Origin of the sequence: Haloarchaeobius litoreus (assembly GCF_024495425.1) — an archaeon.
In the GTDB taxonomy this organism is placed as follows: Archaea; Halobacteriota; Halobacteria; order Halobacteriales; family Natrialbaceae; genus Haloarchaeobius; species Haloarchaeobius litoreus.
On sequence record NZ_JANHJR010000002.1, the window covers coordinates 439021 to 495798 of the forward strand.

45 protein-coding genes (1 of these 45 only partly in view) are annotated in these 56778 nt (G+C 69.3%); 11 read left to right on the top strand and 34 right to left on the bottom strand.

What is annotated here, in order from left to right; translation table 11 throughout:
* The 7 genes from NOW55_RS09055 to NOW55_RS09085 form a co-directional block, all read right to left on the bottom strand.
* On the bottom strand, positions 1-359 hold the 5' portion of the coding sequence (locus tag NOW55_RS09055; RefSeq protein ID WP_256399774.1) for a HalOD1 output domain-containing protein. The gene continues 10 nt to the left of window position 1, outside the view; only the first 359 of its 369 coding nucleotides appear in the window; its start codon is at positions 357-359; its stop codon lies off the left edge, out of view.
* Positions 349-837: a DUF7344 domain-containing protein gene (locus NOW55_RS09060; protein WP_256399775.1), complete on the bottom strand. Its 489-nt coding sequence runs from the start codon at positions 835-837 to the stop codon at positions 349-351. The genes NOW55_RS09055 and NOW55_RS09060 overlap by 11 nt, the downstream gene beginning before the upstream one ends.
* Positions 838-977: 140 nt before the next feature.
* Positions 978-1889: an ABC transporter substrate-binding protein gene (locus tag NOW55_RS09065; RefSeq protein ID WP_256399776.1), complete on the bottom strand. Its 912-nt coding sequence runs from the start codon at positions 1887-1889 to the stop codon at positions 978-980.
* Positions 1890-1940: 51 nt separating this feature from the next.
* Positions 1941-2288: a hypothetical protein gene (locus tag NOW55_RS09070; RefSeq protein WP_256399777.1), complete on the bottom strand. Its 348-nt coding sequence runs from the start codon at positions 2286-2288 to the stop codon at positions 1941-1943.
* Positions 2289-2403: 115 nt separating this feature from the next.
* Positions 2404-3780 (bottom strand): NAD-dependent succinate-semialdehyde dehydrogenase, encoded by a 1377-nt coding sequence (locus tag NOW55_RS09075; RefSeq protein WP_256399778.1) that lies wholly within the window; start codon positions 3778-3780, stop codon positions 2404-2406.
* A gap of 560 nt (positions 3781-4340) precedes the next feature.
* On the bottom strand, positions 4341-5294 hold the full coding sequence (locus tag NOW55_RS09080; RefSeq protein WP_256399779.1) for an aminopeptidase: 954 nt from the start codon (positions 5292-5294) through the stop codon (positions 4341-4343).
* A gap of 45 nt (positions 5295-5339) precedes the next feature.
* On the bottom strand, positions 5340-5558 hold the full coding sequence (locus NOW55_RS09085; RefSeq protein WP_256399780.1) for a hypothetical protein: 219 nt from the start codon (positions 5556-5558) through the stop codon (positions 5340-5342).
* Positions 5559-5777: 219 nt separating this feature from the next.
* On the opposite strand from NOW55_RS09085, the gene NOW55_RS09090 reads away from it, so the two are divergent.
* From NOW55_RS09090 to NOW55_RS09100, 3 genes are all read left to right on the top strand, one after another.
* Positions 5778-6791, top strand: coding sequence for a type II glyceraldehyde-3-phosphate dehydrogenase (locus NOW55_RS09090; protein ID WP_256399781.1), 1014 nt, complete (start codon positions 5778-5780; stop codon positions 6789-6791).
* Between the two features lie 48 nt (positions 6792-6839).
* Positions 6840-7103 (top strand): hypothetical protein, encoded by a 264-nt coding sequence (locus tag NOW55_RS09095; protein WP_256399782.1) that lies wholly within the window; start codon positions 6840-6842, stop codon positions 7101-7103.
* Between the two features lie 68 nt (positions 7104-7171).
* Positions 7172-7561, top strand: coding sequence for an Hsp20/alpha crystallin family protein (locus NOW55_RS09100; RefSeq protein WP_256399783.1), 390 nt, complete (start codon positions 7172-7174; stop codon positions 7559-7561).
* 39 nt (positions 7562-7600) lie between these two features.
* Here NOW55_RS09100 and NOW55_RS09105 read toward each other — a convergent pair whose 3' ends face one another.
* The 7 genes from NOW55_RS09105 to NOW55_RS09135 all read right to left on the bottom strand — a co-directional run bounded on the left by NOW55_RS09105 (position 7601) and on the right by NOW55_RS09135 (position 11726).
* The gene (locus tag NOW55_RS09105) at positions 7601-8476 is read right to left on the bottom strand and encodes an ATP-grasp domain-containing protein (RefSeq protein ID WP_256399784.1); all 876 of its coding nucleotides are present in this window, start codon (positions 8474-8476) and stop codon (positions 7601-7603) included.
* 30 nt (positions 8477-8506) lie between these two features.
* Entirely contained in the window at positions 8507-9037 is a 531-nt protein-coding gene (locus NOW55_RS09110; RefSeq protein WP_256399236.1) for a 50S ribosomal protein L16, read from the bottom strand.
* 78 nt (positions 9038-9115) lie between these two features.
* Positions 9116-9346 carry a helix-turn-helix domain-containing protein gene (locus tag NOW55_RS09115; protein WP_256399785.1) on the bottom strand — a complete coding sequence of 77 codons (231 nt, stop codon included), beginning with the start codon at positions 9344-9346 and terminating at the stop codon, positions 9116-9118.
* Between the two features lie 612 nt (positions 9347-9958).
* Positions 9959-10153 carry a cold-shock protein gene (locus NOW55_RS09120; RefSeq protein WP_089732034.1) on the bottom strand — a complete coding sequence of 65 codons (195 nt, stop codon included), beginning with the start codon at positions 10151-10153 and terminating at the stop codon, positions 9959-9961.
* 225 nt (positions 10154-10378) lie between these two features.
* The gene (locus tag NOW55_RS09125) at positions 10379-10996 is read right to left on the bottom strand and encodes a COG4315 family predicted lipoprotein (RefSeq protein ID WP_256399786.1); all 618 of its coding nucleotides are present in this window, start codon (positions 10994-10996) and stop codon (positions 10379-10381) included.
* A gap of 91 nt (positions 10997-11087) precedes the next feature.
* Entirely contained in the window at positions 11088-11390 is a 303-nt protein-coding gene (locus NOW55_RS09130; protein ID WP_256399787.1) for a DUF8036 family membrane protein, read from the bottom strand.
* A 54-nt stretch (positions 11391-11444) separates the two neighbouring features.
* Positions 11445-11726 carry a winged helix-turn-helix domain-containing protein gene (locus NOW55_RS09135; RefSeq protein WP_256399788.1) on the bottom strand — a complete coding sequence of 94 codons (282 nt, stop codon included), beginning with the start codon at positions 11724-11726 and terminating at the stop codon, positions 11445-11447.
* A 115-nt stretch (positions 11727-11841) separates the two neighbouring features.
* Here NOW55_RS09135 and NOW55_RS09140 point away from each other — a divergent pair, with 115 nt between their 5' ends.
* The 3 genes from NOW55_RS09140 (at position 11842) to NOW55_RS09150 (ending at position 13109) form a co-directional block, all read left to right on the top strand.
* On the top strand, positions 11842-12174 hold the full coding sequence (locus tag NOW55_RS09140) for a DUF4234 domain-containing protein (RefSeq protein WP_256399789.1): 333 nt from the start codon (positions 11842-11844) through the stop codon (positions 12172-12174).
* Between the two features lie 94 nt (positions 12175-12268).
* Positions 12269-12520, top strand: coding sequence for a hypothetical protein (locus NOW55_RS09145; RefSeq protein WP_256399790.1), 252 nt, complete (start codon positions 12269-12271; stop codon positions 12518-12520).
* 64 nt (positions 12521-12584) lie between these two features.
* Complete coding sequence (locus NOW55_RS09150) at positions 12585-13109, top strand: hypothetical protein (protein WP_256399791.1); 525 nt, start codon at positions 12585-12587, stop codon at positions 13107-13109.
* A 1-nt stretch (position 13110) separates the two neighbouring features.
* Here NOW55_RS09150 and NOW55_RS09155 read toward each other — a convergent pair whose 3' ends face one another.
* Entirely contained in the window at positions 13111-13593 is a 483-nt protein-coding gene (locus tag NOW55_RS09155) for a cupin domain-containing protein (protein WP_256399792.1), read from the bottom strand.
* Between the two features lie 62 nt (positions 13594-13655).
* Positions 13656-14111 (bottom strand): YbhB/YbcL family Raf kinase inhibitor-like protein, encoded by a 456-nt coding sequence (locus NOW55_RS09160; RefSeq protein ID WP_256399793.1) that lies wholly within the window; start codon positions 14109-14111, stop codon positions 13656-13658.
* Between the two features lie 263 nt (positions 14112-14374).
* Between NOW55_RS09160 and NOW55_RS09165 the strand changes: the two genes are divergently transcribed.
* Together NOW55_RS09165 and NOW55_RS09170 are read left to right on the top strand one after the other, a co-directional pair.
* Positions 14375-15103 (top strand): helix-turn-helix domain-containing protein, encoded by a 729-nt coding sequence (locus tag NOW55_RS09165; protein WP_256399794.1) that lies wholly within the window; start codon positions 14375-14377, stop codon positions 15101-15103.
* A 39-nt stretch (positions 15104-15142) separates the two neighbouring features.
* Entirely contained in the window at positions 15143-15463 is a 321-nt protein-coding gene (locus tag NOW55_RS09170) for a DUF7344 domain-containing protein (RefSeq protein WP_256399795.1), read from the top strand.
* A 93-nt stretch (positions 15464-15556) separates the two neighbouring features.
* On the opposite strand, the gene NOW55_RS09175 is transcribed toward NOW55_RS09170, so the two are convergent.
* From NOW55_RS09175 to NOW55_RS09215, 9 genes are all read right to left on the bottom strand, one after another.
* Positions 15557-15682 carry a hypothetical protein gene (locus NOW55_RS09175; protein ID WP_256399796.1) on the bottom strand — a complete coding sequence of 42 codons (126 nt, stop codon included), beginning with the start codon at positions 15680-15682 and terminating at the stop codon, positions 15557-15559.
* 60 nt (positions 15683-15742) lie between these two features.
* Entirely contained in the window at positions 15743-15979 is a 237-nt protein-coding gene (locus NOW55_RS09180) for a hypothetical protein (protein ID WP_256399797.1), read from the bottom strand.
* Positions 15980-16169: 190 nt separating this feature from the next.
* A complete protein-coding gene (locus NOW55_RS09185) occupies positions 16170-16562 on the bottom strand; it encodes a methylglyoxal synthase (protein WP_256399798.1) in 393 nt (130 codons plus the stop codon).
* A 129-nt stretch (positions 16563-16691) separates the two neighbouring features.
* The gene (locus NOW55_RS09190) at positions 16692-17831 is read right to left on the bottom strand and encodes an acyl-CoA dehydrogenase family protein (protein ID WP_256399799.1); all 1140 of its coding nucleotides are present in this window, start codon (positions 17829-17831) and stop codon (positions 16692-16694) included.
* Positions 17832-17915: 84 nt separating this feature from the next.
* The gene (locus NOW55_RS09195) at positions 17916-18614 is read right to left on the bottom strand and encodes an ABC transporter ATP-binding protein (protein WP_256399800.1); all 699 of its coding nucleotides are present in this window, start codon (positions 18612-18614) and stop codon (positions 17916-17918) included.
* Complete coding sequence (locus NOW55_RS09200; RefSeq protein WP_256399801.1) at positions 18611-19423, bottom strand: ABC transporter ATP-binding protein; 813 nt, start codon at positions 19421-19423, stop codon at positions 18611-18613. Before NOW55_RS09200 ends, NOW55_RS09195 begins: the two co-directional genes overlap by 4 nt.
* Positions 19420-20613 (bottom strand): branched-chain amino acid ABC transporter permease, encoded by a 1194-nt coding sequence (locus NOW55_RS09205; RefSeq protein WP_256399802.1) that lies wholly within the window; start codon positions 20611-20613, stop codon positions 19420-19422. The genes NOW55_RS09200 and NOW55_RS09205 overlap by 4 nt, the downstream gene beginning before the upstream one ends.
* A complete protein-coding gene (locus NOW55_RS09210) occupies positions 20610-21473 on the bottom strand; it encodes a branched-chain amino acid ABC transporter permease (RefSeq protein ID WP_256399803.1) in 864 nt (287 codons plus the stop codon). Before NOW55_RS09210 ends, NOW55_RS09205 begins: the two co-directional genes overlap by 4 nt.
* A 2-nt stretch (positions 21474-21475) precedes the next feature.
* On the bottom strand, positions 21476-22816 hold the full coding sequence (locus tag NOW55_RS09215) for an ABC transporter substrate-binding protein (protein WP_256399804.1): 1341 nt from the start codon (positions 22814-22816) through the stop codon (positions 21476-21478).
* A 174-nt stretch (positions 22817-22990) separates the two neighbouring features.
* Between NOW55_RS09215 and NOW55_RS09220 the strand changes: the two genes are divergently transcribed.
* Positions 22991-24217 carry an MFS transporter gene (locus NOW55_RS09220; RefSeq protein WP_256399805.1) on the top strand — a complete coding sequence of 409 codons (1227 nt, stop codon included), beginning with the start codon at positions 22991-22993 and terminating at the stop codon, positions 24215-24217.
* A gap of 2 nt (positions 24218-24219) precedes the next feature.
* Here the strand turns inward: NOW55_RS09220 and NOW55_RS09225 are convergent, their stop codons facing one another.
* Positions 24220-24813, bottom strand: a complete 594-nt coding sequence (locus NOW55_RS09225; protein WP_256399806.1) for a hypothetical protein — start codon at positions 24811-24813, stop codon at positions 24220-24222.
* Positions 24814-24923: 110 nt separating this feature from the next.
* Between NOW55_RS09225 and NOW55_RS09230 the strand changes: the two genes are divergently transcribed.
* On the top strand, positions 24924-25904 hold the full coding sequence (locus NOW55_RS09230; RefSeq protein ID WP_256399807.1) for a VOC family protein: 981 nt from the start codon (positions 24924-24926) through the stop codon (positions 25902-25904).
* A gap of 3 nt (positions 25905-25907) precedes the next feature.
* Positions 25908-26594, top strand: coding sequence for an alpha/beta hydrolase (locus tag NOW55_RS09235; RefSeq protein ID WP_256399808.1), 687 nt, complete (start codon positions 25908-25910; stop codon positions 26592-26594).
* Between the two features lie 26 nt (positions 26595-26620).
* Here NOW55_RS09235 and NOW55_RS09240 read toward each other — a convergent pair whose 3' ends face one another.
* From NOW55_RS09240 to NOW55_RS09275, 8 genes are all read right to left on the bottom strand, one after another.
* A complete protein-coding gene (locus NOW55_RS09240) occupies positions 26621-27286 on the bottom strand; it encodes a hypothetical protein (RefSeq protein ID WP_256399809.1) in 666 nt (221 codons plus the stop codon).
* Positions 27283-30198: a lamin tail domain-containing protein gene (locus NOW55_RS09245; RefSeq protein ID WP_256399810.1), complete on the bottom strand. Its 2916-nt coding sequence runs from the start codon at positions 30196-30198 to the stop codon at positions 27283-27285. Before NOW55_RS09245 ends, NOW55_RS09240 begins: the two co-directional genes overlap by 4 nt.
* Positions 30195-38510 carry a hypothetical protein gene (locus tag NOW55_RS09250; protein ID WP_256399811.1) on the bottom strand — a complete coding sequence of 2772 codons (8316 nt, stop codon included), beginning with the start codon at positions 38508-38510 and terminating at the stop codon, positions 30195-30197. The genes NOW55_RS09245 and NOW55_RS09250 overlap by 4 nt, the downstream gene beginning before the upstream one ends.
* Complete coding sequence (locus tag NOW55_RS09255; RefSeq protein ID WP_256399812.1) at positions 38507-41119, bottom strand: hypothetical protein; 2613 nt, start codon at positions 41117-41119, stop codon at positions 38507-38509. The genes NOW55_RS09250 and NOW55_RS09255 overlap by 4 nt, the downstream gene beginning before the upstream one ends.
* Positions 41120-41258: 139 nt before the next feature.
* Positions 41259-45377, bottom strand: a complete 4119-nt coding sequence (locus NOW55_RS09260; protein WP_256399813.1) for a hypothetical protein — start codon at positions 45375-45377, stop codon at positions 41259-41261.
* A gap of 72 nt (positions 45378-45449) precedes the next feature.
* A complete protein-coding gene (locus NOW55_RS09265) occupies positions 45450-49280 on the bottom strand; it encodes a DUF6603 domain-containing protein (RefSeq protein WP_256399814.1) in 3831 nt (1276 codons plus the stop codon).
* Between the two features lie 5 nt (positions 49281-49285).
* Positions 49286-52606, bottom strand: coding sequence for a hypothetical protein (locus tag NOW55_RS09270; protein WP_256399815.1), 3321 nt, complete (start codon positions 52604-52606; stop codon positions 49286-49288).
* A gap of 108 nt (positions 52607-52714) precedes the next feature.
* The gene (locus NOW55_RS09275; protein ID WP_256399816.1) at positions 52715-56410 is read right to left on the bottom strand and encodes a PKD domain-containing protein; all 3696 of its coding nucleotides are present in this window, start codon (positions 56408-56410) and stop codon (positions 52715-52717) included.
* Between the last annotated feature and the right edge of the window lie 368 nt (positions 56411-56778).

A 56778-nucleotide genomic window follows, 5' to 3' on the forward strand; every position in this document is an offset into this window, starting at 1 on the left:
GTCCTGTCGACGGGTTCGGTCACGTGTATCCAGCCGTCGCTGCGGACCGTGACGCGGTAGTCCCGGTACTCGAACTCGACGCTCCCGACGCTCCGGCGGGCGGTGTCGGCCACGCCCGGGCCGAAGAACGTCTCGTCGAGCGCGGCGGCGTCGACGCACTCGTACAGCGGCGGCGAGCGCACCGCAGTCGGTTCGACGCCCATCGCGTCCGCGATGGTGTACACGATAGCGGTCGTCAGTTCCCCGTCCGTGTCGCAGTCGTAGTACCGCTGGGCGACCTGCGTCCACTCTGTCTCGACGTCGACGGATCGGCCGTCGCCAACCGTCGGCTCGTCCGGACTGTCGGTGTTATTCCCCATCCATCTCGCCCCGTGCGTGTTCCTCCTGATCGACGTCGAAGCTGCTGCCGATCCCCGCCAGCACCTGCAACACCTGCTCGGCGTTCTCCGCCAGCGTGATGGACTCCGAAACCTCGTCGAACGTGACGATTCCGTCGTCGACCAGTTTCGGGACGTGTGCGTGGTACAGCGAGACGTACACCCGCTGGCGCTGCTCCGGGTCGACCTCGGACTCGGGGACGTCGTCCTCCCAGGCGGCGACCTTGGTCGCGAGCTCGGTCAGCGTCCACTCGTTCTTCGTGGGCAGCGTGTAGCAGATGTACCGCCGCCGTGGGTGTGCGAGTGCGTCGAAGACGTGGTCGAGCGTCAGGACCGCCTTGGGCGGAAGCTCCCGTTTGGTGACAGCCGATACGTCACTCGATGCCGATACGTCACTCGATGTCGGTCTGTCGTCGCGGCCCGTCCCGTCCCGTCGGTCATGTCCCGTGTCGTCGTCCATAGACATCGGAACGCGCCACAGGCTGTTAAGGGTTCACCCCCGCGACGGCGACGGTAGAGTCCCGATAGCGACCGTTGGTGGCCGATTCACGAGTCGTCGTGACCCCACCACTGCCCGGCTGTCGTCGCGCAGCCGACGGGTCACCGGACGGCCGAACGGTTCGACAGCGGCGCGGCCACGTCCCGCGACGGCGTCTCGAACCCGTCGTGGAGTACGCCGGCGAGGTGCTCCAGCGAGTCGACGACCCGCGGCCCGGGCCGGTTCAGGTAGTGGTTGCCGTCGATGGCCCACACGTCGCCCTCCTGCACCGCGGTCAGCTCCTCCCAGCCGGGCCGGTCGGTCAGGTCCGACAGGTTCGCGCGGGTCTGTGCGAGGTCGTAGCCACATGGCGCGACGACCAGTGCCTCGGGGTCGTACGCGCGCACGTCGGTCCACTCCCGCGGCGTCGAGGGGTCGCGGACGGCGGCCATGTCGTACTCGCAGTTCGCCGCCTCGACGAGTTCGGGGACCCAGTGCCCCGCGACCATCACGGGGTCGGTCCAGTCCAGCACGGCGACCCGTTTCGGCTCGCAGTTCGCCGCGCGCTCGCGGACCGCCTCGACGCGCCCCTGGAGCGACGCGACGAGTTCGCGGGCTTCGGCCTCGCGGCCGAGCGCCGCGCCCACCGACCGCACGTCGTCGAACACGTCGCCGACGCTGTGGGGGTCCGTCGTCAGCACCTCGGGGTTCGCGTCGATCTCCCGAACCGCGTCCTCGACGAGCACCTCGTCGACGGCGCAGACGTCACAGACGCCCTGCGTGACGACGAGGTCCGGGTCGAGCTCGTCCAGCAGGTCGACGTCGACGCCGTAGACGCCGCCCGATTCCTCGGCTTCCTGCACCTGCCGGTCGATCTCGGCGGTCGAGGCGTCGGCGTCGACCCGGCTGTACTCTACGGCGGGCAGGTCGGCGGCCGCGGGCGGGTAGTCGCACTCGTGGGACACACCGACGGGCTCGACACCGAGCGCGAAGACGACCTCCGTGGCGGAGGGCAGCAGCGTCACGACGTTCATACCCGGGGTTGGGGGCGGTGGCAGTATAAACCGACGGGCGAGAACGGGTCGCTACAGGAACCCGACGAGGAGGACGACCAGCCCGCCGACGAACATCAACAGCGCGCCGTTGCGGCGCTGTGACACGTCCTCGTCGGTCACCTCGACGGCTTCGAGGTCGTCGATACCCTGCGTCCGGGCGGTCAGCCAGATGGTCACGATCTTCGCGTGGACCGTGTACACGCCGCCGACGGCGGCGAGAAACGCGCCGATGGCCGCGAACCGCGTCGAGGGGACGTCCAGCCCCAGCGCGGGCACCGACGCGCCGGTCGCGACGACCACGACCACCAGCACGACGAAGCCGACGATGACGCCGGCGAGGTGCCACTTCGCCCGGTCGAACTGCGCTTCCCTGCTCATGTCCGGGGCGTGACGCCGCGGCGGTTTAGCCCTGCCGAAGCGTGGTCGCGTCTCCCTACTCGCATCACGGCTCACCCCGTTCCGCTATCGGAGACGCTCCTCCCGTCGCGTCTCCCTACTCCTCGTCCGCCGCCTGCACCCACACCGTCTTCCGGTTGACGAACTCGCGGATGCCCTCGGCGGCCAGCTCGCGGCCGTAGCCCGAGATGCCGACGCCGCCGAAGGGCAGGCGCGGGTCGGACTTCACCATCTCGTTGACGAACGTCGCGCCCGCGTCGATCTGGTGGGCGACGCGCTCGCCGCGGTCGAGGTCGTCGGTCCACACCGATGCCCCGAGCCCGTACGGCGAGTCGTTCGCGAGCTCGACGGCCTCGGCCTCGCTCTCGACGCGGAACACCGCCGCGACGGGGCCGAACGTCTCCTCGCAGGCGACGGCCATGTCGCGGTCGAGGTCGGCCAGGACCGTCGGCGGGTAGTAGTAGCCGTCGCGGTCCATCGGCTCGCCGCCGAGCAGGCAGTCCGCGCCGGCGTCGACGCTGCGCTCGACCTGGTCGTGCAGGTCCTGCATCAGGTCCTCACGCGCCTGCGGGCCGACCTCGGTCTCGTCGTCCATCGGGTCGCCGACGGTCCAGGCGTCCATCTCCTCGACGAACGCGTCGAGGAACTCGTCGTACACGTCGTCGTGGACGATGAACCGCTTCGCCGCGATGCAGGACTGCCCGCTGTTCTGCAGGCGGGCCAGCGCCGCCGTCTCGACGGCCTCGTCGACGTTCGCGTCGTCGAGAACGACGAACGGGTCCGAGCCGCCGAGTTCGAGGACGGTCTTCTTCAGCTCCTCGCCCGCCGTCTTGGCGACCTGCTTCCCCGCGAACTCGCTGCCCGTCAGCGTCACCGCACGCACGCGGTCGTCCCGGATGACCTCGTTCGCGTCCGAGCCGCCCACGAGCAGCGTCTGGAACGCCCCCTCGGGGAAGCCCGCCTCGCGGAACACCTCCTCGATGGCCAGCGCGCACTTCGGGACGTTCGACGCGTGCTTCAGCAGCCCGACGTTGCCCGCCGCCAGGCTCGGCGCGGCGAACCGGAACACCTGCCAGAACGGGAAGTTCCACGGCATCACCGCCAGCACCGTCCCGATGGGCTCGTGCCGGACGTACGTCTTCGCGTGGCTCGCCCCGCCGACCACCTCGTCCTGCAGATATTCGGGGGCCTTCTCCGCGTAGTGCTCGCAGACCCACGCGCACTTGCGGACCTCGCCTCTCGCCTGCGAGATGGGCTTGCCCATCTCCACCGTCATCAGCTCCGCGTAGTGCTCCTCGTTCTCGCGCAGGACGTCCGCCGCCTCCTCCAGCAGCTGTCGCCGCTCGTTCATCGGCACCTCGCGCCAGGACTCGTAGGTGTCCGCCGCCGTCGCGAGTCGCTCCTCCACCGCTTCGTCGTCGTGCTCCTCGACCGTCTCGACGTGCTCACCGGTCGCTGGGTTGATTCGCTCCATGTCCCGTGGTTCGCGGACTTGGTACTACTAGTTTTGGCCGCCGGAAGCGATATTTGTGACTGAGTGACGTGGTGGAGTGTGTCGATTCGGGTCCGGTGGAATGCGCTGATTGTTATGGGAATACACTCGAACACGAACAGCCAGAAAGCCCCGAGCGTCTCGACTCCCGCGGCTCGTTGTGCTTCTCGTTCCTGCGGTGCTTGGCTGGCGAGACTCCTCCGTCGTCTCGCTGCTTCCCGCTCGGTCGCAGGCTTCCTCGCGGGAACGTCGCCAGGGTTCGTCGAGACGCTCGCCCCTTTCAGTCCCACCCCACCGCAACCGCATCGCACCTCACGCCTCCCCAACCGATTGCGATGCTCGCTGGCGCTGCGCTTCTCATCCACTGCGAGAGCAAGCTCTCGCAAGCCTTCGGTCGCAAGCTCCCGAAGACCTCGCGCGGAATGGCTCGCGACCTTCGGCACGCTCGCCAGCGCGCGCCGGTGGTGGAAAGTCGGCAGAAGTGGTACTTCCTCGGGTTCACTCCACCGTCGGCAGTTCGACCTCCTCGCCGTCTCGCGGTTTCACCGCTCGACCGTCGGGAGGTCTACGACCTCCCCGTCCGCGTAGACGGTGGGGTCGCGGATGATGCCGTCCTGGTGGAGGGGCGCGCTGGTGTCGCCACCGATGCCGGCGTCGTCGCCGAAGGCGATGTGGACGGTGCCGCCGGCCTTCTCGTCGAGCAGGACGCTCCCGACGAGTTCGGTGACGGCGACGTTGGTGCCGATGCCGAGTTCGGCGAGGTTGTAGGCATCTCGCCCGACCTCTGCGGCGGCGGTCTCCAGCATCGCGTCGATCTCCTCGGAGTCGGTGGCGGTGACGTAGCCGTCCTCGACCTCGATGGTCACCGTCTCGCCCTCGTCGAGCAGGCCGTGGGGGTCGATGGTGCCGTCGACGACGTAGGTGCCGTTCGCGGTCTCGGGGGAGACGAACACCTCGCCGGCGGGGAGGTTGGAGAACTGGCCGGACTCGTGGACCATGCCGGTGTCCGAACGCCAGTCGCGGTCGCCCGGCTCGAACGTGATGTCGGTGCCCAGTTCGGTGGTGACGCGGATCTCGTCGGCTCCCTCGACCTGGTCGAGCATCGCTTCGCACTCGGCGGCGATGTGCTCGTAGTCGGCGTCCAGCCCGGTCAGGAACACCTCTTCGGTGATACCCGGGAGGGTCGCGCCGCGCGCGCCGGCATCGCAGGCGTCGCCGCGGGCGCGGGTGTGGCTGATGCTCTTCGTCGTCGGCGCGAGGAACACGTCGCTGGCGGCCATCGCGGCCGCGACGGGTTCGGGTGGCTCCTCGCCGTGCTGGTTCCCCGGTGGGTAGCGGAGCAGGGTCGCGTCGTCCGTTATCTCGCTGGCGACCTCGTACAGCGCCTCGCCGATGGCGCGGCGCTTGTCGTCGGTGACGACGGCGCAGGACTCGTCGCTGGCGAGGTTCAGACACTGTCGGATGGCGGTCTCGGCGGGTTCGCGGAGGTCGCTCATATCCGACCGGTCGCCCGGAGCCCTGTTAGGGTTTGCCGTCTGCGCTCACAGCAACGTCGTCCCGAGCATGACGAGCAGGCCGAGGATGCCGAGCACCGCGCCGTCGACCTGCACGTAGTCCATCGGACCGTCGCGGTGGTGGCGGCGTGCCCGGCCGGTGAGGAAGGTGTCCGCGGGCTCGGTCTGGCCCGGCGTGGTCCGGATGGCGCTCACGCCGCCGACGAACAGCACCAGCCCGGCGACGAACAGCCCCGCGGAGAGCATGGTCGATTCCGGGTACGACGACTCCCGACAAAAGATTTTTCATCGTCCATGCGGTGGAATGAACGGTTAAACGTATCAAGGAAATCAGCACTCGACGCCTAACGACCGATTAGTGTCGGTCAATCCAGGGGGAGCCGCCAGGCATGCGAGGACTTACTCGCCGCCGAAGTAGGGAGGAGCCTCGAAACGATTATCTCGCGGGGCTATCGACGTTCGGGTATGATCCAGGTGGCCATCAACGGCTACGGTACCATCGGCAAGCGCGTCGCGGACGCCGTGCGCGCCCAGCCAGACATGGAGGTCGTCGGCGTCGCGAAGACACGCCCGAACTTCGAGGCCGAGACCGCCGTCGAGAAGGGCTACCCGCTCTACGCCGCCATCGAGGACCGCATCGAGCTGTTCGACGACGCCGGCATCGAGCTCGCGGGAACGGTCGACGAGCTCGTTGCGGCCGCCGACGTGGTCGTCGACGCCTGCCCCTCCGGCATCGGTGCGGACAACGTCGAGATGTACCGCGAGCACGACACGCCCGCGCTGCTCCAGGGCGGCGAGGACGCCGACGCCGCCGACGTGAGCTTCAACGCCCGCGCGAACTTCGACGAGACGACCGGTACGGACGTCGCCCGCGTCGTCTCCTGCAACACAACCGGGCTCTCCCGGCTCGTCGCGCCCCTCGAAGAGGAGTACGGCATCGAGAAGGTGCGCGCGACGCTGGTCCGCCGCGGCGGCGACCCCGCCCAGACCGGCCGTGGCCCCATCAACGACATCCTGCCGAACCCGGTCAGCCTCCCGAGCCACCACGGCCCCGACGTGAACACCATCTTCCCCGACCTCGCCATCGACACGCTCGGGCTGAAGGTTCCCGCGACGCTGATGCACACCCACAGCATCAACGTCGAGCTCGAATCCACCCCCGACGCCGCCGAGGTGCGCGACCTGCTCGAATCCCAGTCCCGGACGTTCGTCATCGACGAGCACATGGCCATCGACGGCGCGGGCAAGCTCAAGGAGTACGCACAGGACGTGGGCCGCCCGCGCGCCGACATCTGGGAGAACTGCATCTGGGGCGAGTCCATCACGATGGAGGGCAACGACCTGTACCTGTTCCAGGCCATCCACCAGGAGTCCGACGTGGTGCCGGAGAACGTCGACGCGGTCCGCGCGATACTGGGCGAGAGCGATGCTGCCGAAAGCATCGAGACGACGAACGAGGCCCTGGGGATGGGGATCTAATCCGGCGGCACCGCTTTTTATGCGGCTCGGTCGAACCGGACGGTCACGATGGCACGGAACCGCCGGCTCGGCTTCGGGCTCGTCGTCGCTGGTGTCCTGCTCGGCCTCTCCTCGGTCTTCTTCATCGGCTGTACGGCCGCCGGCTGCATCGGCCCGGACCAGGGAGTCAGGGAGTTCGTCGTCCACCTCGACACGCTGGCAATCGGCTGGAAGGACAACTGCAACGACTGCGGGGTCAGCTTGCTTCCCGCGATGGCCGGTCTGGTCAACGTCGTCGTCGGTCTCGGCGCACTCGCCGATTTCGAACGGTAGCACGGTCGAGTTCCGGCGACGTTGGCCGGGACAGAAGGCTTTTGAGGGGACGGCTGCAAGGCTCTGCCATGCGTCGTGACGACCGTGACGAGCCGTTCGACGACTTCTTCAAGGAGATCGAGCGGATGATGAACGAGATGATGGGCGATCGGTCGGTCGACATGCAGTTCGAGGGCGACGCAGGCTTCGGCTCGGACACGCACGTCGACATCCACGAGACCGACGACGAGATCCGTGTGATGGCGGACCTCCCGGGTGTCGAGAAAGAGAACATCAAGCTGGAGTGCGACGGCGAGGCACTCACGATCGGTGCCGAGAGCGAGCACCGACAGTACCACGAGCGCGTCGAGCTTCCGAGCCGCGTCGACGAGCACAACGCGACAGCGACCTACAACAACGGCGTCCTCGAGGTCGTCTTCGAGCGACTGGACACCTCCGCGGGCATCGACCTGAAGTAGCGACCTGCCGTCCTCCGTTTTCCCGCCGCGAGCCGCCGGCTACGCGCTCGCGGTCTCCCGTATCGCCCCCGCGAGCCGGTCCCAGAACCCGTCCTCGTACTTCACCGCGTCGTCGATGGTCGGGCGCGCGTTCGTCTCGTTGACCAAGACTCCGTCCGGCCCGACCAGCAGGTCGACGCCGAGGAAGCGGATCCCGAGCTCGTCGGCGACCCGCTCGGCGAGCCGACGGTACTCGCGGTCGAGGTCGACGGGTGTCGCCTCGCCCCCGCGGTGGACGTTGTGCTTCCAGCGGCCGCCCTCGCGGTCTGCGTCGGAGAGCCGGCGTTCGACCGCGCCGACGTACTCGCCGTCGAGCACCATCACACGGTAGTCACGGGCGTCGGGGACGAACTCCTGGACGAGGTAGGAGCGGTCGCCCGTCGCCCGGAAGTCGTGGACGAGGTCGAGGTAGTCGGTGACCCCGAGCGCCGAGTCGAGGTCAGGTACCTTCGCGACGCCGATGCCTCTGGTCGTCGAGTTCGGCTTGAGGACGACGGGTGGGTCGAGGTCCTCGACCGCCTCGGCGACGGCGGACTCGTCGGCGGGGTTCGAGACGTACACCGACCGCGGGACGGGCAGGCCGGCGCGTTCGAGCCGCGCGAGGACGCCCGCCTTGTTGCGCGAGGTGAGCACCGCGTCGCGCCCGTTGAGCCAGGGCACGTCGAGCAGCGCGTCGGCGACGCCCCCCTCCATCATCCGACCGGGATAGACGAAGCCGGCGTCGAACTGGACGGGGGAGAACGGTGCCGTCCCGGGCGAGAGCGGGATGGTTCGCTCTTTCACCTGGACGTGGTGGACGGAGATGCCGCGCTCGGCGAGCGGGTCGTGCATCCGCTCGAACGTCTCGGCGCGGTTGACGACTGCGAGGTCGATCATGCGAGTGGGTTCGACCCCGGAAAGAAAAGCCTACGCGATGAGCTTCTCCTCGCCACGCTCGACGACGACACGGCAGGGCGGGGAGATCTTGTTGTAGGCGCGGCGGAAGGCGTCCTTGACCTCGGGGGCCTGGTCGACGGTGCACCAGCAGGTGAACAGGCGCTCGCCTTTCGGGACGCGCGCGGCGGTGCCGACGATCTTGCCGAAGGACTGGCGCATGCCGTCGGAGACACGGTCGGCACCGGCACCGGTGGCCTGCTTGTTCTCGCGGATGACGTGGTGGGGGAACTTGCGCAGGATCATGTAGTAGTTGCCCTCGCCGAGCGTCTTGATGAGGTGGCGGTTAGCCGACAGCCGGGAGGCCTCGAGCGAGCCGTGGCGCAGCTGGCACTCCTCCTCCAGAACGAGCGAGATCTGGACGGGCCAGTCGTCGGGGTCGCTGGCGGTGTCGCCCATCTTGTGCTGTGCGATCTTCGAACCAGGGATGCCGGTGATGTACTCACGTCGGGTGTACGCGGGCTTGGAGATCTCCCGGTACATCGACGCCGGTTTGTCGGACATGGTTATTACGGGCAACTGAGGCCGAGCGCGCGAATAAAGGCTTCGAAGCGAAGTGGACAGGAGAGAGAGGTGGCGGGCTCAGCTGGTGGCGTAGCAGTCGCCGTCGCACTCGACGAGCCCGGAGTCGGTCAGCGAGCCGAGGACCGAGAACAGCGCGAGTTTCGGGATGTGGAGCGAGTGCTGCATCTCGTCGACGGTGGACTGTCCGGTGGTATCGAGGTAGAGGTAGAGCAGCTTCGCGGTCGGCGACGTGAGTTCGGCGGGGATCGGTTCGGCGGTCTGTCTGAGGGCAGCACGTTGGGTGCTCATTGTATCTCCAACGACGTCTACATCGGATATAAAGCTATGCCCCATGCGGTGAAAATACCTAATACTCCCTTCGATGCATAATGATATTGCCACCCACGGCTGGGTGTGTATCACACAGTCCCGGTCCGCATCCGGCGACGGACGACGCGGTCGCTCGTCGGTGTGTCGGACACGGGGACGGCGGCCGTGCAGCCACTCACGGCCGCCGTCAGAGCATGAGTGACGGCAGCACACGGAGGTCCTGCGGACTCGCGTCGACAGGGGCACTCCAGCGCACAGCGGGTCACCGCTGCACTCGTTGCTACGCGCCACTGTATTAAAATCTTGCCCAATAGCGCAAGTTTGGACACTTATATTCCTATAATAGTGCTACCTCGGCCATCATTACGGAGAAAATTTGGACAACTGTCCTTCTCGGTGTGGGCAGAACTCGAGGAACTGTCCGTTCGTGAACGCGCCGCCGGTCGTCACGGACGGTGTCGTCACTGCCGGGTGAGTGGTCGGCCGCAGGATGGATGCGAGGAGCGGTGCTCCTCGTGGTCGAAGTTGTGGCCCGCGCCGAAAGAGGCGCGAGCGTGAATCGGATCGTGGTCGTCCGTCAGGAAGCGACGCTCAGAGACGGGTTACGTTCTTTGCGCGCGGGCCCTTCGGGGCGTCCTCGATCTCGAATTCGATCTCCTGTCCCTCTTCGAGGTCCGGTCCGCCAACGTCCTCCATGTGGAAGAAAACGTCCTCGTCCGCGTCCTCAGTCTCGATGAAACCGTAGCCGCCAGTGTCGTTGAAGAAGTCAACCTTGCCTTTCGCCATTGCAACTGGACTCACGAGCGGGAGACCGATAAGGCTTCCGCGTTCGGTTCGGTCGCGAACTCGACGAAACGAGCGGTTCTCGTGCCTCGAAACGACCGTTTCGACGTTTTCGATGGTTTATTTCGGTTGGACGGGAGACGGGAGTGAGGTTTCGGGAGTGAGGAGGACGGGTGTGGGGAGCAGTCACGGCGGGACCAGTCCGGCGCGGGAGGACCGAGGCGTTCCTCAGTAGGGACCACCGCCGCCACCGCTCCCCCCACCGTCGGTCGTCGTTCCGGACGGCCGAACCGGAGAGCCATCCGGTGCGAGCACCCACCACACGTCGTTCGCGGCCTGTCCCGTCGCGTCACCCGGCGCGGTGTCGCTGGCGTAGTAGTACAGCGGCCAGCCGTTCGCGGCGACCTGTGTCGAGCCGTCCTCGCGCTCGAACGTCGTCAGTTCGGCGCTGACGCCGTCGCCGGCGGTCGGGTCGCCGTCGACCGTCAGCGGTGGCCAGGCGTCGGCGCAGCCGCCGGAGCAGGTGCTCGCGCCCGAACCCTGTTCGTCGGAGTCGAACATGTACAGGGTCAGTCCCTCGGAGTCGACGAGGATGTCGCCGAGGTCGGGGTGGCTCCGCACCTGCACAGTGGCATCCCCACCGCCGTCCATGGCGGTCGTCTCGGCGGCGGTTGTCTCCGGTGCGGTCGTCGTCTGGGCAGTCGTCGCTGGCTGGGTCGTCGCTGGCTGGGTCGTCGCTGGCTGGGTCGTCGCGCCGCCGCCGCCGTCACCGCCGTCGCCGAGGCAGCCGGCGACCGCGAAGGTTCCCGCGACCGCACCGAGCAACGTCCGTCGTGTGCGTGCCATGTGTGAGAGGTTGGCACAGCTGGTGAAGAGGGTTTTCCGAACTCAGTCCAAAATTCGTCCGACATCGGGGGTCGACGGTGATTCGGCCGGTTCACCGCCACGTGATGCGGACGAGGAACAGCAGCGCGACGAGTTCGAGCCCGCAGAGCATCGTCATCCCGACCTGGACCTCGGTCGTGGTCGCCTCGAACCACTCGATGAAGGCGGGATGGAGCAGGTAGAAGTACAGCCAGAGCAGGTTCTCGACGAGGAGGAAGCCGGCGAACACCAGCAGTCCGAGGGTGTGTTTGGCCCCGTGCTGTCGGTAGCCCCTGAGCCAGACGGAGCCGAGCGCGAGCAGCAACAGCACGTTGACTCCGGCGGCGGCGAGCGCCACCTCAAGCCAGACTGTCATCGTTCACCCCTCGTGTGCGAGCCGTAATCCGTGTTGTCCAAATTTCGTCCATAGTCAGTCGTCCTCCACCGTCGCCAGTATCTCCTCGACGGTGTCCCAGTTCGTCCGCGTGGCGTCGGTGAACGTGTACACCGCCGCGTACTCGTCGCCGCTCCGGCCGACGACGTTGTTCTCGAGCAGGACGTCGAGGTGGTGGCGCACCGTGGTGTAGTCGAGGTCGAGTTCGGTCGCGAGCTGGTTCGCGTTGCGCGGGCGCTCGTCGAGCGCGCGCACGATGCGGACCCGTGACGGCCCCCCGCGAGAACTCGCCAGCACGTACCAGAGCACGCCCTCCATCCATCCCTCGCTACTCGGGAGGTGCTTGTAAACGTGTACGGTCGGCCCGGGTGCCGGTCCGCCGTGTCGGCGCTGCCCAAACGCTTATGTATTCTTACGAAAGGTTTTGGCCTGTATGTCAGGAACTGCTCAGCTGACGAACCCTTCGGCGCTCGAACAGAAATCGCTCGGAATGCAGGTCGGCCTGTCGGTCGTCACACTCGGACTCTACCCGCTCTACTGGTTCTACAGCACGGCCAGTCAGTTGGACGCGGCGACCGACAAGAGCCTGACTCCCATCTTCGGCATCATCCCGGTGCTGAACTTCGTCTGCGCCTGGCAGGTCGCCGACGCAGCGGAGGCCGTCACGGACCAGGACAAGGAGATCCTGTTCATCCTGTTCCTCGTCTTCGGCGTGCTGTCCTGGTACTGGATCCAGTCCGGCATCAACCAGGCCGCATCGAACTGACTCCCGGCCGTCGGTACGAGTCGCGTTCCGCGCTGCCGTGGAAAGGTCGCTCCGACCACAAGTTTAAGTGACCGGTCTTTGATTTGAACCGTGTATGGAGACGACATCCGAATTCGACGGAAGCATGGCCGGGCTGATCGTGGGACTGTTCCTCTGCCTGCCGGTTGGCATATACTACTACATCAGCAACAAGCAGGAGATGTGGGTCTGTCCCGAGTGCCGAGAGGCCGTTCGGATGGGAGCGAGCACCTGTCCGAACTGCGGCGAGAACCTCGACGACGCCGGCGACGTGGGACACGAGCACGACCACGACACCGAGACCGAGGACGAGACCGACGAGTTCTGAGGCCCTCGGCCCGGCGTAGTTTTTTTGTCGGTCGCCACCCCCATCAGGAACGGATACGGAGTCAATGTACAACCCACTCGAACGGCTCGTGCGGTACGTCTGGCGGCGCAAGCCCATCGTGCTCGCACACCACCCGTCCTGTTCGTACTACTCGCACCACACGTTCGAACTCTACGGCGCACAGCTCTGTCTGGGCTGTTTCGTCGTCTACCCGGTCGGGCTGGTCTCGCTCTCGCTCCTGTCGCTGCTGTACCTGATGTTTCCGGCTGTGGTCGCCGTCCCGACGGTGGCGCTGTACGCCGTCGCGGGAGCACTGGCCGCGCCGCTGCTCGTCTCGAAGGCGCTGTTCGAGGTGCGGGACATCCGCTGGCGGATGCTCACGAAGGCCCTGCTCGCGGTCGGCCTCGCCGTCGCCGCCCTGCCCGTCATCTTCCGGCCGGCCGACCGGCTGGTCGGGGCGGTCCTCTTCGTCGGTTTCCTCGTCCCGTACGTCGGCTACAAGGGGCTGACCGCGCTCGACGATTGCGAGGGCTGTCCGGAGCTCGCGGACCGTCCGAACTGCTCCGGGCTCGAGTTCGAGTGGGAGTGAGCTACTCCTCGCCCTCCCAGTAGTCCACGTCGTCGTCGATGCGGTAGTAGCCGTGGACGCTCCGCTCACCGGACCCGCCCGGTGGCGAGCCGGCGAACACGCCGATCTTCTCGGAGTCCGGGTACACGGTCACGTCCGGTTCCGCCATGGTCGACATCGCGAGGTACCTGACCGGGCCGTCGCTGTCGTTGACCACCCTGTGCGCGCCGCGCTCGTCCGCCGGCAGCGCCACGTAGTCACCCGCTTCGAGCGAGACCAGCTCGCCGTCCAGCCGGAGCGAACACGCCCCGTCGAGGACGTACATCGCCTCCTCGTTGCCCGTGTGGTAGTGGTACGGCCACGACTTCCCGCCCGCTGGCAGCTCGTAGAGGCTACAGCCGAGCGCCTCGCCGCCGGCCGGCTCGGCCAGCTTCGTCCGCCGGAGGGCGTCCTCGCCGTCGCCGACCGTCGTCCACTCCAGGTCGTCGCCGTTGACGATTGGCATAGGTCGATGTTCAGACAGTACCGAGGTAAGCGTTCGGACGACCCACCGGGGTCGCCGGCACCTCAGGCCGGGTAGGTCCCCTCGAGCTGGGTCTGCCCGACGATGTGCCCCGCCATCGCCTCGCCGAGTGCGTCCGCGTCGGTGTCGGCCGGCAGCGACAGCGTTGAATCGAGCGCGAACAGCGTGAACCGGTAGCGATGCTCGCGGTCCGGCGGGTTCGGGCCACCGTAGCCGACCTCACCGTAGTCGTTGGTCCCCTCCATCGCGTCGCTGGGCGTCCAGTTCTCGGATATCTCCCGGCGGTCCGGCGGGACGTTCCAGACCACCCAGTGGTCCCACACCTTCCCGGCGGGCTCGACCGCGTCGGGGTCGTCCATCACCAGCGCGAGCGAGACCGCCTCGTCGGGTACGTTGGCGATGGCGAGCGGCGGGTTGACGTTCTCGGCCCGGTAGCCGTACTTCGCTGGAATCCGTTCACCGTCGTCGAACGCTGGGCTCGTGAGTTCGAGTGCTGTCATCTGGGTTCACCTCCCCGCGTGCGGGGGTGTCCTGTCCGGGCGACGAACCGTCGAGACCGACGCAGCCGGCCGCGAACACGCACGCTCCGACGGCGAGTGCTCGCCACTGGACCGGTCGGTCGCGCCGCTCCTGCACGGTGGCTAGTTCGCCGCACTGGTACAAAAACCCGGGAGCGGCACGACCCGCTCTCGCCGTCGACGGAGCGCACCGTCGACACTCACCGAGGGAAATTGGCTTGTCACTGCATCACATACGCTGGTCCATGGGCATACCAGGTTCGCGCGACGACCGGGGGCTGGACCCGGAGCAGGTGTCGACGAGCGAACCGCGCGCCCGGCTGGAGTTCCACTCGAGGTCGTTCGCCGAGCCGTTCCGTGCCGAGTTAGCGTCCGAGGTGACGGTCGACATCGGCCCCATCGTCACGCTGCCGACCGGGAACCATCTCCAGTTCTGGACCGTCTCCGGTGGGACGGCGAGAGGGGTAGTCGAGGCCGCGTCGATGTTCCCGACGATACTGGACGCCCGGCTCCTGGCGACGAACGACGACCACCATCGCGTCGAGGTCCTCGGGGCCGAGGAGTCGCTGTTCTCGGCGATCCACACCTTCGGCGGTGTCCCCCAGGAGCTGGTCTTCGACGGGGAGAGCGTCCGGTTCGTCGCCGACTTCCCGCTCCCCCTCGATACGGACGCCGTCGAGAGCAGGGTCCAGGAGGTGTACTCCGGGCTGGAACTCGTCTCGACGACCGAGGTGCAGCCCATCGGCGTCGTCCAGACCACCCTTGGTGAGGCGTTCACCGACCGGCAGCTGACGGCGCTCCAGCTCGCGTACCACGGGGGGTACTTCGAGCAGCCACGACAGAGCACCGGTGCGGAGCTGGCGGACCGGATGGGCATCTCGAAACAGGCGTTCCACGAGCACCTCCGGAAGGCCTACCGGGTGGTCTTCGAGCAGTTCTTCGAGGCGGACGGCGGGTGGAGGGTTGACTCGTAAAGTCCACGACCTATTGTCCTCCGTGTCGTCGTTCGATGCATGGACGGGCTCTGCCATCCGACCTCCCTCGACCGCGCCCTCGAGAGCCTCGCAGCGGAGGACCGTCGCCGATTGCTCGACGAGCTCGTGGAACGGGACGGGCGAAGCGCCGTGCAGCTCCCGGACGACCTCGCCACCGCGGGCGAGGACGAGGCGGCGATGCACCTCAGGATGCGGCACATCCACCTCCCGAAGCTGGCGGAAGCGGGGTTCGTCGACTGGGACCGGGAGCGGCACACGGTTCGGCCAGGTCCCTGTTTCGACGATGTCGAACCGCTCCTGCGGCTGTTGCGTGACCACGCGGACGAACTGCCCGAGTAGCTCCGGGTCGGGACGTCGCACGCAGACCCGACCGACCGTCGAACGGGCGGCGACACCGGGCGAGTTCGGGACGGACGACCGCGTCGGGCCGGTCTACGACCCGAGCCAGCGCGCGAGACCGCCGGCCAGCACGACGAGTGCATCGGTGATGAACGTACCGGGAATCGGGAGTACGAACAGACCGAGACCAGCTGCGATGGCGACTGTGGATGCGTTCATGCTCGTGGATGGGGTCGACGACCGCGGACAGCGTGGTTCCAGCGCGATACGACCCGGCCGCTACGACTGGAACGGCTCCTCGTCGCGGTGGTTGTCGGGGTTCTCCTGCTCGCTCGCCTCCGTCTCACGGACCTCGGACTCCTGCTCGATGTCGTGTTCCGTCTGTCGGTTCTCCGCTCGACGCTCCTCCTCTTGAGCCCTGGCCTCGGCCGCCTCGCGTTCCGCCTCGTCGGCGTCGTCGGCCGTCTCGAGGTCGGTGTCGTCCTCGATGTCGATGCCGTGGTTTTCCTCACTCATGGTTCGAAGAGACGGGAGCGAGCCAGTTCAAGCACCGGCCTACACAGAAAGCCGACCGTCGAGGGAACCGACCCTCCACAGCGAGCCCGGTGATCGAGGCGGCGGGCCCGTCGGGCGGAATCCGCCGTCGCAGCCCCGCTCGACGGGGACGGTCGCGTCGACGCCGGGGTGTCCCGTGGTCGCTGGCGGTTCAGCGCTCCAGGCTCACGCCGTCTTCCGCCGCGACGCCGGCGAGCAGGTACTCAGCGCCGGAGCGGGTCGTCGCCAGCGGCGTGTCGTGCACGTCGCAGATGCGCAACAGCGCGGAGATGTCGGGCTCGTGAGGTTGGGCGGTGAGCGGGTCGCGCAGGAAGACGATGCCGTCGAGGCGCTCGTCGACGACCTCGGCACCGATCTGGAGGTCCCCTCCCATCGGGCCGGAGGCCTTGCGTTCGACCTCGATGCCGATCTCCTCCTGGATGCGGGTGCCGGTCGTCCCGGTGGTCACGATGTCGATACCGTCGAGGTACGAGCGGTGGGTCGCGGCGAAGTCGAGCATCTCCGGCTTCTCGTCGTCGTGGGCGATGAGTGCGAGGCGTGTCATGTTCCACGTGTCGGCCGCCGTCGGCAAGAGCGTTCCTCCGGCGGCGGAAACAACTATGTTCAAGACGTGACACGACAGTCAATGGGCAGAGACGTAACGCGACGCCGGGTGCTCGGCGCGGGCGCCGGCTCAGAGCAGCCGGTCGGCGATGATGTTCTTCTGTATCTCGCTGGTCCCCTCGTAGATCTTCGTGATGCGGGCGTCGCGGTAGAAGCGTTCGACGGGGTGGTCGGTGACGAATCCCGCGCCGCCGTGGACCTGGATCGCCTCGTCGGCGACGTCGACGGCGTGCTCGCTGGCGAACAGCTTCGCCATGCTGGCGAACTTCGCGGCGACGTCGTCGTCGCCCGACTCGACGTGGGTCGCGGCGCGGTAGGCGAGTGACCGGGCGGCCTCGACGTTCGTCGCCATCTCGCTTATCTTGTGTCGGATGGCCTGGTACTCGGCGATGGGCTGGCCGCCCTGCTCGCGCTCGCCGGCGTAGTCGACGGCCGCGTCGAGGGCGGCCTGCGCGGTGCCGATGGCCTGTGCGGCGACGTTCGTCCGGCCGTCGGCGAAGAACGCCATGAGCTGGTAGAACCCCTTGCCGACCTCGCCGATGACGTTCTCCTCGGGGATGCGCACGTCGGAGAGGACGATCTCGGCGAGGTCGGAGGCGCGGATGCCGAGCTTGTTGTCTATCTTCGTCGTCTCGAACCCCTCGGCATCGGTCGGGACGAGGAACGCGGTGATGCCCCGGTGACCGGCTTCCGGGTCGGTCTTGGCCATGACGACGGCCACGTCGGCGACGGTCCCGTTGGTTATCCACATCTTGTTCCCGTTCAGGACCCACTCGTCGCCGTCTTCGTCGGCGCGCGTCTCGATGCCGGCGACGTTCGAGCCGTGGGCCGGCTCGGAGATGCAGGAGCAGGTCGCGGACTCGCCCGACGTGACCCGGGGGAGCCACTCCTCTTTCATCCAGTCGTCGCCGAACTCCTGTATCATCGTGGAGCCGAACCCGCGGGAGCCGATGGCGCTCCCGATGCCGGGGTCGGCACGCCACAGCTCCTCGGTGACGAGTACGCTCTCGAGCAGGTCCATCCCCGCGCCGCCGTACTCGGGGTCGATGGTCGGGGCGACCAGGTCGTACTCGGCGGCCTGCTGGACGAGGTCGTGGGGGTACTGCTTCTCCTCGTCGTGCTCCCGGGCGACGGGTCGGATCTCGTTTTCGCCGAACTCGCGGACCGCGTCGCGGATGGCCCGCTGTTCGCCGGATAGCTGGAACGACATACCCGAACCAGGGATTCCATCGTAAAGAAACTGTGCCAGAAAGTTACGATTGTTAATCGGCGCGCGTCGGCTGGGCCCGATGGCTCAGCTCCCGAGGTACACCTCGCGGACGTACTGGTCGTCGCGGAGCAGGTCGGGGTCGCCGTCGCGCTGCACCTGCCCGTTCTCCAGCAGGTAGACGCGGTCGGCGTGTCTGAGCGCGAACGTGACGTCCTGCTCGCAGAGCAGCACGGCGACGCCGTCGTCGCGGATGCGTTCGAGCCCGTCGCTGATGTCGTCGAGGACGACCGGCGCGAGCCCGAGCGTCGGCTCGTCGAGCACGAGCAGGTCGGGGTCGCCCATCAGCGCCCGACCGATGGCGAGCATCTGCTGCTCGCCGCCGCTCATCGTGCGGGCCGGTTGGTCGCGGCGCTCCTCCAGGCGGGGGAACAGCTCGTAGACGGCGTCGAGTCCCGTCCGTGCGTCGGACTTCGCGTAGGCTCCCAGCGTGAGGTTGTCCTCGACGGAGAGGTAGCCGAACAGGTCGCGCGACTCGGTGCAGTGGATGAGCCCGCGACGGACGAGCGCCTGCGTCGACAGCCCGGCGATGTCCTCCCCCCGGTAGCTGATGCGGCCGTCGTAGGGGAGAAAGCCCGAGACGGTGTTGGCGAGCGTCGACTTGCCCGCGCCGTTCGGGCCGACGACGGCGACCATCTCGTCGTCGCCGACGGTGAGGTCCACGTCGCGGAGCGCGGTGATCTGCCCGTACCGGACTTCGAGGTCCTCGACGGCGAGCGTCGTCACAGCCCGTCACCCCCGAGGTAGGCCTCCTGCACGGTCGGGTCGTCCCGGATCTCCTCGGGCGTGCCCTCGGCGATCTTCGCGCCGAACTGGATGACGACCGCGCGGTCGATGAGCGACAGCAGGCCGCGCATGTTGTGGTCGACGACGACGAGCGTGATACCCTCGGCGCGGAGCGACTCGAACAGGTCCGACAGCTCCGCGACCTCGCTCCCCGCCAGGCCCGCGAACGGCTCGTCGACGAGCAGCAGGTCGGGGTCGGTCGCGAGCGCGCGGGCCAGCTCCAGCCGGAGCATCCCGGCGTGGGGCAGTTCGGACGGTGTCTGGTGCATGCGGTCGCCGAGGCCGACGCGCTCGCACATCTCGACGGCGCGCTGGCGGGTCGTCCCGCGCAGCCCCGACAGCGAGAACAGCCGGTCGGGCGTCAGCGCGAGCCGCACGTTGTCTACGACCGAGCGGTCACGGAGCGGCCGGAACGACTGGAACGTCCGGGCGAGCCCCCGACCGACCAGCTGGTGCGTGGCGACGCCGGTCACGTCCTCGCCGCGGTACCAGACGGTCCCCGACGTCGGCCGGTAGGTGCCGGTCACGCAGTCGAACGTCGTCGACTTGCCGGCACCGTTCGGCCCGATGAACCCGAGTATCTCGCCCTCCTCGACCGCGAACGAGAGGTCGTCGACGGCGGTCAGCCCGCCGAACCGCTTCGTCAGGTTCTCGATGACGAGCAGGCCGTCGTCGGGGCCGAGTGCGTCGGCGCCGTCGTCGCTGGCGTCGTCCCAGTCGGTGGACCGCTCGCCAGGACCCGCGCTCATCGGTGGTCACCTCCGGCTGGCCCGTCGCCACCGGGCTCCGTCCGGGGAACGTGGGCCTGCATCGCGGCGACGTCCTCGCGCCACGACTCACGGACGGCGGCGAGGGCGTCGCGGTCGGGCGGGTCACGCCCGCCGTCGGTCGCCGCATCGCGCCCCCTGATGTTGTCCAGCGCCGCGCCGCCGCCGTGGACGGCCCAGCGGACGATGCCGCCGGGCAGCGCGAACAGCAGGACGAGCGTCACCAGCGAGAACAGCAGCAGGTCGACGTCGGCGACGGCGGTGTCGAGGACGGGGACGACGTACTCGACGGTGCCGAGGTAGAGCTGGAACAGCCGCAGGAAGATGCCCGCGACGGCCGCGCCGACGATGGTGCCCATCCCGCCGAGGATGGCGGCGATGATGACCTCGATGCTCACCGTCAGCGCGAGCAGCTGCGAGGGGTTCGGGTTCCCGATGGGCGTGTGGACGAACACCGCGCCGGCGAGCCCGCCGACGGCGGCGCTCAGCGCGAACGCGAACACCTTGAACTTCGCCGGATTGAGCCCGGAGGCGGCGACGGCGTCCTCGTCCTCGCGGATGGCGGTGAACACCGCGCCGGCGTCCGACCGGGTCACCGCGAGCAACACGGCGAGGATGCCGACGAACAGCGCGAACGCGAGGTAGTAGTTCGCCACCAGCGTGACCGCGAGGTCGTCGAAGCTCAGGATGGGAGCCGGCGAGTCCAGCCCGAGTTCGCCACCGAACGTGTCGCTGAACAGGATGAACACGTTCAGCAGGATGGTCGGCGCGACGAGCGTCACCAGCGAGAAGTACGGCCCGCGCAGCCGCAGCGCGGGGACGCCGACGAGCAGGCCGGCGACGACGGTGACGACGACGGCGACCGGGACCGTCACGACCGGCGGCAGGCCCAGCTCGAGGTTGAGCAGGGCCGACGAATAGCCGCCGATGGCGAAGAAGAAGGCGTGCCCGAAGCTGATCTGGCCGGTGTAGCCCGACACCACGTCCCAGCTCATCGCGAACATCGCGAAGAACAGGGCGATTGTGAGGTTGCGGACCCAGACCGTCGGCACGAGGTACGGTGCGAGCGCGAGCAGCACGAGGCCGACCGCGCCGACCTGATGGCGGAGCCCGTAGCGCCGCGGGTCGAGCAGCCCGACGAGGCCGCGGGTGGCGGTCGCGTCGGCGCTCATTCGGCGAGCTCCCTCCCGAACAGGCCCTCCGGTTTGACGAGCAGGACGAGGATGAGCAACAGGAGCGGGACGAGCCCGGTCAGCCGTGTGCTCACCGCCCCGGTCAGTACCTCCGCCGTGCCGATGACGTACGCCCCGACGAGGCTGCCCTTCACGCTCCCGATGCCGCCGATGACGACGATGGCGAACGAGAGCATCAGCGGCCCGCGGCCCATCGCGAAGTTCGCGGTCTGGAACGAGCCGAGGAACAGCCCGGCGACGCCGGCGAGCGCGCCCGCGACGACCCACGTGTAGAGGTTGACGCGGTCGCTCTCGATGCCGACCAGCGCGGCCCCCTTCGTCGTCATGCTCGTCGCGAGGATGGCCTTGCCCGTCTCGGTGTTGTTGATGGTGTAGAACAGCGCGGCGATGATGACCCACGAGAGCGCGAACACGACGAGCAGGTTCGTCTGGAACTTGCTCCCACCGAGTGCGACCGTCCCGTCGAGCAGCGACGGGATGGACTTCGGCTGTGTGCCCTCGGCGACGAGGAACACCTGTTCGACGGCGATGGCGACGACCAGCGTCAGTATCATCACCATGATGGGCTGGTCCTGGATGCGCTCGATGAGCCCCTTGTAGACGACCGCGCTGAACAGCGCCGGGACGACGATGGCGGCGAGGACGGCCCCGCCGACGCCCGCCTCGACGATGCCGCCGCTCGCGTAGTACGCGGCGAAGGCTCCGAGCGTGATGGTCGCGCCGTGTGAGAGGTTGAGGACGCCACCGACGCCGAAGATGAGCGTGAACCCGATGGCGACCAGCGCGTACAGCGCGCTGATGATGACCGAGTTCACGGCCAGTGTAGCCACGTCGACCATGCTCAGATCCAGGGCGGGCTGGCGTAGTCGGCGGTGGCGAGGCGCTCGGGGTAGATGACCTCCTGGCTGCCGTCTTGCCACTGCTGGAACAGCGGCCAGACCGTGTCCTGCCCGTACTTCACGTCGTGGGCGTACTCGTGGTCGGGGCCGTAGTACTCGATCGTGCCCGCTGTGCCCCGGTAGGAGCTGTCCTCCAGCGCCGTGACGACCTCGTCGGAGCTGACGTAGCCCGCACTGGAGACGGCCTCTGCGTACTGCTTGACGGCGTCGAACGTGATGTAGCCGGTGTAGACGGGGTAGCTCCCGAACTCGGACTGGTAGGCGTTCGCGAACGGCACCGTCTTCTCGGTCACCTCCGACGTCGGCGTCGCCGAGTTCTGGGTGATGCCGAACTGGCAGGCTCCCTCCGTCGCCGCCGAGTACGAGGGCAGCTGCATCGGGACGTGGATGCCGCCGAACTCGAAGCCGCGCTGCTGTCGCGCCCACTGGACGATGGCCGGCGTCCCGGTGTGGGCCATCGCCGTCAGCACCGCGTCCGCCCCGGACGACTCGACCTCGTCGTAGATGGGCGTGAAGTTCTCCGTCCCGCTGGCGTAGCGCTCGCGCATCACGACCTCGACGCCGGTGTCGCCCAGCTGGTCGTCGAGCGCCTGCGAGACCGGTCGGGTCCACTCGTAGTCCTCGACGAGGACCGCGATCTGCTCCCAGCCCATCTCGCCGAACATCTCCTCGCCGAAGTCGACGAGGTTCGTCCCGAGGTGGTAGGCGTTGATGGGGCCGGTGCGGAAGTGGTACTTATAGGCCTCGTAGTCCTCGTTGACCCGGGCACTCGCCTCGGGCGTCGCGGCGCCGGTCGTCAGGTGGACCTTCTCCTGGTCGGCGATGTCGTCGAGGATGTTCAGGAGCACCTCGCTGGTGAAGATGCCCGTGGTCGCGTGGACCTCGTCGTCGAGGATGAACTCCTGGTACTTCTGCTTGCCAGTGCCGGGGTCCTCCTTCGTGTCCTTGACGACGACCTCCACGTCGTTGCCGTCGACCCCGCCGTTCTCGGTGAGCTGCTGTGCCGCGAGGCGTGCCCCGTTCGCGATGGATGCACCGATGGGGTTGTTCGTCGGCTCCGGTGCGAGCACGCCGATCTTGAGCGGCCCGTCGAGCTCCTCGCGCCCCCCACCGCCGCTCCCGGCGAAGCTGTCCAGACAGCCGGCGGACATCGCCAGCCCGGTCCCTGCGCCGGCGGCCTTCAGCAGTGGCCGTCTGCGGACGATGGTCTCCCCGCGCCGTCCGCTCCCCGAGTCTTTTCTCTGTGTGGCTTCTCCCGCACTTTGTTTACCATCGTTAACCATACTCGGATACCTGCTTTACCCTAATGACACTTAATACACGGGGTCTGTTGCCATACCACATAGGAACAATAGAATGAATGGGAGGACATACTAGGGCCGGCGGGTCGGACCAGGGTGGGTGAGGCCCTCGCCGCGACCGACGGACAGTTGTGCCACCCCGTACACGTCCGAACCATGCGGGCCACCCGACCGCGCGCCGTCGTCGCCGCCGTCATCGCCTGCACGTTCTTCGTCGGCTTCGGCGGCGGCGTCGTCTTCCCCATCCTGCCGAACCTCGGCGCGGTGCTGGGCATCTCGTCGTTCATGGTCGGACTCATCCTGAGCGCGAACCGGTTCGTCCGGCTGTTCGCCAACGCGCCGGCGGGCGCACTCGTCGACCGCATCGGCACCCGGAAACCGTTCATCGCGGGACTGGCAATCGAGGGGGTGGCGACGCTCGGCTACAACGTCGCCATCGAGTCGGCGGCACCAGAGGCGTGGTTCCTGCTCGCCAGAATCGCCTGGGGGCTCGGCAGCGCGCTCGTGTTCGCGACGGCGTACACCATCACCGCCGACGTCAGCGAGGCCAAGTCGCGCGGCACCAGCATGGGGTTCGTCCGGGCTGGCATCACGTTCGGCTTCCCCGCCGGGCTCGTCCTCGGGGGCGTCGTCAGCGACCTCTACAGCGTCCCGGTCGCCTTCTCCGTCGCGGCCGCGTTCGCGCTCGTCGCCAGCGTGCTCGCCTACGCCATCGTGCCCGAGACCCACGCGACCGACGTCCAGTCGTCGGTGAAGCCCTGGGAGATCGACCGGAGCGTCCCCGCGCTGACCGCGGGACTGGTCAACTTCGGGCTGTACTTCTCCTACGTCGGCGTGCTGTTCTCGACGCTCGTCGTCTTCCTCGGCGACCGTGGCATCGCCGTCTTCGGCTACACCGCACAGGGGACCTCGGGCTTTCTCATGGCGGGGACGGTGCTCGCGGGCTCGGTGTTCATGCTCGTCGGCGGGAGCCTCAGCGACCGCCTCGGCGCGCGGGTCCCCATCGTGCTGGCGTTCCTCGTGGCCGCCTGCGCCGGCTTCCTCGTGCTCGCAGTCGGGGATACCGCAGTCGGACTGCTCGTGGGCTGTCTGCTCATCGGCGCGGGGCAGGGTGGTGTCGGCGGGCCGCTGCTCGCGCTACTGGCGGACCTCACGCCCAGCGACCGGATGGGGCGGGCGACGGGGACGAACAACGTCCTCGGCGACGTCGGCGGTGGGCTCGGACCGCTCGTCGGCCTCCCGGCCGTCGATACGTTCGGGTTCGTCCCGGTGTACGCCGCCTGTGCCGTCCTCCCGCTCGCCGGGGGGCTCGTCCTGCTCGTCGGCGTCTACAGCCACACCGGGAGCCTGAACCCGCAGGTCGAGGACGCACCCACGAACTGAGCTCACTCGCCGAGGTGGGCGACGAACACCAGCCCGTCCGTCTTCAGCTCGAACTCCACGTCGACGTCGAGCGCGTTGTAGTCGAACGGCTCGGTGACGAGGTGGAAGCCGTTCGGTGTCTCCCGGCGGAGGTGGAGCGTCGTCCACTCGCGGAGCTCGGCCGCGAGCGCGTCGGCGTCGGCCGCCGTCGCGTCGTCCAGGTCGAAGACGAAGTTCGTCTCGTCGCGGCAGCCGTCGGACTGCAGCGTCGACGTGAACTCGCCGTCGACCCGCCCGAACTTCCGCAGGACGTCCTCGGAGCCGTTGAGCCGGGCCTCCAGCCAGTCGTCCATCGACCGACGGAGCGCGAACAGCGCCTTCCGGGTGTTGCGCGCGTTGGCGGTCAGGTAGAGCCGGTACGTCGCGTCGAACCGCGAGACTGCGTGGTCGAGCTCCGCGACGGCGGGTTCGAGGTCCGCCTCCTCGCACACCACCTTCCGGATGGCCGACGGCCCCTCGCCGTCGTCGTTCTCCTTCGACCGCGCCAGCGCGAGCAACAGGTAGACGCGCTCGGGGCCGAACTCGCAGTACTCGCGGAGGGTCGGGAGGTACTCCATGGTGGCCGTCGATTCCGCGGGGGGACCCAAAGGTGTCCCGGGGCCGTGCCGGGAGCTGGCACACCCGGCGCTACCTACATCCGGCCGGCCCGCGAACCACGACCATCGCGATGCTCACAGACTCGCCCGGCATCCACCACGTGACCGCAATCGTCGGCGAGCCCCAGGCGAACGTCGAGTTCCACGTCGGGGTGCTCGGACTGCGGTTCGTCAAGCGGACGGTGAACTACGAGAACATGCTCGCCTACCACCTCTACTACGGTAACGAGACGGCGGAGCCGGGCACCGTCCTCACCTGCTTCCCGTACCCGAACGACGTGCCTGCACGCCTCGGCAAGCCACAGTGGGAGTCGGTCGCCTTCGCCGTCCCGCCGGGCTCGCTGGAGTACTGGGTCGACCGCCTCGACGTCCACGACGTGACGTTCTCGGGCCCCGTCGAGCGCTTCGACGAGCGCCTGCTCCGGTTCACCGACCCGGCGGACACCCGCGTCGAACTCGTCGAGCACGACAGCCCGGTCGCGCCGTGGACCGACGGCTCCGTCCCCGCCGAGCACGCCATCCGGGGCATCCACGGCGTCACCGCGCTGTCGGCGAACCCGTACGCGACCGCCGGGATGCTCGACACGCTCGGCTTCGAGCTGGTCGGGGAGGAGCCGGTGGCGGCGTTCGACGGGGCAGACGGCGACGACGAACCGGCGGGAACCCGCGTCCGCTACCGCGCCGGCGGCGACCACGCGACCGTCGTCGACGTGCTCGACCGCTCCGCGGCGTACGGCCGGGAGGGCATCGGCACCATCCAGCACGTCGCGGTCCGCGTCGACAGCGTCGACGAACTGTACGAGTGGCACGCGCTGTTCCGCGAGCGCGACTTCGACGTCTCGCGGGTGCGGGACCGGAACTACTTCCACTCGCTGTACGTCCGCGAGCCCGGCGGCATCCTGTTCGAGCTGGCGACCGAAGAGCCTGGACTCACCGTCGACGAGGACGTCGCGACGCTCGGCGAGTCGCTCGTCCTCCCCGACTGGTTCGAGGAGGACCGCGAGCTCATCGAGTCGCAGCTCCCGCCGCTCGACGTGCCGGGGCTTGACTGAGCGATGGTGGGCGACGACCCCGACGCGGCTGCAGCCGACGACGAGGGCCCCGACCCACATGCCGACCAGCCCGTCGTCACTGCGGGCGCACCGAGCGTGGCGGCCGAGGTCGCCGTCATCCTCGTCCACGGGCGCGGCGCGACCGCCGACGGCGTCGTCAACCTCGCGGAATCGTTCTACCGCCACGGCGTCGCGTTCTTCGCGCCGCAGGCGTCGCGGAGCCGGTGGTTCCCGTACGACGCCCGTGGCGAGGTCGAGCGCAACGAACCGCACCTCTCCTCGGCGGTCGATGCGGTCGAGCGCGCGCTGGCGCAGGCCGGAGCCACCGGCATCCCGGCCGAGCGGACGGTGCTGTTCGGCTTCTCGCAGGGCGCGGCGGTCGTCACGGAGCTCCTGCGTCGCCGGCCGCGACGGCTCGGCGGCGTGGTCGTCCTCTCCGGGAGTTTCGTCGGACCCGAGGACAGGGAGTTCCCCGAAGCGGCGGGCTCGCTCGCCGGCACGCCGGTGTTCGTCGCCTCCGGCGACGCCGACGAGTACGTCCCGGTCGACCGTGTCGGGGCGACCGCCGACCTGTTCCGGGCGCTCGACGGCGACGTGACGGAGCGGATCTACGAGGGGCTGGAACACGGTATCTCGGAGGCCGAGTTCGACGTGATACGTGGACTGCTGGACGAGCTGCTGGAGAACTGACGCTCGCGGCGCGGGGTTCGCGTGACTCAGACCGAGACGCCGAGCTGCGAGAGCAGACCGGGCTCCATGACGAACAGCGAGAAGCCGAGCGCGGCCCCGCCGGCGAGCGCCACGAGGGCGTACCACGGCTCGTACCGGATGGTCTTGAACGCCTTGCTGCTGTACCGCTTGTAGCCGAGACTGCCGGCGACGAACGCGACGACGACGCCGGTGACGATCTCGGTCCGCCCCTCGACGTAGAGCCAGGTCATCGCGAGCCCGACGACCAGCCCGAGCTCGACCGCGTGGATCTCGTGGTGGGTGACCTGCCGGACGCCCTTCGAGATGGGGACGAACGACGGCAGGGTGAACGCGACGTTGTGCTTCGACGCGCTGGCGCGTGTCGTGGTCGTCGTCGACACCGCGCCCTTGCTCGCGGCGCTGCTGCCGGTGTTCACGGTCGTCCCGGCCGCGGCGTTCTTCAGCGTCCCGCCGGCCCGACGCTTGACGAGCCAGCGCACGCCGCCGATGCTCAACAGCCCGCCCGCGCCGTAGACGGCCGCGTTCTGCGGCGTCATCGTCGCGAGCACGTCCTCGACCGCCTGCGCCGCCTCCGGCGGGAGTCCCTGTAGCACCAGTCCCTGGATGAGCCCCACGAGTAGCATCGTGTCGAGAGAGGGCGTCAGACCGGCAAGTACCCCGACGCTAGTCATCTCGTGTCACCCCCGGTGCCCGCCGAGAGGTCCCGTTCGTCGGGCTCGACGATGTCGTCGTAGCGCAGGCGACTGGCTATCTCGCCGGCACCGCTGGAGACGCGCCGGCTCGACCAGAGGTGGGTGCGCCCGTCGGTCCAGCGCGCCAGCTGGTAGTGCCGTTCGACGTCGCGGCCCGCCCGGGTGACCTCCTCCTCGTGGAGCCGCAGCGGGTCGTCCGTGTCGAGGATGCGGCCCTTCGGTGTCGGCAGCCGCTGGAGCGGGTCGCCCATCGAGTCGGCGTCGAGCAGCAGCGCGAGCGCGAGCCGGTAGCTGTCGGGGTCCGCCGCCATCGCCTCCGACCCGGTCTTCGGGCGCACCGGCTGCATCGCGAAGTAGTGGTCCGGAACCGAACTCGCCAGCTCGTACTCGGGCAGGTCGACGGGCGTGTGCGCGACCACGTCGCGGGTGACGAACCGCTCCTCGGGCGTGCCGTCGCCGCCGCGCCGGACGACGACGGAGCCGACCGAGCTGCCCCAGACGGGGGTGGAGAGGTTCGGGTGGTCCGTGAGACCACCGAGGTAGACGTGGCCGTCCGGCGGCACGCCCGCGGGCTCCTCGCCGGTGTGTATCGTCACCGTCTCGTCGGCGTCGAGGACCGCGGGCTCGCCGTCCTCGTCCGCCTCGAATCCGAACAGTTCGTCCGTCGGCTGACCCACGGTCGTCGTCCCGACCGTCACCTCGACGGTCCAGCCCGTCACGTCGAGCGGTGCGTCCCCGACGTTCCGGAGGACGAGCCGTTCGTCCGCTTCGTCGGGGCCGGCGACGACACGGTCGATGGCGAGGTCGGGCTCGACGAACTCCTCGCGCTCGAGCGGCGACCCGACCGGGCTCTCGACGCGCTCCTCGACGGCGAACGCGAGGTTGGCCATCTCGTCGCGGGCGAAGGAGACGCGCTCGACGGCGTCGCTGGACTGGCTCTCGGCGAGTGTCGGCGGCAGGAACAGCCCGGGCTCGCCGTCGTCGGTCACGTCCTCCGGCAGGTCGTCGAAGGTGAACGCGTTCCAGCGGTCGGTCACCGACGTCACCGGCTCGATGTCGGTCGTCTCCCCGAACGTGTCGGTGACGGTCATGTCGGTGATGCGGGTGAGCGTCCCGATTGGAGCCGACAGCGGGAAGAGGAACCAGTCGTCGCCGTGGACGAGGCTGAAGTCGAGCAGGAGCAGCTTCGACAGCTCCTCCGGCCCGGCCGGGATATCGTCCAGGTTGACGGCGGCGTCCTCGAACTCCCACCAGCGCGAGGCGGGCATCCCCCGGTAGCGGAGCTTGCTGAGCGTCATGTCCTTCGACTTCGACTCGGAGAGCTCCCCGTCCGTGTCGGCGGCCGACGGCGGCGACAGCGTGTCCAGCGGCCCGCTCGCGACCGAGAAGGAGTACCAGTCGAGGTGGCCGCCGGGGTACTCCTCGGCCTTGAGCACCGTCTCGCCCTCGGCGGGGCCGGTCGCGACGGAGAACTGGTGCTCCTGTCGGTCGTCCTGCCACGCCGGGTTCGCGCCCGACTCTGGCTCGTCGTAGAGGTCGGCGTACCAGTCGACGAAGCCCGTCGCGGCGCGCTTGACCCCGTCCGAGAGCGACTCGTCCTGCGGAACCGGGAGCCCGTCGGCCGACGACGGCCACGACGGAGCCTCCCAGCCCGCGGCGTCACGGATGCCCGGCACCCCGGCGACGAGCGCGGCGTAGACGGCGTGGCCGTCCACTGCGCGCCCGTCGGTGAGCGACGTGAACCGGCGGTCTCCGGGGTCGAGCGCCGCGTCCGGCTCGGCGAGCAGGAACCGCTCGGGCTCGCTCGCGTTCGGGTCGGCGAGGTCCGCCGCGGCGTAGGTGCCGTCGGCCGGCGTCACGTCCTCCCGTGCGAGGAACCGGAGGTACGTCTGGCCGGCGTCCGCCCGGAGTCGTGCTGGCGGCACGTCGTCGCCCGTCAGCCCGGTCGTCACCGGCTCGCGCTCCGCGAGCACCTCCAGCGGCTGGCCCTCGTACGGCTGACCGTTGCCGGCGACGGTCTGGTCGGGCGAGTCGTCCCCGTTCGACCCGTCCGCGCCGCCCGACTGCGCGGTGTCGTAGTCCTGCAACACGCCCCGTGCGATGGCGACGACCTCGCGGACGTGCGTCGTCGTCCGCTGGCCGCCGACCTGCAGGAGCACCGCGAACGTCGTCGCGGCTGCCTGCCAGCTCGCCGACCCCTCGGCGTAGTCGACGAGTTCGGCGACGAGCTGGTCGACGCCGTCGCCGCCGACCTGCGTCTCCGTGCTCGGCTGGTTCGCGAGGTAGCCCAGCGCGCGGTCGATGAACGTCGACTCGGTGCCGTCCTCCTCGGGCACCGACACCGTCAGGTACGCGAGCGCCTGCCGTCGCTGCGACGGCGTCTGGCCGCTGCCCGGTTGGACGTACGTCTCGAACGCCGACTGCGCGTCTGCGGGTTCGCCGCCGCCGGACTGCTGTGCCTCGAGGTGGTCGGCGACGGCGGTCGCGACCGCGTCGAGCTGGTTCCGCTCGTCGGCCACCGGGACGTTCCCCGCGCCGCCGAGCGCCGGTGGGGGCGTGATGGGCAGGTCCGAGCCGCCCGGGCCGGGGAGCAGCTCGGAGTAGTCGATGCCGCCGAGCTCGTACCGGCTCAGGTAGTCACGGGCGTACGAGACCGCGGCGGTGACCGGCGAGCCGGCGTCCTCGCCCTGGAACTCGCCGACCTGCCACTGGCGGCAGAGCAGCCACGCCGGGTCGTGTACCTCCGCGCGCAGCGGCCGCTCGATCTGCGGGTCGCGCGTCCGGGGTTCGAGCCGCGTCCAGAACGTCTCGGACGCGGTCCACGCCTCGATGTCGAGCGCCGTGGCGGGCTCGCTGTCGTCCACGGCTTGCGGCTCGGGTCGCTCGCTCATGCGCCCCCACCCCCGTCGCCGCCGGCCAGGTCGTCCGCCAGCCAGCGGTCGAGGTCCAGGTCGACGGTCGGCGAGTCCGGCACGTCACGGGTGTTGTGCGGCAGCGTGATGGCCGGGAGCAGCTGTCCGAGCACGCGCTGTTTCGGGTCCGACCGCGGCTTCCCGACGACGTTCAGGTCGACGCCGCGGAGCTTCGCGAGGTCGACGCTCTCCAGGATGGTTCGCAACAGCAGATCCTCCGACCACGGCGAGTCGCCGCCGTCGGCCGGCGGCACCGCGAGCAGGATGGACTGCGGCGGCTCCGTGCTCGGGTCGTCGTAGTTGACGGCGACGCCCGTCTTCTCCTCGGTCTTCGGGACGGCCTCCCGCCAGTCGTCGACGAGGAAGCCGGCGACCTGCGCGCCGGGCGTGCCGTCGGCGTCGCCCGGGCTCGGCGCGATGGGGTGGTCGGCGTGGTACCGCGTCGGGAACGTCGTCACCATCGACACCTGGCCGCGCTCGGGCGTCTCGTCGAGCCCGTCGATGCCCACCCAGTCGTCGGTCTCGCGGTAGGGGAGCTGTCCCACGCGGAGGTCGTCGCGCAGGAGCCGGCCGGAGACCATCTCGGCGTAGGAGAACGTCTGCTGCAGGTTCGCCGGCCGGTCGCGGACCCGGGCGGCCCGCTGGAGCCACGACTCGGTCTCCATCGGCGCGGCCGTCGACAGCAGCTCGTCGGTGTGGGTCGTCGCGAACGTCTTCGACAGCTCGGCCTGGTTCGGCGGCGACAGCGGCGGCAGCACGACGAAGCCCTCGCCGAACAGCGCCGTCAGCCGGTCGAGCTCGTGCTCGGCCGCCTCGGTGACGGTCGCGCTCTCGGCCGCCCCGCCGGAGAGCGTCGTCGCCGCGGCCGCGTTGTCGGCGGCACCCGGGACCAGCGCGGTGACGGCGTCGGCGTGCTCGCCGGCCTCGTCGAGTCGAGCGTGGAGCCGGTCCGAGACGCCCCGTGCTTGCGCGACGAGCGTCCGCTCGTCCTCGGGCCGACCGCCGGTCGCGGACCGCGGGCTGCTGGCGTAGACCCCGAAGTACGACGCCCGGAGCAGCGGGATGCGGAGCGTCTCCAGCACGCAGTGCCGGAACGTCTCGTCCAGTCGGGTCGAGCGCGCAACGGCTGCGAGCGGGGCAAGCTCCGTGTCGACCTCGGTCGCGAGCGACCCGGTGGTCGAACGCCACCAGCCGTCGAAGCCGTTCCGGGCGTCGACCGGGCGGAAGACCGGAGCGGTCCCCTGCTGGCCGGCGTGCTCCTCGTAGCGGTCGATGGTCGTCCGGAGCGCGCCACAGACCGCGACGAACTCCGTCGAGGGCGTCGCGTCGCTGGACTCCCGCCCGTCGACGCCGAGTTCTGCTTCGACGTCCTCAAAGCGCTCGTCGAACCGCTCGAAGCGGCTCCACGGCTCGCTGTCGTCGACCGCCTCACGGAGTCTTTCGAGCGCCTCGACCATCGGTTTGACCGCCCGTTCCGTCGGCCTGACGTGGTCCACGTGCTCGAGCTCGTCGAGGGGCTCCTCGATGGCCTCGAACACCCTCTCGGCCGCGTGCTCGTCCCGGCAGTCCGGCAGCTCGTCGAGGAGGGCGAGGATGCGGTCGGTCGTGTCGACCGCGATGTCGTAGTCGGGTGACCGCATCCGCCGCTCGACCTCGTTCCGGTCGAGCACGTCGCGGAGCGCCTTCGCCCGCTGGACGGCCTGCCGGTGTCCGGGGAGGCCGTCGATGTCGCGGTAGTACGCCGCCAGCGCGGCGAGGTCCGCGTCCAGCCCACTCCGGTCGGCGTCGGTGGCAGTCTCGGGGTAGTGGACGAACCGCCGGAGCCGTTCGAGGAACGCCGCGGGGTCGTCGACGGCGTCGTCGAACGCCACGGCGGCCCACTGCGACTCCTCGAACAGCACGAGGAGGTGGACGAACGACGCCCGTGCGGCCTGCGACTCGACGCGCTCGACGCTGGCGACGAACTCGGCGGCGAACCGCAGGAGCTCGTCGTCGCGGTCGCGGTCGGCCGGGTTCCGGAGCAACTGGGCGAGCGCGGTCCGCACCCGTGCCAGCCGCTCGTGGTCGGCCGTCGGCCAGAACCGCGCGTCGTCGACGCGGTCCTCGCCGCCGGTCACGTCCACGGCGTCGACCAGCCCGGTCGCGGCGAGCGGTTCGAGGGCGGTCGCGAGGGTATCCGCCAGCGCCCGGAGGTCGAGGGCCGACAGGTCGGTCAGCTCGGCGAGCACGGCCACGTCGTCGTCGCTGACGTCGAGCGCGGGACCGGCGGGCCGGCTTCCGGTCGAGCGCGCGTCCACCTCGGCCTTCCAGTTCCGGACGAGGTCCGCCTCCGCGGTGATCGCCGGCCAGTCGGTATCGTTCGACAGGCGCGACTGGAGCGCGCCGGCTGGCGAGTCGTACGCGTCGGGGTCGAGAGCCGGGCGGGCCGAGCCGAGCCAGCACAGCGTCGGGAGCAGCGTCAGCCCCTCGAACAGCGTCCGGAGGTCCACGTCGTACGCGGGGTTCCGGACGTGGCCGTCGGCGGTGTACACGGTGTCGCCGTCGCCGTCGGTCGCGGTGACGGAGAACGCGGTGCCGGGCGCGACATCGCTCGCGTCGAGGGTGACCCCGAAGCGCCCGTCGTCCTGCGTCGTCGTCGAGACGGTCGTGTCGAACGCGGTCGTCTCGTCGCCGGCCTGGTCGCTGGTCACGGTCACCGTTATCGGGGTCTCAGCACCCGGGGGCACGTCGGCGAGGCCGGTCAGGTCCCGGTCCGTGTCGCCGCCGGTGTCGGGGTCGACGACGTGGACGCTGCGCGGTTCGACGAACCGCCCGCGTTCGCTGTAGACGACGGTGCCGCCGGAACTCGCGACGACGAGGAACGGTGCGCCGGGCGTGCAGCCGTGACAGTCGATGTCGACGGTGAACACGCCGTCGGCGTCGGTCTGGACGGTGCGCTGCTCGACGTACTGGACGGGGAGACCCGTCGCCACCACGTCCGCGCCGGTGTCGCCGAGGACGGTCACGTCGAGCGAGGCGACCTCGTCGAGGTCGGTCTCGCAGCGCAGCGTCCGGCCGGCGAGCGCCTGCACGGTCAGCTCCTCGCGCACGTCCTTCGGGTCGGTCGGCCCAGCGGGGAGCGCCCGGAGCAGGCGTTCGAGCTCGGTCGTCAGCACGTCGCCGTCGGCGGCTGTCGCGTCGTCGACCTGGGTGCAGGCTTCCTCGACGCCCGAGACCGGGACCTGTGCCCGGAACTCGGCGACGGCGTCCTGCACGTGCTCGACCTGCTCGGTGACCGTCGGCTCGTCGCGCTCGCCCTCCGGTGTCTCCTTCGCGTCGGTCGGGTCGACGTCGGGGTCGAGCAGCTCGCGCCGGTTGTCGACGAGCGCGGTCACGTCCGCGAGCGCGGCGGCGGCCGCGTCGCCGCGGCCGTGCAACTCCGCGAACGTCTGCTCGTCGTAGCCGGGGCCGGTCTGCTCGGCCGGGTGTGCGAGGTCGTCCGCCGTCGCGGGCCGTCCGTCGGCGAGCGTGTCCCGGACCGTGCGGACGAGTTCGAGGAAGTCGGCGGCGCTGACGCGGGCCCCGCCGTCCTCCCGGAAGCGCAGGTCGACCGTCGCGTCGGCCGGGATCGGCGGGTGTCCCGTGTCGGCGGTCGTCGGCTTCGTCTCGCGGTTCCGTCGCAGGTAGTACGCGAGGCGCTGCTCCAGCTGGGTCCGGGCCTGGTCCTCGCCCTCCTTCGAGAACGCAACCGCGTCCAGCGGCGACAGCAGCAGTTCGTCGAACGTGAGCGTCGTGTCCGCGACGAACTCGCGCTCGACGGGCTCTGCGGGCCACACCCGGTAGCAGACGAGGCAGTCCGCGGGCGTGCCCTCGGTGAACTCGACGGTGAAGCTCCCGTCCCGCACGGATTTCACCTCGACCGTGACGCTGGCGTTCGGCCCCGTCGGGATGTCGACGACGGACCCCGCCCCGCTCGGTGCGGCGACGGTCCCGTCGGTCACCGTGTCGGCCATCGCCCGCTGGCGGCCGACGCCGGTCGTGAGGCCGTGGCCCAGTCCCGTCGTCGCGTCGGTCAGCGACACGGCCGTTCCGGCCTTCATGTCGGTGTCGGTGACGCCGGGGAGCGCGACGAACTCGATGGCTCCCGGCCGGCTGTCGCTGGCGAGCGTGTTCTCGCCGTCGGCGAGGACGCCCACCTCGGGCGTCGGCTCGTCCGGCGGCGACTCGATAGCGACGTAGGTGACCGGCCGGGGGGCGCTGCCGGTCGAGACCGCGTTCAGCTGCAGGTCGGTGCCGAGACCCGTACACGAGAGCGACCAGTCGCCGTCGAGGTGGACGACGCGGTCCTCGCGGGCGGTCCCCGACGCCGCCGTGCCTCCCGAGGGGTCCTGCGAGAGCGAGAGCGCGTGCTGCGTGAGGCCGTTCCCGCCGGTGGTCGCCTGGCCGTAGGAGAGCCCGACCGAGCCGCCCGTCGCGGCGGTGGTCGCGCCCTGCGTCCCGAGCGCGCTGGCGTCCACCGCGTCCGTCGCGGTCAGGACGACGGTGTCGGCGTCGATTCCGAGCGGTTCGGTACTGCTGCCGGACTGCGTCTCCAGATGGCCGACGGAGACGAGCCCCGGGTCGGTGACCGACAGCGCGAGGTAGTCGACCGAGACGGCGCGGTCGGTGCCCTGAACGGTCACGTCGAACTCGAAGCCGTCGGTCGTCGTCTCGCTCACGGTGCCACGCACCGAGTCGCCGTCGTCGCCGGCGAAGGAGAGGTGGAGCGCGTCGTCGGTGTCGGCGGTCCCGACGGTCGTCCCCGTCTCGGTGTCGTACACCGCGGAGACGGACTGCTGGGTCAGGCTGCCGTCCGTTCCGCGCTTCGCCGACCCGTGGCCCCAGCCGTGGACGGTGGGGGCGGTGTCGTCAGCCTGGGTCTTCTCGCCAGGGCCCGCCGCCGCCACGGACGCGGTGAACACCACCACGTCGGGCTCGAACCCGACGTCGGTGACGGAGACGCGACCGTCCGACGCCGGCGTCCGGAAGGAGCCGGCGGTGAACTCGCGCTCTTCCGTCCAGCGGTAGGCGGCCTCACAGCCGACGTCCGCGGGGTCGGGTAGCAGCTCGCCGACCCAGGCGTCGAGGTTCGGCTCGGCCCCGGACCGGGTCTGGAGCGGGAACGCCCCGTTCGCGTCGACGGCCGGGACGGCGGGGGCGGTCTCGTCGTCGGGGCCGTCGCCCGGGCCGACGGCGTCGACCCGCGGGTGGGTGAACGCGGTGTCGTCGGTCCACGCCGTCGGCGTCGTCGCCCCGTCGGCGTCGCCGAAGGTGACGAGCAGCCGGTGGGTCAGTCCCACCGACGTTCTCGGGGTGTCGAGCACCTGCGGCTCGGGGACGGTGTTGCCGTTCGCGAGCGCCTCCAGCGAGCCGGTCGCCCGCGAGTAGTTGCCCTGCGTGAACTGGTGGACGCTCTCGGCCGTGAGCGTGTCCCGGACGGCGTCGACCGCCTCGAACAGGTGCCAGAGCGCGCCGAGCACCGCGTCGTTCGACAGCGACGGCAGCCCGTGCTCTCCCTGCAGGTCGGCGTAGGCGTCCACGTCGGGGCGGGCCTCCGCCTCGGGCCGGCGCGGCGGCCGCGGGTCGACGGTGTGGGTGGCGTCGTCGAACGTCAGCGACCGGTAGAGCCGGTAGCCGTCGACCACGTCGCTCCGGGCCGCCTCGCCCGACGACGCCGGGCCGCCAAGCGTGCCCGTGAACGTCGGGTACGCCTGCCGGAAGTTCTGGATGTACTGCTGCTCGCCGGCCTCGTGGAGGCCGCGCTCGAACCGGTAGCCGAGCAGCGCGCCGAGGGGCTGTCCCTCGCGGACGCCCTCGAGCAGCTGCTTCGCGATGCGAGCGCGGCCGGCCGAGAGGTCGACCGCCGAGAGGTGGCCCTCGTCCTCGTTCTCGAACGCCCGGTGGCCGCCCCGGAGGACCGCCGCGGTCGTCGCCTGTTCGAGGGACGGTGCGTGCAGGAACTCGCCGGTGTCGTCGGTGTCGTCCGGGTGGAGGTCCTCGACGTAGCCCCACGCGCCGACGTGGATGCCCGCCGAGCTCTCCGGCAGCGGCACCGACGGCGAGACCTGCTCGGTGCTGGGTTCGCTCACGAGGTCGTTGCCACCCGATAGGAGCCCTTCGACGTACGTCTGGTCGATCTCCGGTGCCGCGTACTCCGCCGATTCGAACAGCTCGCTCACGTCGTCGTTCCCGCCGAAGTCGAACCCGGTGTCCCCGGCGAGGCCCGTGCCGTCGGTGACGTCGCTCGCATCCTTCCGTCGGATGCCGTCACGGGCGTCGTCTCGCGCGTCGGTCTCACCGGCGTCGTTCCGTCCGTCGGCGTCGTCCGACACTTCCGCGCTGGCCCCGTCATCATCGTCGCCGCCCGCCTCCGACCGGGGGCTCTCCGGTGGCCACTCGGGGAACTCACCCGGCGGAACGTACGCGTCGGTGTCCTGCCAGACGTTCTCGCCGCCGTCCCGGTAGGTGACCGGCTCCGGCTGGTACCAGTTCCCCTGGTCGTGTCGATGTTCGGCGAGCCGTCGCGTCGCCAGCGAGGTCTCCCAGGCGTCGAAACGGTGACTGGCGAGGTCGAGCGTGCCGCGGACCAGGCGGTCGATGGTGTCGTCGCCGCGTGACTGGAGGTAGCGCAGGCTGTGGCCGACCTGTTCGAGCCGCGGGTCGTCGTTCGCGTCGACGCTCCCGAGGTCGAACGGCGTCTGGAGCCGGCCCGGGTGGTAGTCGTCGAAGATGTCCGGCGCGGTCACGGGGTCGAGGAAGTCGTTGACGCTGGCGATGCCGTCGTCGAACGACTCGTTCTCCAGTTCGAGCAGCACCGAGCTCACGAACTCGGAGGCGCTGTCGAGGGTCGCCTGCCCGTCGAGGAAGAACGTCCGGAGCGCGGCCGAGTGGTGGGCGCGCATGAGGCTGAACCGGAACAGGTGGTGGGCGAGCGAGCGCAGCACCGCGGGGTTCTCGTCGTAGCGGGCGTCGCTCCCGAGGCGGTGGAGGACGTCGAGCTTCTCGAAGCGGGCGCGGCGCTGGCGCATCGCGTAGTACTGCCACACCCGCGGCCCCTCGTAGCTGAACGTCTCCGGTGTCCCCCAGAGGTCGCTCGGTGCCATCCCCTGTCGGTAGATCGGCGTCTCCGGGCGGTAGTTCGCCAGCGGTCTGTCCCCGTCGACCAGCGAGTAGGCGGGGTCGCCGATGTTCTCGAGCGTCGCGTGCTCGGTGAACAGGGGCACCTCCTCGCCGTCGTCGTCCACGTGCGAGCGGTGGAAGTTCGTGGTGACCCGCTGGGGGTTCGTCCTGGTCCCGCCGTGGCCACCGCCGCCGACGAAGCCGTCCAGGTCGTCCCGGTCGATGAGGTCGACCGTCTCCTCCCCGGTCACGTCGAGGTACGTCTCCTTCTTGAACTCGTTCGAGAGCGAGCCGTCGTCGTCGTACTCGAGCTGCGTGCCCATCTTCCGGACCGTGTCGTAGTCCTCGGTGAGCAGCGCGCGCAGGTGGTCCTGTACGCCGGCATCGACCACCGGGACCACGTCGTCCTCGTTGTCGAGGTCCTGGAACAGCAGGTTCGTGACGCGGACGTCGAGCGCGCTCACGTCGACGGCCTCGCCGGTCAGCGCGTTCTCGACCGCGCTCCGGATGATGTCGCGGTGTTTCTGGAGGGCCTTCGAGCGGTTGGTGCCGAGGGTGACCTCGTCGTTCCAGTTCGCGGTCTCGCCCTCCTCGTCGTCTGGGCGGACGAACGTCCCCGTCGCGGGGTTCCACTCCCACTCCATGATGCGGAAGTTCGTCATCGTCTGCTTGACCACGTCCGCGATCTGCTCGTCGGTCGCGTCGACGAGCGCACCGGCAAGGCTGTCGTTGTCCCGTCGACCGACGAGCGCCTCCATCACGGTATCCTCGTACATGTCGAGCACGTCCAGCGTAAACGACTTCGCGCCGTCCTCGCCGGGGGTCTGTCCCAGGCCGACGCCGGTCGTGTCGAGGCCGAGCAGGTTCGCCAGCGAGCCGTCGTGGGCGAGGTAGCGCCGCGACTGGTAGCCGTTGGCCGTCGCGGTCATCGAGAGGATCTCGCTCAGCTCGGTCGTCGTCCCGGCCCGGCCGACGTGCGGAACCGCCGGAATCGAGCGGCTGTTCGACCGCGTCGCGCCCGTCGCCCAGGCGTCGCGGAACGTCCGCAGCCAGCGGTCCAGATGGCCGGGGTCGTCGGGCGTGCCGACGAGCTCGTCGTCGCGGACACCGATGCCGAAGGGCGGCAGCTCGTTCCCCTCGTCGTCCATGCTCATCGGAAGATCCCCCCGCTGGAGTCCTCGTCGTCGTCGTCACGCGGCCGTTTCCCGCGCCGACCCCCGCCGCCGTCCGGGTCGATGGCACGGCCGTCCGCGTCGGTCTCGACGGACGAGGCGGCCAGCTCCTCCCGGGAGTAGTTCTCGTTCAGCTCGTCGGTCGAGAGGACGCTCGACGCCTCGTCCGGCGAGTAGTGCGTCGCCATCTCTGACGCCGAGAAGACCCGTCGCGTCTCGGCGGGTTCGAACGTCCGCGCGAGGTACGCGTCGGGGATCTCGTCCCTGGCGTCCTCGGGACGGTACGTCCGACGGAACTCCTCGGACGAGCCGGTCGTGTAGTCGTACGCCGGGTCGTTCCCGCGCAGGGTGGTCTCGGACGCCTCTTCGCTGGACCCGCCGTCCGAACCGCCGATGCGGATGTCCCCGATGGACCAGCCGTCCCGGTCGTCGGCCGCCTCGGCGATGCTCACGCCGCCGCCGACGGACACGTGGTCGTCGCCGGTCTCGATGCCGTCGAGCGCGCCGCCGCCGGCCCAGAGCCGTGCGTCGCTGTCCGGGTCGCTGACGGTCGCCGGGAGGAAGCCGTACGGCTGTCGGCCGGCCCGGAGCGTCGGCAGCGGTCCGCCGGCGCGGACGTACTCGATGAAGTGCCGCCGGTAGGCCTCGTACCAGCCTGCGGGGTCGTCGCCCCGGAACCACGTCGAGATATCGGGGTCGTCGAGCTGGTCGAACAGCGGTGGCGTCGCGTCGGAATCGTCGAAGCGGTTGGGTCGGAGCATTGTCTGGATGTAGTAGCCGAGCGTGCCGGACCAGAGCGCGGAGTTGGCGTGCCAGGCGTCGAGCTGGTCGGTCGCGTCGGCGTCGGCGACGTGGGCGAACACGTGGTCGTCGTCGCCGAGCGAGGACGGGTCGACGGCCAGCGCGCGGGCGAGCACGTCGCCGTCGGTCATGTCGCCGTGTTCGACCAGCGGCGCGCCGGCGTCGACGTCGACGGTGTCCTCGGGGTCCTCGCCCGAGTGGTAGCCGGAGGGTCGGTCGGCGTTGTTCGTCGGTGTCCCCTGCGGGACCAGCGAGAGTCCGTTCGTGTACTGTTGTGCGGCGAGGAGCTCGCGGAGCTGGCGTGCGGACTCGTCGGCGTCCATCGTCGCCTTCACGCCGGTCACGACGAGCTGCTCGAACCAGCCCTCGTCGAGGGGCCGGTCGCCGCCCGGGTGGACGTCCGCGGGCGTGATGCGCAGCGCCATGCCGGCGCGTTCGGCGGCCGCGAAGTCGACGAGCCAGTCGATGCCCGCCTCGGTCCGGGTCCCCTCGGGCGTGTCGGCGACGGCCTGCGTGGCGACCGCCATGGCGTCGGGGTCCGGGCCGACCCGGAGCGGCTCCCGTATCGCGCCGCCGTGGACGAGGAACGTCTCGCGGGTGTCGCCCTCGCCGTCGTAGTCGTCGTCGGCCGTCCAGACGCCGTAGACGAGCCACTCGTCGGGCAGCAGCCGGGCGACGGGAGCACGAGTCCACGAGCCCGGCCGGCCGTCTGGGTCGGGGAACGCGAGCGCACCGACGCTCTCGGCGGTCTCCGACCCGTCGAGCAGCGTCATCCAGTCGTGACTGCCGTCCACGTCGGGCCGGAGCGCGTGGACGACGTACTTCGCCCGCTCGCGACCGAAGCGCTCGACGAGCTGGCCCCACGCCCGCGTCCGGATGGCGCGCTTTCGCTCGGCCGGGTCGTCGGGGTAGCCGCTGTCGGGGAGTTCGACGAGCATGGCCACCAGCTCGTCCTGACGCTCTGCAGGCAGGTTCGTCGAGAGTTCCCGTGGGACGGGCGTCTCGACGGTCGCGTACCAGACGTACGCCCAGAAGTTCTGGCCCCACGTGCGCTCGGCGTCGGTGAGCTGTGGCTCGTGGCTGTCCTCGTGGATGCGGTCGGGGTACACGCGGACGAGCAGGTCGTCCTCGACGAACCGCGTCTCCAGTCGGACCGGCAGGAGCGCGATGGGCTCGTCCGACAGCGTCGACACGGTGTCGTCGACGGAATCGAGGAACTGCTGTACCCTCCCGGTGTTCGTCTGCGTGTAGCTCCCGTCGTCCTGCTCGGCGTACTGGTCGTTCAGTCGGTCCTCCACCGCGTCGCGCTTCGCCCGCGCCGCGGACACGAGTCGCCGGACGACCACCCGGAGGTGGCCGGCCATCGCGCGGTCGTCGGCTGCCGCGAGCGTCGCGACCGTCTCGGCCGCCGGCGTGTGGTCGCTCGCGCCCGTGACGAACCGTTCGAGGTCGTCGACGAGTGCCGAGAGCGAGCCGTCGCCCGAGCCGGTCCGGTTCGCGGACGACTCGTAGGCGCGTGCGGCGGCGAAGAAGTCCCCGTCCTCGTCGAGCAACGGCTCGCCGAGGTACGAGAGCTCCGAGCGGCGCACCGGGACCGTGTAGTTCGGGCCAGGGCCGGGCTCGAGGAACCGGGTCGCCGCGCGCTCGACCGGCGTCGGGTCCGCGCTGCCGCCGTGCTTGCGTGCCTCCGCGAACTCGGCCACGGTCGAGAGCAGGTGACTCGCGCGCGTCAGCTCGTCCTCGGCTGTCCGGAGGGCGTCGCGCACGTCGGCGACGCTCGCCTCGCTCATGGCGCACCCCCGCTGGCTGCCGTCGGTCGGGAACTACGCCGCGTCGCCGTCGTCGTCTGTCGTTCGTGCATGAAAATCGGAGTCGGTCGCTGTCCGTGGGTCGTCGTCGCGCCCGCCCGCCCAGCGTCGGCCGTCGGGGTCACTGGTCGGCCACCTCGGCGGAGAGCAGGTCGTCGGCGTGGATGGCCACGCGGACGGGCCGCTGCCACGTGATGCGGGCCATGTGGGCGCTGTTACGGCCCCACTCGGCCCGCGCGTTCGCGAGCTCGGGGTACTGCTCGACGAGGTCCGGGTGGTTCGTCGTCCAGTTGCTTACCTGCCCGTCGGTCACCCGCCAGGTGTTCGACTCGTTGCCGCCGGCTCCGGGCGGGCCGTCCCAGAGGTCGACGTAGGTGACGAGCTCGTCGATGTCGCCCGGGCCGGCGTCGTCGCCGACCAGGTGGTTCCACGAGAGCCCGTTCCAGGGCGTCGAGCCGCCCTCGCCGGTCAGTGCGCCGGTGTCCAGCGGCGTCCCGTCGCTGTTCGGGGCACCGGGTGCCGTCACGCCGTTGGGGACGGTCCCGCGGTCGCCGGCCTCGCCAGCGTCCAGCCCGAAGCGCGTCTCGCCCATCGGCTCCTCGAAGACGAAGAACCAGCCGGGGTCGTCGACCTCGGGGTCGCCGACGGCGTCGCTCGGCGAGAGGTCGAAGCCGAGGAAGCGGATGTCGGGGTCGAGCTTGCCCTGGAAGATGGGGAACTTCACGCCCGTCACCTCGCCGTTCTGGACGGCCTCCGGGGTGACGTGGCCGACCTCGCTCAGCTTCGGCGAGCGGCCGGCGCGGTCGTCGTTGGCCTCGTCGGCGTCGCTCGCCTCGTCGGGGTACGACTCGACCATGTAGACGCTCGTGTCGGGGAACCGCCGGAGCAGCTCGCCGCGGATGACGAGCACGACGCGGCCCTCGGGCTCGTCCGCGTCCTCCTTCCAGTCGCCGGCCCGTGTCCCCTGGCGGCCGGACTCGTGCTGGTTCCCGCCGAGTTCGTCCCGCCAGGTGTGCATGTCTGCGATGTCCGGTCGGTCGTCGGCGGTCGAGAGCGGGTTGTGCGCCTTGTCCCAGAACGTGTCGAAGTACGTTCCCTTCCGGTCGGTCGGGAAGCGTCTCCAGAGCAGCTCGCGGGCGAACTCGTGGTTGGCACCGGCGAGGAACGCCTCGACGAACGCAGGGTCCGTCGCCAGCGCACCGACGGAGTCCCGCGGGATGTCCGCGACGCCGGGCATGAGGTACTCCTGCGAGAGCGACTCCAGCACGTCGGCCATCGGGTCCGGGAACTCCGGAGCCCAGCGCACCGGCTCGATGGGGTCCGGCCGCTTCGACAGCTCGTCTGCGAGCTCGCCCGCCGCCGTCACCCCCGACAGCACGGTCTCGGTGATGGTGATGTCGGGGTCGACGTGGTCGAGGATCTGCTCGGGCTGCGTGCGGTCGTACGTCCGGCCGAACTGGACCGCGCCCTCGCGGCCGGCCGGCGTCTGGAGCATCTCGGGACCGACCCGGAGCGAGGTCCGGAGCCGCTGGAGCCGGTCGAGCACCGCCTGCATCTCGCGGGCCGCGTGGTCGACGCGGGTGACGAGGTCGCCGACCTCGACCGAGTCCGGTCCGGCCTCGGGTGTCGCCGGGTCGACGGTACCGGACCCGAGGTCGGAGCGTGCGGGGTCGAGTCCGCGCTCCTCCAGCGCGGTGACGACCTCCGCGAGCGCGTCGACGGCCGACCGGTGGTCCGCCCGGAGTCCCTCGACGAACGCCACACGGTCGTCCGAAACCTGGGTCGGCGTCGCGTCGGGTGCGGTACTGCGGAGGTTGTCGAAGCTGCGGACCAGCGCGTCGAACGTGTTCGTCTCGACCGCGTCGGCGTGGGCCGCCACGGTCGTCGGTGCCGGCGCGCTCGTCCGTTCGTCGGTCGGGTCCAGCCGGACCGAGAGCGACCGGATGGCCACCATCGCGGTCGCCGCGTGGTCGATGCTGCTGCCGACCTGCACGTCGACCTTCCGCACCGCGAACGCCCGCGGCGTCGCCGGCGTCACGTTCGAGAGGTCGATGCGCCGGAGGTCCACCTCCGGCAGGTCGCCCGCCCAGCTGCCGAGCCTGGCGACCCGGGCGAGCTCCGGGGTGACCACGTCGACACCCGTCGGGAACTGCGCGGGGACGTGGCGCGACTCGCCGGGCAGCGCGATGCCGTCGTCCGGCGCGGTGGCGGGCGACTCGGTCGACACCGAGCCCTCCATGGTGCCGGACATCGCCTGCCACTGGGTCCCGCCCTGGGCGACCCCCGGCTGCGTGGACCGGGTCCCGTCGACGACCGGTCCGATGCCGCCGCCGGCACCGCCACCCAGGCCGCCACCTTCGCCGTCACCGCCACCCCAGCCGCCGACCTCGGTCCATGGGTCGTCGCCGCCCGGTCCGGGACCGACGCCGGCGTACTGGCCGTCGTCGATAACGCCATCACCGAGGCCGGGGGACGCCTCGACACCGACCAGGTCGTCGAGCGTGCCGACCCGCTGGCGGAGCCCGCTCTTCAGGTCGGCGGGCTGGACGGTCTTGGCCTCGAAGTCGGCGGCCATCGAGCTGGCGGTCAGGCTCCCGTCCCGGACCGACACGTTCGCGTTGCGGAGCAGCGGTCCCGTCGGCCGCGAGAGCCGGCGGAACGTCGGGGAGAGCACCGTCGACGGGAAGTCGACCATGTCCTCGAACTCGCTCTTGAACGAGCGCAGCGCGTCGACCGTGGCGTCGCTGCCCGTCGTCCCGACGGTGCGGTGCAGCGGCTGCGTGAACTGCAGGAGCCGCGCCGGGTTCTTCTCGCCGGCGAGGCCGACGGAGTTGACCAGCCGGTCGTGGATGTGCGTGCTCGCGGCACGGGCGAGCTGTCCGCCCGCGAGCTTCCGGTTGACGGCGTCGAGCTCGCCGACCTGGTCCCAGGCGCGGGCGGCGTAGTCCTCCTGGTTCTCGCGGATGGCCTCGGCACCCAGCCCGGCGGCGATGCGGTACTGGAGCGTCGCGTTCAGCTGGGTGAACCACCCGGTGTCCGTCGGGTCGATGTGCGTCTCGTCGGCGTGCCACTGGCCGTACAGCGGTGCGCCGACGACCGGGAGCGCTTCGCCGGGGTTCGCCTGCTGTTGCCTCGCCAGCGAGTACGGCTGGTTCAACAGCCGGACCAGCTCGGTCCGGTTCGGGAACGGCGGCGCACCGATGCTCGGTGCCTTCAGCGCGCCGGTCTGGTAGGTCGCCTCGTGATGCCCGATACGGTCCGGGCCGGGGTCGCGCACGTCGACCTCGCGCCGCCCCACCTCCGCCTCGGAGAGCCGGACGGGCGAGAGCCGGCTCGCCAGCGCCTCGAAGTCGCCCGCGCCGCTCGTGAACTCCCAGTGCAGGTAGATGGGGAGCTCGACGGGGTCCTCGGTGTCGTCGGTCCACGAGAAGGCGATCGGCGTCGTCCCGTCGCCGTCGCTGGTACCGTCGCCGCCGTCACCGTCCGCACTGCCGCTGCCCGGCGTGTCGCGGTACGGCGACCTGCCGAGCCCGGCTCGCCGTCCCGGCTCGAACGTCGGGACGACCGCCGCGACGTACTTCCGGTTCTCGTCGAGGTTGCGCGGACAGACCAGCCGCGAGACCGCGCGCTCGGGGCTGTTCCGCACCACCTCGCCCGCCGCGGTGTCGTCGCCGACGACCTGTGCGTGGGCCCACGCCCACGACTGCGAGAGCGGCGGGAGCTCGCTCGTCGGTGCCGTAAGCACCGGGAGCGGCTTCGTCCCGCCTGAGTCGACGCTGACGCCCTTCGCGTCCGTCGGGACGACGACGAGGGTGAGCCACGGCCGGTTCCGGGACTTCCCCGACGAGAGGTCCGCGCGCTCGGGGCTGAACAGCCAGGGGAGGTCGGCCCGCGAGAACTCGACGAGGGGGAACAGGTTCGCCGGGAAGCTGTTGCTGTCGGGCTCCGGCTCCAGCCGGCTCACGTGCGTCTCGTCGATGCCGACCACGTCGCCGGGGCCGTACATCCGGACGTCCTGCCCCGGCCGTTCGAGGTCGCCCTCGTCGATGGGTTCCGGCTCCTGGTCCCACGTACCGCCGTCCTTCGAGCGCGCCGCGAGCGTCAGCTCGACACCGACCTGTATCGGTCCCGGGATCGGTGTCGACGAGCGGTCGCGCTGGAACGGCGTCTCCGGCCGGAAGCCGCGGCGGACGAGCGGGAGGAACCGGAAGTTCGCGCCGGCGCTCGGGTCACTCGCCATCGCCGACACCTCCGTCGATGGCCGCCGTGTCCAGTCGCTCCCGCGTCTCGCTCGTGCTGTGGGTGTGTCCTCTCATTCGTCGTCCTCCAGGCTGTTGGCGGGCACGACCTGGAGGTCGCGCTCGTCCACGCCGGACTCGTTCGCGTACCGCTTCAGTTCGACCTGTGCGCGTCCCTTCGAGGTGCCGACGTGGAGCCCCGGCCTGACGTCCTCGGCCACGGCGCTGTCGGCGATGGAGACGAAGCCCGCGGAGCTGTCGTCGCTCGCGTCGTCGTCGCCGTACTGCTCGAAGTCGGCGACAACCGGCGTGAGCGTGTCCACCTCGACGACGACGAAGTCCTCGCCGCCGACGCCGAACAGCCCGCCGTCGTCGTCGCCGTCGTCCACGCCGAACAGCCCCTCGTCCGCGGGCTGGACGCCGCGCTTGCCCTTCGAGAGCTCGTGAGCGGTGAACGACGTGTGGCCGACGCCGACCTCGTCGGCCTTGATGTCGACCAGCGGCGTCCCACGGTTGTCGTGCTTCTCGTCGTACACCGTCTCCTCGTAGGTGAACGCGGCTCCGGTCGCGTCGGCGGGGGTCGCCTCGCCGCCGACGACGAGGCCGACATCGCCTGCGGTCGTCCCGGCCTCGAGGTCGACGAAGTCCGGGGTGTCGAGCTTCTCCGCGTCGTCCATCTTCCGGAAGGCGGCGGGTGCGAACTCGTCCGCGACGGCCTCGCGGTCGTGGTCGGCGACGCCGCCGACGGTCACGCCCGCGATGCGGAACTCGTCGTACGTCGTCGGCCGCGCCTCGCCGAACTTCTCGATGGCGTAGTTGAACGGGACGACGGTCTGACGCACTGTCAGCGTCCCCAGCGGGTGCGCGATGACCGGCGACGGTGCCTCGTCCGCCTTCCCCGCCGCCGACTGCTTCGCCTGCTCGCGGACCTCGGCGCTCTTGGCGCTGCGGAGCGTCGCCACGCCGTTCCCGTCGCCGGGGAGCTGTGCGTCCCAGTTCTTCGGCTCGTTCAGCGCGGCGACCAGCTCGGGCAGCACCTCCGCCGCCGGGAGCTGCTTCGTCTTCGCGTCCGTGCCGAGCGTGAGGTCGATCTTCGCCGAGACGTCGAACGGCCCGACGGAGACGTTGACCGTGCCGCGGATGTGGAACGGCGACGGCCCGGAGATGGTGCCGTCGACGCCGACGGACAGCTCGAACCACTTGAACTCCACCCCGAACTGGGCGAAGAAGTCGAAGACGAACGAGAACGGGTTGAACCGGAACAGCGCGTCGAAGCCGAGCCCGCCGTAGACGTACAGCGGGCCGACCTCGAGCTCGGCGTTGACCTGCGCGCCCACCTGGAACGTGTTCGACGTGACCGCCAGGTAGCCCGTGAAGTCGATGACGGGCTGGCCGCCGGGCACGTCCAGACTCACCGCCACGCGGTCGAGCTTCGGGAAGCCGTCCGGCGGCGTGTACCGCGGGTTGAAGCCGCCGATGGAGAGCAGGAACCGCGACTGCTCGCCCCACGACGACCGCAGCGCCATGTCGCCCGACATCGTCCACTGCATGATGCGCGAGTCGTACAGCGACGCGTCGAGCGAGAGCGACTTCCCCGGGATGTCGATGATGCCGACCACGTCCAGGTTCACCTGGATCGGCGGGAACGGCACCTCCTCCGGCATCCCCTCGGGGCGCTCGACCTCCAGGTTCGGCAGCGCCATCTCGATGTTCCCGAGGATGGCGATGCGGAAGCTCGGGATCTCCAGCACGACGCCGACCGAGGCCGCGATGATGGTCGGCGTCCCCCAGCCGATCTTCAGCATCGGCCCGAACACGTGGCTCCCGCGCGTCGGCGGGAAGATCTCGCGCACGTCGGAGATGATGCGCTGGGCGTTCTCGACGACGTCCTCCGGGAACAGCACGCTGTCGAGGTTGCCCTGCCTGACCACGTCCTGCAGCGGCTGTTTGCGGAACTTCCGGTTGATGCCGAGCAGCCCGCCGACCCCGTTCAGCGTGAAGCCGAAGCCGAGCTGGACCGCGTCGAACTCCCCGGCCACGATGAGCATCATCGAGAAGCCGTCCGAGCCGTCGGGGAGTTCGGTCGTGATGAGCCCCACGACGGAGATGCTCAGCCCGCTCGGGACGGTGAGCTGGCCGGTCCCCGCGTACCGCTCGTTCTCCGGGTCGAACGCGAGGTAGCCGCCGCCCGTGACGGGGCCAGCCTCGATGTCCAGCCCGACGCCTTCCGGCGGCTTGAAGCCGAGTTCGAGGTCGAGCACGCCCATGTTCCCGTCCTTGTTCTCGGGGAACGAGAGGTCGGTCTCGAGGCCGATGCGCGTGACCGTGCCGACGAGCGGGCCGAGTTCGACCGAGGCCGAGGCGGCTGCCTGGACGGTTATCTCGCCAGTCTCGGTGTCAGCGGCGAGCGAGATGAATATCTCCTCGATGGTGAGCGGCCCGAGTTGCTCGTGGATGGTCAGCGGCACCTCGAGCGTTGCCCCACCCTCGAAGTAGAGACCTTTCTGGCTGGACCACCCGACCGTCACCTCGAACTCGGACGTGATCTCCGCTGGCAGCACCGATTCGAGGAACCCACCGCTCGGTTTGATGACCAGGCGCCCAGTTGCCGGTAACTCTGTGTGTATCTCGAATTCGTCGCCGTAGGAGACTCCGACCCCGGCAGACAGCGATGTGAGTTCCAGGTTCGTCCCGTCGTTGTCGCCGAACAGGACCATTCCTGCTTCGTCGCCGGAGCCGCCCGTCGGTGCCGTAACCGTCGCATCGCCGGCGATACTTCCGTCGATGACGCCGTTGTCCGGTGAGACGAGTTTCGGGTCCAGTGCCGTCTCCGTCGTCGGTTGCAGTGAGAGGGCCCAGCTAGACGAATCTTGACCCGTCGACGCGGAGACGGACAGGTCGTAGCTCCAGTCGCTTGCCCCGAAGGTTCCGCTGTCGTCCCAGCTCGCAACCCCGTACGGCTGGATACCGAGGCCGGGAAGACGCGTCGTGTCACCGTCATCGTACGTCGGGAGCGGGACCATCCTGATTCCGAGTGCACCGTTCTGGCCCGGCAACCGGAGCAACGGGATCTGTAGTGACTGCATCGGCGCGTTGTCGACGAGAAGCCCGAGATCTTTCCCCAGCGGCCCCGTCGGGAACGCGGGATGCACCTGTGTTCGCTCCTGTTCCTCGCTGACCTCGATCGCCGACTCGGTTCCGGACTCCGGGGTGGTCATCCCCTCCAGTGCCGTCGCGCTCGTCCCGACAAACGACGACGAGACCCCGTTGGAGTCGAGCAGTTCGGCGAAGAAGTGAAGCAGGACGAACGGTTCGAACCCATCGGTCTCCGAGCCCCAGCCGAGCGCAGCCACGATCGCCCCATTCGGGTCTTTCAGGGCGTCCGAGACGACCGAGAGGTCGACCTCTCCCGGCGCGTTCGGCGGGCTTCCGCTGACGATACCAGCCATCGAGAACGCGCTGTGAACGTCGGGATAGTACACGTAGAGATAGCGGATGAGCAGAAAATCGAGCACGTTGTCCCCGACTTCGTCGAGGTTCTCGTGCTGGAACTCCAGGTCCGAGAGCTGTTTGATGCCCTCGACAGCCTGCACGACCGCGTCGATGAGTGATTCGATGTCGTTGACGACGGTGGTGGGGTCTTCCGGAATGCCGGCCTCGACGACGTTCTGCACCACGGTGACCGGCCCGAGAATGTCGTTCGAGACGGTGTCTGCGATCTTGTCGAACTCCTCTTCGAAGAGGTACTGCCCGATGCCACACTGCTCGACGAGCATGACCACGCCGTCTGGCCCGTTTTCGAACGCATGGGTAACCGGTTCGAGGAAGCGGAGCAGCTCGCGGACGACTATCTGCATCGTCCCCGGTTCCGAAGAGTCCTGTTTGGTGGGTTTATTGGATGCCATGTCGATCAGTTCTTCCTCCCGAGCGGGACCAGTTCCAGTGAGACACCCGGCGTCCCGAGCAACTTGCGAGCGTCGGCATCGACGGACGGTCTGGCGTCGGGGAGCAGTCCCTCGACGGAGTCCTTGTCCTCGACGCCCGTGGGAAGGTAGATGAACTCGAGATACGTCTCCAGCGAGTAGTTCCAGAAGGGGTTGAGTTCCGGAGACCCAGTGACGTAGAGGGGTTCGATTCCCATCAGTGGGGTGAGGATCGACGACGTGAGCGTGACCGTCGTCTGCCAGTCTTCACCCGAGTGCTTCGTCACATCGACGGAGTCGATCCGCTCCAGTTCGCCCGTCGGCAAGCCTTGCATAATCCGACTGCTGGTGAGGTTGATAGACCCGATCTCGTCCGACGAGCCGACGAACTCGGCGTCGGCGATGTCTCCGTACGCCCTCGCGTAGTAGTAGCGGAGTTCGTCGTTCGTCGGGTTCGACCTGAGGTCGGGCGGAAGGTACGGACAGCGCGTATCCCACGACTGGTCGGTGCGGTTCTCGTCGCTGTCGTCGAGGTCGATCTTGTGCTGGAGTGGCCCGTATCTGGACTCTCCGGTGTCCGAGTTGTAGAACAGCGGTCGGACCCACAGTTCACCGTCGAGGTCTCGCCCCGGTTTGAACGTCAGGTGGAGCTTATGCCACAGCTTCATGTTGCTGTCCAGTTTCGGCTCGTACAACGCACTCTCCGTGTGGAGCCCTCGGACCTGATTCGAGAGGATTGCTATCTGACGTGCGTAGTTGGGACCATCGTCGTCGACGAACCGGAACTGTAACTGCCCGGGGTCGTCGTAGTCGAGGTCCTCGCTCGTGCCGAACACCGTCTTCCCGATGAGTACTGCAATTTCGGGGTCGACGACCCAGCCGCGAATCATCCCCAAAACGAACGAGAGACCGATGGCAGCAACGACGACGATGGCCGCGACACCGCCCGTGACCGCGGAGCTCCCGGCGATCCAGACCGCACCGATGTCGAGGACTGCGATGAGCCCGCCGAACACGGCCGCGTCGATGTCGCTCAGCATGAACCGGCTGACGGACTTGTAAACGTCGACGAGTGCTGCGCCGACGGTCAACCAGAACGAGAGCTTCTCCATCAGTTCGGGCCCGATCTCCTTCACCAGTTGCTGTGCGAAACTGAACTTCCAGTGTTTGCCGAGGTGCTCGATCGAGTCGACTACGAGATACGAGAAACTGACCGATACCGAGAGGAATTCCTGGAATTCCAGGTCGTTGTCCGTGGTCGCGTCGGAGATCCCGATCGCGACCAGAAACATGTTCGTCACCACGATACCGGACTTGAGCGGATAGAGCGAGCTCGGAATACTATCGAGTCCCTTCCAGACCGTGAGTCCGTGCAGAGCGCCCTTCGAACCAACCTTGTACCACTTCGCGGACGTCTCCGCAGCGGCCCAGAAATCGCTCGAATCGACGGGGTTCTCGTCCTGCGCTCCAGTCACGAAGTCGTAGAATGCCTGGTTGTCGAGCCCGAGGTCCCGCAACTGACTGCTGTCGTAGTTCGTCGCGAAGAACTTGAGGTGGTACTCCTGCATGACACCGCGTGCGGTCTCGACCGAATCCCGAAGCTCCTCCTCCGCCGCCATCTTGACGTACGTGGACGCACCCGACGCGAGGGCCTTCGTGAGCTTGTGGTGGTTCTCCAGCATCGCCTTCGCATTTCCTTTCTGTTTCCCGGTCGCGTTCGAATCGAGAGCCGCCAGTCGCCCGGTCTGGGGGTCGTAGAACTCGCTGTAGCGGTCTTCGCGGACGCAGATAATCGGCCCGCCCCGGGTCCACTCGTTCTTCTCCTTCTCGGTCACCTTGGGGGGGTCGAACACGTTTCGCGGGTCGAACATCCCCGGTTCGTTCCGGTGTGCGAAAATCTCTCCGAGGAACCGTTTCCCGGACTCGCACTGGGTAAATCCGTCCAGCAGGGTACCGAGGAACGAGAGCTGTTGCTCGTAGTCCATCTTCTTGAGCGCGAACATGAACGCGTTGTCGAGGAACTCGGGGTCTCCGTCGGGTGTGTCTGCACCCTTCATCAGCTGGATAATGTAGAGCGCGCTGTGTTCGAGGTCCGCGCGATAGGCGTAGACCTTTCGTCCGAACGTGATGAACTCCAGTCCGGTGTCTTTGATGTTCTGACTCGTCTTGTCGAGACCCTGGTACACGACTCGGTTGCTCCCGACCTGTTTCAGTCCGAGCAGCTCCGGGACTGTCGCCTGGGGGTTGTCCTCGATGAACGTCTCGTAATACTCCTGTGAGTAGGTCTGCTTGTTGAAGCCGGCCAGCCACTGCGTCGGGTTGATACCGAGCCGCTCGAGTGTTTCCTCCCGTTTCGAGTCGGTCTCGCGAAGGATGTTCGAGATCAGTGTCCAGAGTCCTATCTTGCGTTTTCGCTCCAGCAGCTGCGTCTCGAACTCGGACCGCTTCTCGCTTATCAGGTCGTCCTCTCTGGACTGTTCGAAGTTCTGTCGCTTGATGGCTGCTATCTCTTTCTGGAGCTGGTCGGCGTCGTCAGCCCGGTACGCGAAATCGTAGTAGCGTTTGAGGCTCTCACCGAATCGCCGTCTGTAGATCTTCGCTTCTCGCACCGCTTTCCCGGTATCCAGATCGGTCCCGAAGTCGTGTTGCTGGTCGTACTGTTCGTTCCGTATCTCGACGTCGGTGACGTCCCACCCGACACGAATCTGGGCCGGGCTGTCGGCCCGGTGTGAGTAGAGGACGACCTGTGCGATGACGACGAACGTCTCGTGTTGCTCGTTCTTCCTGCAGTCGTCTTCGTGCCAGTAGTGGCTGATGAAGTCGTACGACGGGTTGTTCTTGTCGAGCCACTCCTGTTTCGAGTGTCCCGGTGTCCGGTTCGTCATGTAGAACTGCGTCGTCTCCGAACGACTCCTGTAGTCGCTCCCCTCGTGTGATTCGACCACCGAGACGACGTTCTTGAGATTCCCCTGGAGGCCGGGTCCCCCATAGCGCGACACGTTATTTTGGAACGACTCCCCGTCCGTCGTCGGGTTGTGGAAGAACGCCCATCTGACGAACCACTTGTCCTTCACCGATTTCTCGACATCGTCCGGGTACGTCAGTTCGAGGCCGAGTCCGACTGGCTCACCCGTCTTCATCTCCTCCGTCCCTCCGTCGGGAAGGACGATTTTCGGGCCCATGTCGGGCACTGAGATACCTTGTTTCTGTTGATAGTCCGCTGGTGTCAGGATCGAGACGTTCGGCCGGGGGGTCGCAGACACGTCGGCCGCCTCGTATGCCTTCTCGAACCCCGTGCGCTCACTCATCGTGTCCCTCATTCGTGTTGTCGCATGCGTTAGAGACGGATTCGGGGCAGTCAGCAGGTCCACCGTTCGTGGGGTGTCGTCGCGGTATCGTGTCGTGAGTCGTCATATTCATAGCTCACCTCGTTTCGGCCAGGCCCGGTAGAACACGACCGGCCTGACCTCGCTGTCGGTGTTCCGCCGTCCGGTACTGACGCTGCGGGTCTCGACCTCGAAGCCGGTGTTCGTGACGCCCGACACCACGACGTCGTCGCGGCCGGTCACGGTGCCGTCGTCGCCGAGGGCGAGGACCCGAGCCGCCGATGGCTGGCCCTCGGTCCGCGAGCCGAGTTCGACGCCGCCGTCGGTGGCCGCGCCCTGGCCCTCGGCACCCTCGGCAACGGGTGGAAGCACGCGCCCGAACACGTCGTCGGCGGCGAGCGAGCCGTGGAGCAGGTGGTGGCTGACGCTGCCGTCGGCGGCGGGCATGGCGACGCCGTGGGACCAGCCGAAGCCGAAGGCGTGGTCGGCGACGACCTGGTCGGTGCCGAGCGCGTCGAGGTTGCAGGTGGTGAACTCGACCATCGCGGGGTCGAAGCCCACGTCGACGCGGGTCGGGTAGTCGGCGTCGGGCGCGGGGACGCGGAACTGGCCGATCGCGGGCGTGCGGTGGTCGGCGGCCTCGACGGCGACGTAGGTGACGAGGTGGCCGCCCTGCCCGGTGTCGGTCACCTCGTCGTAGGTGAGCTCCATCGTCTCGCCGAGCTCGGTGACGCGGCCGGTGGTGTGTGTGCCGAACTCTTCGCCGCGGCCGTGCATGAGGTGGAGCGCGCGGTCCTGGTAGCCGCCGTAGGCGTTCCGCACGACCGTCTCGGGGACGAGCGTGCTGTTGGCGACGTGCTGCTGGACCGCGTCGTTGGGCGTCTTCACGGCCTCGCCGTGGGAGACGCCGATGGCCCCGTCGGTCGCGGAGGCGGTATCGATGCCGTGGACCGCGTTGACCGACGTGAGCGAGACGAAGCTCGCGTCGAGGCCGAGCGAGACGGACTGGACGCCGGCGGTCGCCGGGGTGAGGAAGTGCCCCGTCTCGACGGTCGCGTCGCCGTCGGTCCGGAACGCCCGGAACATGACCGTGACGCTGTCGTCGCGGCTGTCCTCGGGGAGCGACGAGCCGTCGAAGGACATCTCGAACCCGCCGCTGGTCGTCTTCGTGACCCTGCCGGCGAGCGCGCCGGCGCTGCCGTCGTCGTGGACGAGCAGGTCGAGGACGAGTCCGTCGCGACCGGAGCCGACCGCACTGCCGGTTCGTCTGGCGTCGTTGGCGACGCTGACGGCGTTCTGTGTCAGCGTGCCGTCGTCGGCCCGCGAGAGCGTGCCGTAGGTCCAGCCGTCGGTCCGGACGGTGTCGTCGCCGGTGCGGCCGACGTTGTTCGTCGCGGTGAAGAGCACGAGGTCGGGCTCGAAGTCGAGGTCGGTCACCGCGACGGTGCCGCCGCCGGGCGGCGTCTCGAACGTTCCCGTCGCGTAGTCGTCGATGCCGCCTTTCGTTCCGGAGCCGCGTCCGGGGATGTGTGCGGGGATGTCGATGTCGCCGTCGGGCGAGCCGCCGGTGGTGCCGCCGGACGGTGCGGGCGTCGACCGGGTGCGACAGAGCAGGTAGCCGCCGCCGGCACCGACGCCGGCACCCGGGATGACCCACCACGGCGGGACGAGGAACCCCTCGTCGTTGCCGCCGCCGGGCTCGTCGCCCGGCCCAACCGCGGGGTCGAGCGGCAGGGCGACGCTGTCGGTCGCGCCGTCGTCGTCGACGACCTCGAGCATCGGCGAGGCGTTCGCCGTGTCGTCGTAGGTGTGGTCGGTCGTCGGCCCGGCGGTCACCGCGTCGGTGGTGCCGTCGCCGTCGAAGTCCCAGCGGTACTCGACGACCTGACCGTCGGGGTCGGTCGCGTTCGAGGCGTCGAAGCTGACCGTGTCGCCGGCGGCGACGACGAACGACGAGGGTGCGAACGCGGCCGTCGGCGGTGTGTTCTCCGTGGTCACGTCGACCGGCGGGCAGTCGACGACCGACGACCGCTCGCTCGGGTACGCGAGCACCCGGACGCGGGGCGAGTACGTGCCGGGTTCGGGGTAGGTGGTCGTCGTCGTCGGCTCGGTGACGTAGTCGCCGAAGCTCCCACTGCCGGTGTCGAACTGGTAGTCGTCGGCTCGCTCGGAGCGCGCGGCCGAGATGGAAACCGGCTCACCGACGACCACCTCGCGTGCGGAGACCGAACACCGCGCGACGGGACCGGGCTCGCGGTTCACGTCGACCGCGCCGAACGCGCGTGCCGTCGCACCGTCGTCGTCGACGACGACCAGCCGGACGGCGTAGGCGCCGTCGCTGGGGAACGTGTGGGTCGTCGTGGGGGTCGCCGTGGTGCTGTCTATGGTGCCGTCTGCGTCCCAGTCCCAGCGGTAGGACCCGATACTGCCGTCGGGGTCCGTGGAGTTCGAGGCGTCGAACGTCACCGTCTCGCCGACGCCCGGGCCCGCGGGCGAGTACGTGAACGCGGCGTTCGGGGGGACGTTGTCGGTGGCGACGGTGACGGTGCCGCAGTCGGCGGTGTCGCTCCGCTCCGCGCTCCTCCCCCAGACGCGGACCCGGACGTCGTAGCTGCCCTCCTCGACGTAGTCGACGGTGCGCTGGCTCTGGGTCGTGTAGTCGCCGAAGCCGCCGCCGGTGTCGTACTGGTACTCGGCGGCGTTCGCGGACGCCGAGGCGTCGATGGTGACCGAGCCGCCGGGCTCGATGGCAGACGGCGAGACGGTGCACTCGGCGACCGGCGCCGACTCGACGATGCTCACGTCGCGTGACGTCGAGCCCGTCAGCCCGTCGTCGTCGACGACCGTGAGCTGAGTCACCGCGTAGCCGGGTCCGGTCGAGTCGTAGGCGTAGGGGTGATCGACCACGGCGTACGTCGTCGTCTCGTCGATGCTGCCGTCGCCGTCGAAGTCCCAGCGGTACTCGGCGATGGTCCCATCGGGGTCGCTGGAGGCGGAGGCGTCGAGCCGTGCCGGTTCGCCGGCGACCGCGGGCTGGGGCGAGACGGTGAACGACGCCTCCGGTCCTGCGCTCTCCGGGTCGACCGTGAACTCGACCGTCGTGCTCGCGCTGTCGCCGTCGTTGTCCGTGACGGTTATCCGCACTGCCTTCGGGCCCTCGGTGGTGTAGGTGCGGTTCTCGCGGCCGTCGATGCCGAGCTCGACCGACTCGTTCACCTCGTAGCTGCCGTCGGCACCGAAGTCCCATCGGAGGTAGTAGATCTCGCCGTCGTCGTCCGCCGAGGCGGTCGCGTCGAACTGGACGGTGCCGCCGACGGTCGGGTTCGACGGGTCGTAGGTCAGCTGCGGCGTCGGCGGCGTGTTCGGTGCGACGGTGAACTCGGGGCAGGCTGCCGTGTCGCTCGTCTCGTCCGAGGCGTTGTACGCGTAGACGACCGGCTGGTAGGTCCCTTCGGAGTAGTTCGTCGTGTAGAACGCGTCGTCGGTGAACGGGGTGTCCGGCGTGCCGTCGCCGTCGAGGTCGTACCGGTAGCTGTCGGCGTTCCGGGAGTCGAACGCGTAGATGCTCATCGGCTCGCCCGGTTCGGGGTACTGCTGTGAGATCTCGCAGGCGGCATCCGGCGTGCGGGTCGTGGCGGTGTCGGTCCCGCCGAAGCTGTTCCCCAGCCCACCGAGACCGCCGTCCCCCGCAAAGACCGGCTGTGCCAGCACGCCACCTCCAATGACGACGGCCGCGACGAGCCCGGCGACGAGTGCCCAGGACGGACAGGACGAACAGTCGCTCATCCCGACACCCTCGGGACGGGCCGCCCCGGGGAACGGGCACCGAGGGGTCGCCGGCGTCCGTCACGGAGTGCGTCTCGTTCGGGCAGACCGCCAGCGGCGGCAGCGTCTGTCGGTCGCGGGAGTCGTTCCGCCGTCCACCCCACAGCTGGAACCCCCAATAACTCCGGTTTCGGGAGTTTGAACCGGTTCTCCGGAGCGTCTGTGCCACTCGTGCTCATTTCCTCTAGGGAGTACTGTGAGGGTCATATAACCGGACGCTAAATACGTCGTGCCACCCGTGGCGGCGCGACAGGGTGCCGCTGTCTGTCGATTTCGAGCGCTGGTTGCAGGAGCCTCCTACCGAGAGAAACAGGTCTCTACCCGGACAG

Excerpts from the sequence above, each read along its gene's own strand:
- NOW55_RS09060 (WP_256399775.1), bottom strand. The coding sequence starts at position 837 with ATGGACGACGACACGGGACATGACCGACGGGACGGGACGGGCCGCGAC.
- NOW55_RS09065 (WP_256399776.1), bottom strand. The coding sequence starts at position 1,889 with ATGAACGTCGTGACGCTGCTGCCCTCCGCCACGGAGGTCGTCTTCGCG.
- NOW55_RS09070 (WP_256399777.1), bottom strand. The coding sequence starts at position 2,288 with ATGAGCAGGGAAGCGCAGTTCGACCGGGCGAAGTGGCACCTCGCCGGC.
- NOW55_RS09075 (WP_256399778.1), bottom strand. The coding sequence starts at position 3,780 with ATGGAGCGAATCAACCCAGCGACCGGTGAGCACGTCGAGACGGTCGAG.
- NOW55_RS09080 (WP_256399779.1), bottom strand. The coding sequence starts at position 5,294 with ATGAGCGACCTCCGCGAACCCGCCGAGACCGCCATCCGACAGTGTCTG.
- NOW55_RS09085 (WP_256399780.1), bottom strand. The coding sequence starts at position 5,558 with ATGCTCTCCGCGGGGCTGTTCGTCGCCGGGCTGGTGCTGTTCGTCGGC.
- NOW55_RS09090 (WP_256399781.1), top strand. The coding sequence starts at position 5,778 with ATGATCCAGGTGGCCATCAACGGCTACGGTACCATCGGCAAGCGCGTC.
- NOW55_RS09095 (WP_256399782.1), top strand. The coding sequence starts at position 6,840 with ATGGCACGGAACCGCCGGCTCGGCTTCGGGCTCGTCGTCGCTGGTGTC.
- NOW55_RS09100 (WP_256399783.1), top strand. The coding sequence starts at position 7,172 with ATGCGTCGTGACGACCGTGACGAGCCGTTCGACGACTTCTTCAAGGAG.
- NOW55_RS09105 (WP_256399784.1), bottom strand. The coding sequence starts at position 8,476 with ATGATCGACCTCGCAGTCGTCAACCGCGCCGAGACGTTCGAGCGGATG.
- NOW55_RS09110 (WP_256399236.1), bottom strand. The coding sequence starts at position 9,037 with ATGTCCGACAAACCGGCGTCGATGTACCGGGAGATCTCCAAGCCCGCG.
- NOW55_RS09115 (WP_256399785.1), bottom strand. The coding sequence starts at position 9,346 with ATGAGCACCCAACGTGCTGCCCTCAGACAGACCGCCGAACCGATCCCC.
- NOW55_RS09120 (WP_089732034.1), bottom strand. The coding sequence starts at position 10,153 with ATGGCGAAAGGCAAGGTTGACTTCTTCAACGACACTGGCGGCTACGGT.
- NOW55_RS09125 (WP_256399786.1), bottom strand. The coding sequence starts at position 10,996 with ATGGCACGCACACGACGGACGTTGCTCGGTGCGGTCGCGGGAACCTTC.
- NOW55_RS09130 (WP_256399787.1), bottom strand. The coding sequence starts at position 11,390 with ATGACAGTCTGGCTTGAGGTGGCGCTCGCCGCCGCCGGAGTCAACGTG.
- NOW55_RS09135 (WP_256399788.1), bottom strand. The coding sequence starts at position 11,726 with ATGGAGGGCGTGCTCTGGTACGTGCTGGCGAGTTCTCGCGGGGGGCCG.
- NOW55_RS09140 (WP_256399789.1), top strand. The coding sequence starts at position 11,842 with ATGTCAGGAACTGCTCAGCTGACGAACCCTTCGGCGCTCGAACAGAAA.
- NOW55_RS09145 (WP_256399790.1), top strand. The coding sequence starts at position 12,269 with ATGGAGACGACATCCGAATTCGACGGAAGCATGGCCGGGCTGATCGTG.
- NOW55_RS09150 (WP_256399791.1), top strand. The coding sequence starts at position 12,585 with ATGTACAACCCACTCGAACGGCTCGTGCGGTACGTCTGGCGGCGCAAG.
- NOW55_RS09155 (WP_256399792.1), bottom strand. The coding sequence starts at position 13,593 with ATGCCAATCGTCAACGGCGACGACCTGGAGTGGACGACGGTCGGCGAC.
- NOW55_RS09160 (WP_256399793.1), bottom strand. The coding sequence starts at position 14,111 with ATGACAGCACTCGAACTCACGAGCCCAGCGTTCGACGACGGTGAACGG.
- NOW55_RS09165 (WP_256399794.1), top strand. The coding sequence starts at position 14,375 with ATGGGCATACCAGGTTCGCGCGACGACCGGGGGCTGGACCCGGAGCAG.
- NOW55_RS09170 (WP_256399795.1), top strand. The coding sequence starts at position 15,143 with ATGGACGGGCTCTGCCATCCGACCTCCCTCGACCGCGCCCTCGAGAGC.
- NOW55_RS09175 (WP_256399796.1), bottom strand. The coding sequence starts at position 15,682 with ATGAACGCATCCACAGTCGCCATCGCAGCTGGTCTCGGTCTGTTCGTA.
- NOW55_RS09180 (WP_256399797.1), bottom strand. The coding sequence starts at position 15,979 with ATGAGTGAGGAAAACCACGGCATCGACATCGAGGACGACACCGACCTC.
- NOW55_RS09185 (WP_256399798.1), bottom strand. The coding sequence starts at position 16,562 with ATGACACGCCTCGCACTCATCGCCCACGACGACGAGAAGCCGGAGATG.
- NOW55_RS09190 (WP_256399799.1), bottom strand. The coding sequence starts at position 17,831 with ATGTCGTTCCAGCTATCCGGCGAACAGCGGGCCATCCGCGACGCGGTC.
- NOW55_RS09200 (WP_256399801.1), bottom strand. The coding sequence starts at position 19,423 with ATGAGCGCGGGTCCTGGCGAGCGGTCCACCGACTGGGACGACGCCAGC.
- NOW55_RS09205 (WP_256399802.1), bottom strand. The coding sequence starts at position 20,613 with ATGAGCGCCGACGCGACCGCCACCCGCGGCCTCGTCGGGCTGCTCGAC.
- NOW55_RS09210 (WP_256399803.1), bottom strand. The coding sequence starts at position 21,473 with ATGGTCGACGTGGCTACACTGGCCGTGAACTCGGTCATCATCAGCGCG.
- NOW55_RS09215 (WP_256399804.1), bottom strand. The coding sequence starts at position 22,816 with ATGGTTAACGATGGTAAACAAAGTGCGGGAGAAGCCACACAGAGAAAA.
- NOW55_RS09220 (WP_256399805.1), top strand. The coding sequence starts at position 22,991 with ATGCGGGCCACCCGACCGCGCGCCGTCGTCGCCGCCGTCATCGCCTGC.
- NOW55_RS09225 (WP_256399806.1), bottom strand. The coding sequence starts at position 24,813 with ATGGAGTACCTCCCGACCCTCCGCGAGTACTGCGAGTTCGGCCCCGAG.
- NOW55_RS09230 (WP_256399807.1), top strand. The coding sequence starts at position 24,924 with ATGCTCACAGACTCGCCCGGCATCCACCACGTGACCGCAATCGTCGGC.
- NOW55_RS09235 (WP_256399808.1), top strand. The coding sequence starts at position 25,908 with ATGGTGGGCGACGACCCCGACGCGGCTGCAGCCGACGACGAGGGCCCC.
- NOW55_RS09240 (WP_256399809.1), bottom strand. The coding sequence starts at position 27,286 with ATGACTAGCGTCGGGGTACTTGCCGGTCTGACGCCCTCTCTCGACACG.
- NOW55_RS09245 (WP_256399810.1), bottom strand. The coding sequence starts at position 30,198 with ATGAGCGAGCGACCCGAGCCGCAAGCCGTGGACGACAGCGAGCCCGCC.
- NOW55_RS09250 (WP_256399811.1), bottom strand. The coding sequence starts at position 38,510 with ATGAGCATGGACGACGAGGGGAACGAGCTGCCGCCCTTCGGCATCGGT.
- NOW55_RS09255 (WP_256399812.1), bottom strand. The coding sequence starts at position 41,119 with ATGAGCGAGGCGAGCGTCGCCGACGTGCGCGACGCCCTCCGGACAGCC.
- NOW55_RS09260 (WP_256399813.1), bottom strand. The coding sequence starts at position 45,377 with ATGGCGAGTGACCCGAGCGCCGGCGCGAACTTCCGGTTCCTCCCGCTC.
- NOW55_RS09265 (WP_256399814.1), bottom strand. The coding sequence starts at position 49,280 with ATGGCATCCAATAAACCCACCAAACAGGACTCTTCGGAACCGGGGACG.
- NOW55_RS09270 (WP_256399815.1), bottom strand. The coding sequence starts at position 52,606 with ATGAGTGAGCGCACGGGGTTCGAGAAGGCATACGAGGCGGCCGACGTG.
- NOW55_RS09275 (WP_256399816.1), bottom strand. The coding sequence starts at position 56,410 with ATGAGCGACTGTTCGTCCTGTCCGTCCTGGGCACTCGTCGCCGGGCTC.